We start from the raw sequence: 57671 nt of genomic DNA on the forward strand, positions 1-57671 counted from the left end.
ATGGGGCAAGGCTTTCCGCCAGCGTCTAGCGGCATCCGGGAAACCTCCCATGGTCATTATTGGTGCCATGATGAGAAAACTCATTCATGTCGCATTTGGCGTACTAAAATCCGGCAAGCCTTTCGATGCAAGCTTGCATTCTGCTTGACTCGGATAACAGTATCTACTTGGCCCCATTTATTTTTGAGACCAATGCCTGCCCTTCCTTGTTGAGCATTACATGGAAACACAGCAACGCTCGTGTCTGTTTTGCATGAGTCTTATATTGGCTAGAATTAAATATTTTCTACTTCACAGGAAAATTCATCCCTATCCAATCCCAGTTGTATCCAAGCAAGCACTTCTTCTGGACAATTTAGATTTAGCCAAGTCAATGTAGATGGAAAATCGGCTGGCTTCAGTAAATCCGAGGCGACCGCGACGATATGCTCATCATTCGGGTAAATCGCTGGTTTCCCCAAACTCGGTCGATACACTTCTAGCTTGCTGAGCTTAGACCATTTATAGCCTTCAACCAAAGTCAGATCTGCTGGATCTAATTTTCCCAGCAACTCACTTAAACTAGGCTCGGGAGTGGCGCGCAACTCTTGCACAATCGCATAACGAAATGGCGAAGCCAATAACACTTGCCCCGCTCCGGCATTCCGTAATCTGGCGCTGTCTTTATGTGCTGGTTCTAAAGTCACATCGTGGTGACTATGCTTAATGACGTTAATAGACTTGCCTGACTGTGCCAGAGCCTTAACTAAATATTCAAGCAAAGTTGTCTTGCCACTACCTGACCAGCCAACCACTCCCAAGATCGCTGCACGCATAGTAAAGCCCATAAAAATAAAGGGGAAAGTATACCGAAATACTTTCCCCTGTTTGCAATACCTGCTTATTTCAAATCAAGATTTGAAATCGATTTTGAAAATAGATCACCTATCCACTATTCCGCAAACCTGCAGCAATACCGTTAATTGACAAATGAATCCCGCGACGTACACGTTCATCTTCATCTCCCTGACGATAGCGTTTTAGAAGCTCTACTTGCACGTGATTCAAAGGCGACAGATAAGGGAAACGATTGACGATAGAACGTTTGAGCAAGGGGTTATCAGACAGTAAATCCTCACGGCCAGAAATCTGTTTCAGAACGGCGATCGTCAAAGCATGCTCCGCTTCCAGACGCGGGAAAATACGATTACGTAATCCCTCATCTTTGACCAATTGCGCATAGCGACTCGCAATACCGATATCGCTCTTGGCCAAGACCATTTCCATATTCGACAATACTGTGGAGAAGAAGGACCAGTCTTTAAACATCGATTGCAAAGTCTGCAAGCCATTTTGAGGGTTCGCTTCTAAATACTGCTTTACCGCACTACCAAAACCAAACCAGCCCGGCAACATTAGACGACATTGTGACCAGCTAAATACCCAAGGAATCGCGCGCAAATCTTCAATCGCGGTGGACTTCTTACGCGATGCAGGACGGCTACCAATATTCAAACCAGCAATTTCAGAAATGACTGTCGATTCCCAGAAATACTGTTCAAAGCCATCCGTCTCATACACCATATTGCGATAGGCTTTGAAGGCGTTTTCGGACAAAGCTTCCATGGTTTTGAGGAACTCTGGACGTGGTGCCAACTCGGTATGCGCAAGCAAACTCGCTTCCATCGTTGCGGCAGCCAAGACTTCCAAATTACGACGCCCGACTTCGGGATTTGCATATTTTGCAGTGATAACTTCGCCTTGTTCCGTCAATCGAATCTGACCTTGCACCGCTCCCGCCGGTTGCGCCAAAATCGCTTGATAACTAGGACCACCGCCGCGACCAACTGAACCGCCACGGCCATGGAACAAACGTAAACGTACTTGATGCTTAGCGAAGATTTCGACCAAGTCAATTTCAGCTTTATACAACTCCCAGCCGGAAGTTAAGAAGCCGCCGTCTTTATTACTATCGGAATAACCGAGCATGACTTCTTGGGCATTATTGCGACTCGTCAGCAAGCGTGCATAAGCAGGAATGCCGAATAATCTATCCATCGCCGGCGCACTGTTTTGCAAATCGCCTATCGTTTCAAATAGAGGAATGATATTCACATCGAGACGAGCTTCAGCCGGATGTAATAGACCAGATTCTTTCAACAACAAAGCGAGTTCCAACATATCGGAAACGCCATCGGTTTTCGAGATAATGCAATTTGGCACTGCGCCTTTGCCGTAACGCTGTTGCGCAGTGCACGCGGCGCGGTAAATGGCTAGCTCAGATTGTGTTTCGTCTGAATACGTTAAGTACGGTGATGCTAATGGACGTGACGAACTGATTTCTGTAATCAATACTTCTATACGCTGATCTTCATTGAGATCGAGATACTTCAATGACGGGTTCGCCGCTTGCAACAATTCGGCAACCACACGCTCATGCACGTCGGAGTTTTGACGCAAGTCGATAGGTGCAAGATAAAAGCCAAACACGCGAACCGCACGACGTAAATGACGTAAACGCCCGCGTGTAATGCCTATCGAGCCATTGTCCGATAAAGATTGATGAATGATATCGAGATCCGCGACTAATTCTTCTGCATTAGCATACGCATCGGCCATCCCGCATGGCGCGATCACCGGATCTAATCCTAGCAAATTCTTAAAGGTGCTCGACAAGCGCGCATACACGCCACTCACAGCCAAACGATATGGCTCGTCTGCACGATGTGGTGAGTGGTCAGGTGAACGCTCAGAAAGTGCGACCAATTCAGGAGACACTTTCACTAACAAAGTTGCCATCGACAATTGCGAACCCAGCGTATGCAATTCTTCCAAATAAAATTTGAAAGCGCGCGTGGATTGCATCGTTAAAGTTTTTTCTAAAACACTAGCGGTGACGAATGGATTACCATCGCGATCACCACCGATCCAACTACCTAGTCGCATGAAGCTCGGCAATTCCGTCTTTTCAAAACGCTGGTCTTTACTTGCTAGCAGATCTTCTAAGCCAGCATACAGATGCGGTAATTCACGCAAGAAGGTGTAGTCATAAAAACTCAAACCATTTTCGACTTCATCGAGCACCGACAATTTCGACATACGCAGCATACGGGTCTGCCACAAAGTCAACACTGCACGTTGCAGTGCATCTTCATTCGCGCGCGATTCTTCAGGCGTCAATTGCATACGATCGCGTTCATCGAGCAAGCGCGTAATCACCATTTGGCAATTCAAAATACTTTTACGCTGCACTTCGGTTGGGTGCGCAGTCAATACAGGGCTAACCTCGGCGGTTTGGAAGAAAGTATTCAAATTCTCCGCACCATTCTCACTGGCAAAAAGTGTTTCGATCGTGTGCGCCAAGCTACCACGACGTGGAGCAGATCCAGCGATCAAGTGAGCGCGGGTACGACGGATATGATGTTGATCTTCAGCCAGATTCACCAAATGTGAGAAATAACTAAAAGCGCGAATCAGGTGTGTGGTTTGATCGTTAGTTAAAGTATCGAGCGTATTTTCCAGCTCAGCACGAGCCGCGACATCCGCATCGCGACGAAAACGAATTGAATTTTGACGTACGGTTTCAATCAGAGAAAATACTTCTTCACCATGTTGATGTCTAACCGTGTCACCCAAAATGCGGCCTAAGCGGCGGATGTCTTCACGGAGGCTCTGGTCTTTATCGTCAGCGATATCGTTCATGATCGTGTTTTTCAGTAAATTCTAAAATGAAGGTAAAACGAGGGTAAATAAGGAAAACCGCAAGTGTAGGGGAAACCCGTGCACAAAAAAGTCAAAACATCTTAACAAAGCTCATAGCACTACGGCAGGTATATCAGCTTCGTTCAATATAAATCAAATACATATAGCTAAGTTCAAGGATCATGACTTCTTAACGAATCCGCACCTACTCCATGACTTCTAAAGTTATCGTTCGCTGAATCATCTATCCCTAACTCGCTTACGGACATAGGTATATGCGCAAGTTGAGACACGATGAATACATCTTCCCCTTCAAGGGGAAGGCTGGGATGGGGATGGGTTTCGATCAAAAGTACAGCTTTACCAACGAAAACCCATCCCCTCCCTAACCCTCCCCTTGAAAGGGAGGGAACTTATAGCGTCGCTCAAGCTTGTATAGATACACCGTGGTTTGTTGGAGCGGGAACGTCATTCAACGATGCCGTTTGGTCAAAGCCTTTAACAAACCTTTGGTCGAACTATCGTATTCTTCTTTCACCGCTGTTGGATCTAGACTAATCAATTGCTGCGCTAATGATTTACCTAATTCCACACCCCATTGGTCGAAAGCATTGATATCCCAAATGACTGATTGCACAAACACTTTATGCTCGTAAAGCGCAATCAAGGCGCCGAGTGAACGTGGTGTTAAGGAATCGAGCAACAAAGTTGAAGTTGGGCGATTGCCTTCGAAGACGCGCGGCGCTAACATTTTTTCTGGCAGATCACCGAGTTCAGCGCGCACTTCTTCAATATTTTTTCCCCAAGCCATCGCTTTCGATTGCGCGAAGCAGTTCGCCAACAGCGCTTGATTATGGCCCGGCAAACCTGCGTCATCATCTGCGACTACGATAAAGTCGGTCGGAATAATCGTCGCGCCTTGATGTAGTAATTGGAAGTAAGCATGTTGACCGTTCGTACCCGCTTCACCAAACAGAATCGGTGAAGTCGTGTAATCAACTCGCTGCCCCTCACGCGTCACCGACTTGCCGTTGCTTTCCATTTCCAACTGCTGCAAGTAGGCTGGCAAGCGCGTCATCCGCTGGTGATACGGTGCGATCGACAAAGCTTGCAAGCCGAGGAAGTTGATATTCCAGACACCGATCAAGGCCATCAAAACTGGTAAATTTTGTTCCAATGGTGCTTGTGCAAAGTGCAAATCCATCTCATGTGCGCCCGCCAGCATTTCTTCAAAACGATCAGCGCCAACGTATAAAGCAATCGACAAGCCAATCGCGCTCCACATGGAATAGCGACCGCCCGCCCAGTTCCAAAATGGGAACACGTTTTCTTCTGCGATACCGAAGGCTTTCGCCGCTTTGACATTCGTACTCAATGCAACGAAATGTTGGCGAATTTGATCTTCAGGGCAACCATGATTCAGCATCCATTCACGTGCAGTACGGGCATTGGTCAAAGTTTCCATCGTGGTGAAAGTCTTAGATGCAACCACGATCAGAGTCGTTTCTGGATCGGCATTTTCTAAAGAATCGGCAACGTGACGACCATCGACGTTCGAGACGAAATGCAGAGACAGATTTTTTTGTGACCACGGTGCTAATGCGATACATGCCATTTGCGGTCCGAGATCCGAACCGCCGATACCGATATTGATAATTGTACGAATTGGTTTTCCGGTATAACCCAACCAACGACCTTCACGCACTGCATCGCTGAAGCTACGCATTTGCGCTAACACACTGTGCACGTCCGCCGCGATATTCTCACCGTTGAGCATGAATTTTTCGCCCTTAGGCAAGCGCAATACCGTGTGTAAAACCGCGCGATTTTCCGTGTTATTAATTGCTTCGCCGCGCAACATTGCATCACGACGTGATTCAACTTCTTGCTGGCGCGCCAGCGCTAATAAATTGAGTTTCGCCGTGGTATCCATGCGTTGTTTGGAATAGTCCAACAACATGCCACAAGCGGAAGCGGAAAAGTGCGTAAAGCGCTGCGGATCAGCGCGAAACAACTCTTTTAAGCTAGGCATATTATTCGCGCGTTGCTGCAACAAACACCACAATGGGGTACGAGAAACTGAGATAGCCATGATCAAACAACCTGAGAAAAATTAATTGAAAACCAAATGCTTCAGCACAAGGCTGTAGATAAAAAAACTGCTCACTAATTTATGACGAAAAATTAAAACCTTAAATCAAAACCTTAAATCAAAACCCCTCAACGCCGAGTCGCAGAGACGCAGAGTAAAACCTTAAAAGAGAGGTTTTCTCTGTTTTCGATCTTCTCGGCGCCTCTGCGTCTCAGCGTTGAGGGGTTTTCGTTCTTATTTTTCACCTAAATAAAACTACACCACAATACCTATCGACCTGCCGCCGCAGCCTGTGCAGCCAATTGCCCAATTGCTGTCCAATCATTACTACCAATCAAATTCGCCGGACACATCCACGAGCCACCGACGCACAAAACATTCGATTGCTGCAACAAAGTCGGCGTAGCTTCCACCGTCACGCCGCCCGTCAAACAGAATTTCACATCAGGAAATGGACCGCCAAGTGCTTTTGCCATTTTGACGCTACCGACGATATCGGATGGAAACAACTTCACCACATTGAAACCATGTTCCAACGCCAGCATCAAATCGCTCGCACCACCTACACCAGGAAAATAAGGCAGACCAGATTCCGCAGCCGCTTTTGCCAACATGGGCGTGATGCCGGGGCTAATACCAAACGCTGCGCCAGTATTACGCACTGCATCCAGTTGCGCTGGTGTCAAAATCGTGCCGGCACCGACCGTCACTGTTGGGCAAGCCTTCACGACTTCGCGTAAAACCGTCATCGCATTCGGCGTGCGCAAAGTGATTTCGACGGCTGGCAAACCATTTTCAGCCAAGGTCGTCACGCAACGAATCGCTTGATCAACGTCATCTGTGACCAAAATAGGCAGCACACGTACTTGTGCCAGTTGAGAAATAATCGCGGCTGTCGTCATAGTCATCATGGTCTCACTTCAAAACGGTAAATTATTAAACTTCAAATTTATTAAAATCAAAAACTTTCACTGATTTATTTAAACCCCTCAACGCCGAGGCACAGAGGCGCCGAGAAGATCGAAAATAGAGAAAACCTCTCTTTTAAGGTTTTACTCTGTGTCTCAGCGCCTCGGCGTTGAGGGGTTTTAAAATCAAATAAACAAAGTCGAAGCACCATGCTCTGGCGATGTCACGACGCGGCGTTGCGCGACAAATAAATCTCTTCCATAGCCATAGCTGCTGTCGATACTCACTGTCGGATTACTGCGCGCCGCCCATGTTGCTTCATCAACTAAAGCACGCAATTCACCGGTATGCACATTTAACTCGATCATGTCGCCATCTCGCACTTTGCCAAGTGGACCGCCTTGTGCAACTTCTGGACTGACATGCAAAGCCGCTGGAACTTTGCCGGATGCGCCTGACATACGGCCATCTGTTACCAAGGCGACTTTATAGCCAGCCGACATTAAGCTACCTAACACTGGTGTGAAATGATGTAACTCCGGCATACCGTTAGCCTGTGGTCCTTGGAAGATCACGACTGCGACGAAATCTTGGTTGAGTTGCCCTGCTTTGTAGGCTCCGACTAAGGCGTCTTGCGATTCAAATACTTTGGCTGGCGCACGCACTATCCAGGCCTCTTCTGGCACGGCAGATGCTTTGACAATCGCACGGCCTAAATTACCTTGCAACAAGCGCAGACCACCTGTTGCGGCGAAAGGTTCGTCCACATTACGTACGACCGTAGGATCACTGGATCTCTCTGGATGCGCGATGAAGGCGACTTTTCCCTCTTGTAATTCCGGGCGCGTCGTGTGCGATGCTAAACCTTGATCACCAAATACGGTCATGACATCCGCATGCATCATGCCTTGCGATAATAATTCGCGAATTACGAATGTCGGACCGCCCGCATCTTCAAACGCATTCACGTCTGCAGTACCGTTAGGATAAACGCGCGTCAATAATGGAATCACCGAGGACAATTCATCAAAATCTTGCCAGTCAATGAGGATGCCCGCAGCACGTGCCACTGCAATCCAATGGATAGTGTGATTCGTTGAACCGCCAGTCGCCAACAAGGCGATCACCGCGTTCACGATAGTCTTTTCATTCACAACATGACCGATAGGACGATAGTCACCACCTGCTTCGGTCAACTTCAATACTTGTTCAACCGCCGCATCCGTCAAAGCATGACGCAGAGGGTCGGATGGATGCACGAATGCAGAGCCCGGCAGATGTAAGCCCATCGCTTCTAACAACATTTGATTACTGTTTGCCGTGCCGTAGAAGGTGCAAGTACCAGCACTATGATAGGCAGCACTTTCTGCCGCCAGCAATTCTTCTTTGGTCGCTTTACCTTGCGCATAACGTTCACGCACTGCTGCTTTTTCTTTATTCGACAAACCAGAACCCATAGGGCCTGCTGGAATAAAGACGGTCGGCAAATGACCAAATGCCAAAGCACCGATCAATAAACCCGGCACAATTTTGTCGCAAATACCAAGACACAAAGTCGCATCGAATGCATCATGCGACAAGGCAATCGCGGTTGCTTGCGCAATCACATCGCGTGAGAACAAAGACAATTCCATACCTGGGCGACCTTGCGTCACGCCGTCACACATCGCTGGCACGCCGCCAGCGACTTGCGCGGTCGCATTGAAGCGCAAAGCCGCTTCTTTTATCTGATCGGGATAAGTTGCGTAAGGCTGATGCGCCGACAACATGTCGTTGTAGGCTGTTACGATGCCGATATTCGGTTTCTGCGCCTGATTCAACCAGATTTTAGTCTTGCTATCCGCCGCAGCATTCGCATGCGCCTGATTCGCACAAGATAAGCTGGCGCGACGCGGTCCGCGATTGCGCAATTGCTCTAGGCGCGCCAAGTATTCCGCACGCAAAGTCTTACTGCGTTCAGTAATTCGCTGCGTGACTGCATCAACTACTTTGTTGATTGCAACTTGATTTGTATTTTGTCCAGAAGTCGTCATAGTTTTGTGGGGGTATCTAATTCGAATAACTGAAAGATAGCACAAAAACAGAAAAAAACTGTAACAAACTTTCATAAAAGCGATAATTTTCCATTTAAAACATAAAAACCATCAAAAATATCGTAATGAAACTACATTTTTGAAGAAATATGGTTTAAGCTATGGCATAATTTATGACGTTAAAAGTTCAATTCAAAACCCCTCAACGCAGAGACACCGAGACACTGAGGAAAAGCAAAACAGAGGAGTTCATGGCTCGTTTCGCTTTTCTCCTTTTAAACTCTGCGCCTCTGCGTCTCGGCGTTGAGGGGTTTAAAAATGTTCACTAATTTCAACAAACGAAATTATTTTTCTAATTAGGATTAAACGGAGTCCACATGACTACTTTTGTATTGTTTGGCGGTACTGGCGATCTGGCAAAACGCAAGATCATTCCTGCACTGTACAGCGCGTTCGTCAATGGGCGTCTTGATCCCGAATTTAGTTTTATCGGTGCTGCACGTGAGGCGCTCAGCGATGATGATTTCCGTACCCGCGTTGCGGCAAGCATAGAAACCTATGCGGCAAAAGCGAATGGCACGCCAGAACAATTAGCAGCCTTCTTGGCACTTACGGGCTACTCAAAAATTGATGCAAAAGTGCCGGGTGATTTTGATGCACTGAAAGCGCGGGTCAATGCAGACACTACGAAAGCAAAATTATTCTATTTGGCAATCGGCCCAGACATTTTTATTCCAGTCGTAGAGCAATTATCGAAACACGGTCTGGTTGAAGGCAATGCCCGCGTTGTAGTCGAAAAACCTTTGGGTCGCGATGCAAAATCTGCCAAAGAAATCAATTCCGCCCTGCGCACTTATTTGAACGAGAATCAAATCTATCGTATCGATCATTACCTCGGTAAAGAAATGGTGCAGAATTTGTTTGCGCTGCGTTTTGCTAACTCCTTCCTTGAACCTTTGTGGAATCGCAAGTGGATACAAGATGTACAAATCTCCATCTCTGAGCAAGTCGGTGTAGAAACCCGTGGGGATTTCTATGACAAAACCGGCGCATTACGTGACATGGTGCAAAACCATTTATTGCAATTAGTTTCTATTGTCGCGATGGAACCGCCAGTCAATGCCAATCCTGATGCCATCCGTGATGAGAAAGTCAAAGTATTACGTGCACTACGCAAATTCACTGCCGATGATGTGGCGAAGAAAACCGTACGTGGTCAATATCGCGCTGGTGCAGTTGATGGTAAACCCGTCATCGGCTATCAACATGAACCTGGCGTACCGACTTCCAGCCGTGCCGAAACCTTTGTCGCGATTCGTGCTGAGATTGATAACTGGCGCTGGGCTGGTGTGCCGTTCTACCTGCGCACGGGCAAACGTATGGCAAGTCGTTGCGCTGAAATTACGATTAATTTCAAGCCGATTCCGTATTCGATTTTTGGCAAAGGTCAAGGACCATTGCGCTCAAATCGTCTGGTCATCACTTTGCAACCAGAAGAAAGCGTGCAATTGTTCATGAAGGCGAAAGAGCCAGGCGAAGGCATACGCTTATCCGATGTTGCTTTGAATCTGGACTTTGCCGAAGCATCAAATTTACGCCGCGTGGAATCGTATGAGCGCTTATTACTCGACGCATTGCATGGCGATCTGACTTTGTTTGTGCGTGATGATGAACTCGGTGCAGCATGGGAATGGATCGATCCGATTATGTCGGCTTGGGATAACGATGCCGAAGGTTTGAAATCCTACATCGCAGGCAGCTGGGGCCCAGCCGCAGCAAGTTATTTGTTAGCGCAACACGGAGCAGCGTGGGGCGAAGAGTATGTGGAAGGCTGAGCAGAACATGGACGCGGTGATGGAGACTATAGGACAACAAGTGAGTAATCAGATTATCAATCCAAATATCGATGGAAATATTAATGGAAATATTAATACGCAGTTTCGTCGTTTCGAGAATTTCGGCGAACTGACAAAATCACTGGTGAATGAGTGGGTAGATATAATCGATATTGCCGCCTCCGAAAATCGCCCTGCCGCATTTGCCTTAGCGGGCGGTTCAACACCGGCACCTGTATATCGCGAACTCGATCAAGCCTTGGCACAACGCACACCGTCCGATGTACGCCTGGCAGCAACGGATGAACGCTGGGTCAATGATAATGATCCACAAAGCAATGAAGGTTTGTTCAAAAAATGTCTACCACTCAGCTATGGCAAACAGTGGAATCTGGTGTCTTTAAAAAACGCAGCAAATACGCCCGAAGTGGCGATGGAAGCTATCAACGAACGTCTGCATCAACAGTTGCCAGGACGTTTTAGTGCAGTGCTATTGGGCATGGGTGCAGATGGTCATATCGCCTCTTTATTCCCCGGTGCTCCAGTGCAAGCCGATGGTTTGGATTGCCTCGCCGCAGTCCATCCGCAAACCCATCAAACGCGGATTTCGCTATCCCTGCCACGTTTATTACAAACAGAAAAAATCTGGCTGGTGATCACCGGCGACGAGAAGCGTCAGGTATATGAAAACGCATTAACGACAAGTCTGCCTATCACCAAGCTGCTAAAGCAGGCACAATGTCAGATTGAAGTTTTTTGGTGCCCTTAAAAACTAAGTCTGTTTTAGATTTTTCGCCAAAGCCGCATCAAAAGCGCGTCCCAGAAGGTCGCTCTTTTAACAAATGCACATTCATTTTGACTTGATCAGCAAAACAAAACGCAAGAGACAAAAGGCAATCACACTATGGTCAACGTACTTTCCACAAAAAACACTACGACCAACAATCCACCTGAAAAGGGATTGCTGGCACGCATACGCGTCGCCAGTACCGCACTAAGTCGCGCTGAGCGACAAGTCGCTGATTTCCTTTTACAGAAACCACACGATGCTTTAGAGATGTCGATACGCGTGCTGGCACAAGTTTGCAATGTCAGCGAACCGACAGTTGCACGCTTTGCCCAGTCCTTAGGTTTTGATGGTTTTAAATCTTTTAAACTGGCATTTGCAAAAAGCTTGGCAACGGGAATCCCTTACTTGCATCTGGACGTGAATCAGGCTGACCATGTGAAAGATGTTTTACCGAAAGTATTCGACCGCACCATTGCAGCGCTCATGGAAGCACGCAACACCGCCAACAGCGCGACCTTTGAAGCGGCAGTCAATCTACTGGCGAGAGCGCGTCGTATCGAATGCTACGGCCTCGGTTACTCGGGTGCATTAGCAATTGACGCACAACTCAAATTCTTCCGCTTTGGGATTCCGACCACCGTATTTTGCGATGCACATTTACAGGCGCAATCTGCCAGCTTACTCAATAGCGATTGCCTGGTAGTCGCCTTCTCCCGCACGGGTCGCACCCGTGATTTAATCCGCAGTGTGCAGCTCGCTAAAGACACGGGTGCCAAAGTCTTAGTGCTCTGCGCAAGTGGTGGCCCTTTGGCGGAACTCGCCGATGTGCACATCAGTGTGGACGTGGAAGAAGATCCGGATATTTATACACCAATGACATCACGCCTCGCGCATTTGACTTACATTGACGCGTTGGCGGTCGCCGTAACCTTGTTGCGCGGCCCTGCTGCGATTGATATGTTAGAACGGGCTAAAGCCAGTATCTCGGAAAAACGCTTGGTCTCTAAGCTAGACGAAGCGCTGTAAGGGTTCGAGAACATATTGTTAGACACGACATCTGATTACAACAAAGACGGCAAATTATTCAAAAAAAACATGCACTAACTCTGTAATTTCTGGCAAGCTATTCTCATCTTCAAAAAAGGGCTAGCTTTTATGACACAACTTAGTCTGCAACAAGTTACCGAGAATTTGAAAGATTTACCAACGCTACCTGCAGTGGTGATGGAATTACTCAATAGTTTGGACCAGGAAGATGCCGACATTTCCCTGCTGTCCAAAAAAGTGACTCAAGATCTGGCACTGACCGCCAAGACACTGCGCTACGCAAACTCGCCGTTTTACTCTACCCTCATCAAAGTCACCACGATACAGCAGGCAATTTCTTTACTAGGAATGGCGACTGTCAAACAAATGGTGCTGTCAGCGGCCCTATCTGGATGTTTTCCAGAAAATAATTGTCAGGGTTTTGACCACAAAGCTTTCTGGCGACATTCCAATGCGGTCGCGTTTATTTCAAAGCTGATCGCCCGCCGTATGAAATTTAATGAAGATGTCGCGTTTATTTCCGGGCTATTGCACGACATTGGTTTGTTGACTTTGGTGACGCTCTATCCCAAAGAATTTGAAGAAGTCATTGCTTATCGAAAAACTGGCTTAGCAACTCAATTCGAGGCTGAGCGAAAAATATTAGGAATAGACCACGCTGAAGTTGGCGAGGCCTTAGCAATTGAATGGAATTTTTCTGATGTGATGAAACATGCAATCGGAGGACACCATGAACCGGACAAAACGGGCATAGGTTTTTTGGCTTCTATCATTCACGTCGCCGATGGCATCGCCCACATGCTCAATCGAAATGACGTTCCAGCAACGCAAACAATTTCTGTATCGCTAGTTTCATGGAACAGTCTCAATCTTGACCAATCGTCACTTGATACCTTGATTGAAGAAGCGAATATTAAGTTGAAAAAAATTGATCAGATTGATTTGTAAGCTTGTGCTTGTGCTTATACTGATACTTACTATTCTATCCGTTGATCTTGCAATAAAACTTCGGTCACCATCACCGCTTCAATTTTGTCAGTCTTCAATACCTGATTGAATTTTCTGCGCAATTCATCTTGCAGTTCTAAGATGCCTTCTTTGGTCCGCAAAGTTTCGAGATCGATTACTGTCAATTCTTTTTGGAATTGCTCGTTTAATATTGCCTTGTTATCGTCAAGCCAGCTTTCGTCTCCTTGATTTACCTGTATCGAAACCATTAATCGACCGACCAAACCTTGGTCATTCACATAAGATTTTTTTAGTTCAAGATAGGAGATATTTGCATCATTTTTGGCATTGCGCCCGACATAAATAAAAAAAGCGACTGCACAAAAAAATAGTAAAACGACTACCGCCGCATACATCGCAAACCGATCAGAGCCTGCTTTGCTTAAATCTTTTTTTGTCGCTTTCTGCTCGGGCTTCAAAACAAAACTCCTAGTTTATTTATTCAATTCGTCGATATTCTTGCTACTCTTCGCCTGAATTTGTTCGGCGTCAAACTGCTGAGGATTCTTACCAGTGAAGCCCGCATAAAATTCGCGAATTAAAACCATGTCTTCATCAATGTTGCCGCAAGGATAGAACAATTTCCCGACGCCGCCAATCTTTTCTTTGAAATCAACGTAGCCCAAACCCAAAGGCACACCTGCACCAACTGCAATGTAATAAAAACCCGTTTTCCAACGCGTGACTTTGCCACGAGTGCCTTCCGGCGGAACGATGACCAATAGTTTTTCATTTTCATTAAAGGCATCTATCGTGCCTTGCACGAGATTGCCAGATTGCGACCGATCAACGGGAATCCCGCCCAGCCAACGCATGATCGCGCCGAAAACAGGTGGAAACAAACTTGCCTTCCCCATCCAATACACGTCTAGTCGCAGGACAAAGCAAATCATCAACGCAATAGGAAAATCCCAATTGCTCGTGTGAGGTGCACCTATCAAGACACACTTTTGCGCATCGGCTGCAGTGCCGTCGACTCGCCAACCGAGCAAGCGCAAAATCAGAGCCGAAATCCATCGCATGATGGTATTAATCACGGGCGTTTTAAAGATAGTGAAATGCATGTCTTTGTCTCTAAACAAACGCTAGCAACATGTGCGAAAGTATCCGTCTGGGAACGGCTTTACACATACTTGCGTTTGTCTTTTCTAGGTGAAATTTTTATAATTTTAATTTTGATTTTTTAATTTGCTGTGACTTGCAATAGTAAATCGCAACTCAGGCAACTCAGTTCGCTCAGTTAGCGCTCGGAAGTGACAGTTGCCATTCTTATTTTTTGACGACCCACTGCAATAACTCATCCCACTGCGCCAAGTCTTTTTCTACTTTTGAAGGAGCTACATCCCAAAGTGTTGCGCCATGTGCCGCCAATTGAATATAGTTTTGTGTATCACGTAGATATCCCAATACAGGTAAACCGAGTTGGGCCACATAATGCGCTAATTGATCAGCCGCTTTAGTGCGCGCATTCACTCGCATCCCTAAGACGCCAACGTCACATTTTTCTTCACGCTTGGCTAATTTTTTCAGAAATTCTTCGGTCGCCAAAATATCGAACATCGACGCTTGTAAAGGAACGACAACTTTGTTTGCAATCTTTAAAATCGCGTCGAGCTTGTTACCTTTAATTCCGGCTGGGGTGTCAATCACGACATGGCTGGTGCCTTTTGGTGGTTTCGCAATATTCCCATCCGAGATTTCCCATCCCGCAATCGCTGGCAAATTCGCTGGCCTTAGCGACAACCAGGCACGCGATGAGTGCTGCACGTCGGCATCACCCAGCATCACATGATGCCCTTGCGCTGCAAAATAACCAGCGAGATTGGTGGAAAACGTACTTTTACCGACACCACCTTTAGGGTTCATTACGGCGATCACTAGCATAGGTATTCCTTATCGACTGAAACTACAGAGAAAAGAAACTACTGTCGGCACACTCAACACGACAAACTATCATTCATGCTTATTTTTCAGCATCCGATATTAACAATGCCAAATGTTCAGGCTCAAGATAACACCATTCACCTTCTTGCAGACCTAAACTCGATAAATTCAACTGGCCAATCGCGGTACGAGTCAATGCAGCACAATGATTGCCTGCTGCTGCCAGCATACGCTTGACCTGATGATATTTTCCTTGTTCCAACACAATTTGCAACTGAAATTCGCCAACTTGCTCGCAGCTTTGTGCAGACAAGGGGGCTGGTTCATCATGCAATTGCACACCCGACAATAATTTTTGAATAAGCTCATCCGTTACAGGTTCCGCCGTAGTGGCCACATACAGCTTAGGAATATGGCGCTTAGGCGAGGATTGCGCATGGATAAAAGGTCCATCGTCTGACATCAACAACATGCCTGTCGTATCGTGATCAAGACGTCCAACCGGTTGCACGTCGCGCCAACTTAATTGCTCAGGCAATAATGTCAGCACGCTAGGATGATGCGAAGGCTTGCGTGAGCACTCAAAGTTAGCGGGCTTATTCAAGCACAGATAGACATGTTCACGGTAAGTCCATTCTTCTTCAAAAATCGTAAAAACCAAGCCCTGCGTTTCTAAGGATTCTTTGTAGTTGTCATGAACGATGCCGTCGATGGAAACTTCACCATCTTCAATTAATTCACGACAGTATTTACGGGTACCGAATCCCTGCGATTGCAAGATGCGGTCAAAAGACAATTTGCTCATGATGGAAAGCTCTATAGATTCAAGCCTGCATTTTACCTGTTAAGAATGCCTAGAAGCAAAAAAGCCCGGAATTGCCATGGCAATTACAGGCTTTCGTATTGCGCTAACATATTGCGCTAACACTCAGGTGCGGGACCAAGTGCTAAATCAAGCACGCAATTAGGCACCAAAAGGTGCATCCACCGCATAACTTTGTCCAGTGAACCACTTCGGCCCTTGCTCAGTCATATAAAAATGATCTTCCAAGCGAATACCGAACTCGCCATCCAGACAGATCATAGGTTCATTGCTAAAGCACATACCGGCAGCTAATGGTGTCTTATTCCCTTTCACCAGATAAGTCCATTCATGAATATCAAGGCCGATACCATGTCCGGTACGATGTGGCAGGCCTGGCGTTTTATATCCTGGACCAAGGCCTGCTGCTTCTAGCACACGACGAGCGGCGGCATCCACCTCTTCGCAGGGCACACCAATTTGGGCAGCATCAAATGCAGCGGCTTGTGCAGCCTTTTCCAAATCCCACATACTACGTTGACGCGCAGTTGGTTCACCGAATACATAACTACGTGTAATATCAGAATGGTAGCGTTCTATCATACAACCCGTGTCAATCAACACCATATCGCCGTCTTTTAAATATTGGACGCCATCGGGGCCATGTGGAATTGAGGTAGGCAAACCAAAGCTAACGATACAAAAGGTTGAACTACTACCACCAAAAGCGCGATGCGCTTGATTGATAAAGTCCGCCACTTCAACGGATGAAATACCTTCACGTAAAATTTTTGCTGTACGTCTCTGTACTTCCAGCGTAATATTTTTTGCTGCCTGCATCAGCGCAATTTCATTCGCTGATTTATGCATACGGCATTCAGCAGTAACCACCATGCCGTTCACCATGGAATACGAAGACAGAGCTTGACGCAAACCATCAGTGATGAAAAATGGTGCGGCTTCATCCAATGCAACGGTGCCACTCAAACCCTCATCCTTCAAGATCTGTGCCACTAAGGCATAAGGACTTTCGTCCTCTTCCCACAGGCGAATATCTGCTTGACTACCGAGCGTCTCGCGTAGCTTAGAATCTTCAAATGCTGGACTCACAAAAATCAATTTACCGCCACGAGTCAATACCGCACCCACCAAACGCTCACTTTGATACCAGGATAAGCCGGTGAAATAATACAAACTGGTACTGGCACTCAAAATCAATGCGGCAATACCACGCTCTTGCATCAGAGCCGCAGCCTTCTCTCTTCTCTGTTGACGTTCATCATTTGTAATTGGCCGTACATGCGATAAGTCTTTAACGATGCTGGCTAATTCGGTTGCAGCGTTAGAGCCGCCTATGGAATTCATCATGGTATTTCCTTCGTGTCGGTAATCTGTATCAATTTAGAAAATGGAACTTTGCAATGAAAAAGACTGTACCAAATTTAATTTATCCGGTCTTGATAGGCACGAGAATATCCATGACGAAATCTGCATAATAAAAAAGGCTAGTCATTTTTTGACTAGCCTTCCATTCTGCACACAATAAAATTATGACTTTTTCACATGCGCGCTTTAATCAAATTACCGATCTTTTCAATACCCTCGTTAATTTTCTCAGGCGATACCGTCACAAAACTTAAACGGAAAGTATTTGTTTCGGCTTCATTCGCATAGAACGGGCCACCCGGCACAAACGCAACATTGTTCGCCAATGCATCCGTCAACAAATCTTTGCTATGAATATGTTTAGGCAAAGTCGCCCATATAAACATACCACCCAATGGACGCGTCCAAGTTACGCCTTCAGGGAAGTGCTTAGTCATTGCAGCCAACATCACATCACATTGCGCAGAGTAAAAGCGACGGATACTTGGGATATGTTCATCTAAGAAACCATCTTTAATGACTTCATACACTGCCATTTGCGTCAATGTTGATGTGTGCAAGTCTGTCGCTTGTTTTGCCTGCTCCAATTTACGAATCAAAGGTACTGGTGCAACCATGTAACCTAGGCGAATACCCGGGGTCAAAATTTTGGAGAATGAACCGAGATAAATCACACCATTCGGATTCATGTTTAAGAGCTTAGGCAATGGTTCTCCGCTGTAGCACAAATCACCATACGGATTGTCTTCGATCAGTGGAATGCCCATGCGTGCGCAAGTCTCTACCAATTCCTTACGACGCTCTACAGATAATGTGCGTCCGGTAGGATTTTGAAAATTAGGCAAGGCGTAAAACAACTTTGCGCCCTCACCTTTTGCAGCGACGGATGCAGGCACTACGCCATCATCATCCATTTCGATAGAAACAAATTCAGGGCGATAAACCGAAAATGCCTGCAAAGCGCCAAGGTAGCTTGGTGTTTCTACCAAGATCTTGCTACCTTCATCCACCAATACTTTTGCCAATAAATCCAAACCTTGCTGGGAGCCAGATACCATCATGACTTGATCTGCGGTAATCGTACAATCTGCAGTCGACAAAGATTTAGCGATAAATTCGCGTAGCGGTGCATAGCCATCTGTCGTGCCGTATTGCAATGCAGTCTTACCATTTTCCAGCAAAACTTTATCAAAAGCGGCACGCATGCGATCTACTGGGAAAGTCTCTGGAGAAGGCAAACCACCTGCAAAAGAAATCACTTCAGGACGCATCGTCACTTTGAGAATTTCTCGAATTGCTGAGCTTTGCAACTGCTCTGCACGTTCGGAAAATTTCCATTCTATTGGTTTTAAATTTTGCAGACTCATACTTGATTCACTTCAAAAAAAGTTTTAAAACAGGTTGATCGACTGAATACCAAGGACACGAGTTTCAATCAATAAAAAAACCATACAATCTATATTCAGGCGAGCTCAGCAATCATTTCGATTTCCACACAAGCACCCAAAGGGATCTGCGCAACACCAAAAGCGGAACGTGCATGTTTGCCTTGTTCACCAAAAATCTCACCGATCAACTCAGACGCACCATTCGTCACCAAATGCTGTTCAGTAAATTCTGACGTGGAATTCACCAAGCTCATCAATTTCACAATACGCTTAACCCGGGTCAAATCGCCGCCGCAGGCATCTTGCAAAGTCGCCAGCAAATCAATCGCAATCAAACGCGCCGCTTCTTTACCTTCTGCAGTTTCCATATTCTTGCCTAACTGCCCTACCCACACTTTGCCATCTTTCTTCGCAATGTGGCCGGACAAAAATACTGTATTGCCGGTTTGCGCATGCATCACATAGGCAGCAGCAGGCGCAGCAACCGCTGGCAATTGAATATTCAAGGCTTTTAATTTTTCGTAAACTGACATGACAATTCCTAAACAAAAATAAACCCGTAAATGTTTACGGTGAATGGAGAAAGCTAAAGCGCAACGATAGGCGAGTAACGACATTGTAAGGGGCAAGCCGTGGCAAGACCACCCTGGAATCCAAAAACAACTCATCTGCCAGCAGATTTTTGCGCTCTTTTGACTAGAAATAAGTGAAAACCAGACAATATCTACAGAATAAACATCAAATCTGTATCAGCTCAATACCACCCGAAAGCCACTTAAGCTTACCTTCTCAAAAACGAAAAGCACTTGTTCTTTATGCTATGCTACTCGCAATTACCGATACAGTACCAATACAATTAACAAAATAGATTTCACACTGTCATGGTGCTTTCACCAATACAGAGGAACCGCAGAGGAAACGCAGAGGAAATGCAAAGGAAATCAGAAAATGCGCTCTAGCTCCAAACTGACGATAGGGAATATGGTGTCGCGCGATTCAGGCGGTTCCCTAGTAGAGCAAATCGTGCGCTCTGTCGCCTGTCGGATCGACGACAAACTATTGCGCACTGGCTCACGCATGCCGTCCATACGGCAATTTGCAGACGAGCAAAAGGTGTCACGCTTTACGGTGGTCGAAGCCTATGATCGCTTAGTAGCGAATGGCTATCTGGAGTCGCGTCGAGGATCAGGTTTTTTTGTACGTGAACGCGCGTCGTTGATTAATGCCCCTTCCACGCACACCCAAGAAATTCCCAGTTCGCAACAACCTGATGTCGTCTGGCTGGTGCGCAATATGCTACGTCAATTGCCTCCACAAAAAATGCCGGGATCTGGTTTATTACCGCATGAATGGTTGGATGGCGAATTAGTCGCGAATGGTCTGCGCGCCGTCAGTCGCTTAAATCAAAGTCTGTTACTACATTACGGCACACAACAAGGTTTTCTACCATTTCGCCAGCAGCTACAACTGAAATTAGCGGAGCTGGAAATCGCCGCAGCACCAGAACAAATCGTGACAACCAATGGGGTCACGCAAGCACTTGATTTAGTCGCACGTGAATTTACTCAACCTGGTGACACCATTTTTGTCGACGACCCAGCCTGGTTTTTGATGTTTGGCACCTTTGCTACCTTAGGAACGAAGGTCATTGGCATTCCACGTTTGCACGATGGCCCTGATGTCGCGAAACTCGCTGAATTAGCTGCCCTGCACAAGCCCAAGCTCTACATTATCCACTCGGTACTACACAACCCAACCTCGACTTCCCTATCAGCTGCAAAAGCATTTCAGGTTTTGAAAACGGCGGAGCAGCATGATTTTATGATTGTAGAAGACGACATATACTGCGATATGCACCCTGGCTCTGCAGTGCAACCAGCCACTCGTCTATCTGCGCTGGATCAGCTCAATCGCGTTATTTATTTGGGGGGATTTTCTAAGACATTGGCGGCCAATTTGCGCGTAGGCTTCATTGCCACTTCACGCGAAACGGCAATACGTCTGGCTGATCGCAAAATGTTGTCGAGCCTGACGACCAATGAAATCAGTGAGCGCGTGGTGCACAAAATTCTATCCGAGGGACATTATCGCAAGCACGTTGATCGCATACGCGGCAAGCTCGACAGTGCTCGCGATGAGGTGACTAACCGGGTAGAAAAAATCGGTATGCAAGTCAAATATCGCACACCAGCGGGAATGTTTCTCTGGGTTGACACGGGCAAAGACACCATTGTCTTAACAGAAAAAGCGTTAGAAAAAGGTTTTCTACTCGCCCCCGGCAGCCTGTTTTCACCACATCAATTGCCATCTACCCACATGCGCTTAAATGTAGCAGCGATGTCTGATTCTGGCGTGTGGGATTTTTTAGAAAAAGAACTAAAGTAAGTTGCACGCGATACCATGATCCATGCAACTTACTGCATTAAGAACTGTAGCAAGAAAATTTGATTTGACAGAACTGCTGAATCGTACTCAACGCCAATCAACACAACTCAGCACTATTCAACACCATCGTATGCTACTTAAGCCTGCTTATTTGTAAACGCAACCAAAAACCTATCCATGGCGGCGAATAAAATTTCGACGCTATAACCGGCCAGAAATGCCAGAGCGAATGGCGACAAAGACTTAAATAAACCATCGGTCTGATCCGGAATAACAAACCACGCAAACACCATTCCCCCCAAAGTTCCCAGATACAAACGTATCCGAAATCCTATATTCGATGCTTCCGAATAAGTGCGCGCAGAAATCTCTGATGATAGCGTACGCAAGACATATACACAGGTTCCCAGCAGACCATATAAGAGCGGCAATAAGTAACGCTGCAATGCATCTAGTAGTAAGTTCGATGACTGCAATATAATCGAATTATCATAAATTCTCTTCTCTCCTGGGTCATCGACTTCGATTTGCGGATTTGGTAAAAATATCGCCCAAATACGACTCCAGACATGCAAGGATTCATAGCTCGATTTTTTATGCAGCAAGTATGTTTGCTCTTGTGCTTTTAAGGTAAACAGGCTGGTGTCTTGTACTACATTGCCGCTACTAATTGTGCTGCTGTCTTTATCTTCCGCAGAAGTACCAGTAACCGCTCCCGTAGCCGCATCCTTAGCATTGCCCGTCGTCGCTTTGTTGGTATTCTTGGGCGTCGAATTTATCGCCTGCAGACGTGCTGCTTCCCACTTCGCTTTAGCATCCGTATGCTTGTCAGTGATGGTTTGAATGTCACCAGAAATCTGCTTACCGAACAACCAATAAATTTGTATCGTCAATAAAGTACAAAGTGTCACAATCGCCAAAACCGTATACCCGCGAACTGCGCGACGCGCCAAAGAGTCTTTCGGTATCTCCATGCCCCACAATTTTCGCGTATCACCTGGTTGCGGATCAAGTATCGCTTGCAGGCTGTTCACAGTCACAGGTGCCACGTTTTTTGCTAAGGTGTTATACGCCAGCCAAAACGCCGTCTCAGTATCATCATCCATCGCATTTTGCGAATACAAACTGCCGCTACTGACGATCACACGAATGACACTTTCATCAATTGAGCTTCCGCATTCAGCAGCATACGCCACTAGAATCTGTGCATCCTGAATGGCAGCCTGTAAGCGCTGATTGTCGCGCTTATTCTGCTTATCATCCTTAAGCGAATTTGCGATCGATGTCGAGTTAGTGCTACTACCGATACTTTCACTCGTATTCGCACTAACATTCGGCTCTGCAGCTTGCGCTGGATTCGCAACTACATTTTGTTGATCGCTCATCGTTTTACCTCAAAAGAAAATTTACACGCTTTTTGTTTATTGTCGACGGTTGGGCATAGCACAGGCTCCCCCGTTGCATACACTAAATCGACCCGCCACCATCCAGTACTCAATTGTTCTTTCCCACTCCATACACGCCAAGTGAATGCCCCATCGGCAGCGAGTTCATAGGATAATTTTTGCAAAACGTCTTTTTTTCCTACGGATAAATCGACACTCAGATTCAAGGTATCAGGCGTTTCTGCACTAATCTCGTCACTTTGATATTTGTACCATTCATGACGGATAGGCAGGCTCCCTTGACTGCTTTGTCTCAATAATTCCAACAGTGCAGCAGAGCCACGCAATTGCATCCATACATAAGCTTTTTTTCCGTGTATAGGAGAAGTTAATTTATTCCTGAACTGTCGGTTTTGACGATCAATGCTATCGGTCAACACCATACGTTCTAATTGGATTTTTTCTTGCGCGAACAAATTCAATGACCACAGACAGACAAGAACCATCACGCCCAAGCGAAATACGCATCGCATACCTTTTCCCTTCTTTTCATTTTATTTTTCGATAAACAGGTAAATAAAAAAATAATTATTAACAGTTTATTTTTAAGCAAAATAGCATCAAAGGCCTAGCTGGGACAAGAAAATTTTGAATTCTTAAATGAAAAGCTACAACGACAAGTTTTTTACTTGTACTTGCTTATGTTTAGATGGTGGAAGAGACATCAGGCAAAATGAAATACACCACATATCCAAAGACCTATCTGGACACTGTTGATGTACTTAAAAAAACACGGAGAAAACTGAAATGAAAACTCAGTTAGAGGATTTAGGTTAGAGAATTTAGGCGTAGGCCATACTGTGTTGCAATGAGGAAACGGTCGGAGAGCTTAAGCGTTGCAGATCATCCTCCGCTCTTTTTAACATGCTTTCTAAACTATCCGCCTCTTGCATCGTCGCAATACCGACCTTAGCACTGACGCGTACTTCCTTGCCCGAGACTGGAACCGGAATCGCACCGATGGTATTTAACGCCCTGCTAGCCACTTTACTCGCGATTTCGGCTTCGGCCTCTGGCAATAAGACAACAAATTCCTCGGTTCCGTAACGTGCCAGGCAATCATAATTGCGGGTCGCCCTTTGCATACGTTTACTCACTTCCACCAGCACCAAGTCAGCAGTTCCCGCGCCATACTGCAAATTAATTTGCTTAAGGCCTTCGATATCAAAAATAAGCACCGACATAGGCTTAGCAAGACGCAAATGTCTAAGCATTTCACTTTCAACAATACGCAAGAATTCACGTCGATTCGCAATACCGGTTAAAGGATCTGTAATCTCCTTACGTTGCAATTCAAATTCTGCACTCAATAATTTCAATCTAAATTTATGTAAACTAGCCCCTACTGCCTGACCGGTGTACGCACTCAATAACAGCACAGCAAAGATAATGGCTTGATAAGTGGTACTAGGAAATATCTTTGTGAGACACAAGACGATGACGACAAACAAATAGGAAAATACTAAACGTTTGATATAGGCTGAGCGAATTGGCAGGACGATAGAGATAAGCACACAAACCCATGCATCGATCAAAAAGTGTCCGAAATAGGTCAAAGGAGCAAGGAAGTCGCTGACTAATTGGACGGATAATACGACGATTGACCAAAAAAACAATTGCCGCTCCAAGTGAGCAAATTGGGCTGGATAAGCACATTTACTTAAAATCCAACATGCATATCCGATCACGACCGCCCGCAATAGACTTAATGCAAAGAATGGGGTTCCCAAACCAAGCAAAATAAAGTCGACGTACAACAAGGGGATGCTTGCATACACCATAAAGCGCAATATTTTTTGCGCCTGTGCTTGATCTGGCTTTTGATATTGCGCCCGCAATTCAGCATCAGTCACTTCTGGATAGGAAGTCGCCATACAGCCCCCGCGATTAAGCTTTTTTTATAACTTGCACGATGATCACATTGCTTTCAAGCATGAATTCAGTGTAGCGTTTTCCCGCTTGAATTCAAACTGAATGACTTAAATTAATACACTTTTTCTGCGGACATCAACACGCATCCTACAGAATTGAATCATGTATACAAAAAAGGCATGTCAAATTGACTGTCATGCTACGGGAAAAAGTCGAATTAGGCGATAATAGCGGTCTGCCGAAATTTCAGTGAATTTCAAGGTCTGGCGCAAACCTAAAACAGCAGACTCAACTAACAGACTCAATTAATTTATTACCTCGACTAATTCATGGACATGCAACTCTACGATAACTGGGAACGCTCCCTACGCCCTTTCTCTCCGATTCATCAAGATTGGGTCGGTTTGTATTGTTGCGGTCCAACTGTCTATGACTACGCCCACATCGGCAATCTGCGCACTTATCTGTTTGAAGATGTCTTGCGTCGCGCTTTGGAATTGAATGGTTACAACGTGCGCCACGTGGTTAACATCACTGACGTCGGCCATTTAGTATCAGATGGTGACGATGGTGAAGACAAAATGGAAAAAGGTTCGCGCCGCACGGGTCAAACTGCGTGGGAAATCGCGGAGAAATACACAGTCGCTTTTAAAGAAGATGTTCAACGCCTCAATATTTTAGAACCAAAAATCTGGTGCAAGGCGACCGACCATATTGTTGAGCAAATCGACTTCATCAGCGTGATCGAAGAAAAAGGCTACACCTACCGCACTTCCGATGGCATCTATTTTGACACTTCCAAGCAAGATGATTATGGCTACTTAGCACGCCTTAATCGCGAAGGCTTAGAAGCAGGTAAGCGGGTTGAACTCGGCGAAAAGAAAAGCCCAACCGATTTCGCTTTGTGGAAATTCAGCCCAGAAGGCAGTACCCGTCAAATGGAATGGGATAGTCCTTGGGGTCGCGGCTTCCCCGGTTGGCATATCGAATGCTCAGCGATGTCGGCGAAATATTTGGAGCCTTGGTTTGATATTCACTGCGGCGGCGAAGACCATATCGCGATTCACCATAGCAATGAGATCGCGCAAAACCAAGCCTGCCACGGCACACGTTTGGCCAACTTCTGGATGCATGGCTACTTCTTGCAAATCGACGCAGGCAAGATGTCTAAATCGAGCGGCGACTTTTTGCGCCTACAAACACTAATCGATGACAATATCGATCCACTCGCCTACCGCTGGTTATGCTTGTCTGCGCACTATCGCAGCCAGCTCAACTTCAGTTGGGAATCCTTAAAAGCTTCGCAAACAGGATTGAATCGTCTACGCGAAACCTACTTCAATTTGCCTGCCGGTGGCAGTATCAACCAAGACTATGCGGATCGTTTCAAAGCAGAAGTCAATCAAGATTTGAACTTGCCTAAGGCGATTGCCGTGATGTGGGAGATGTTGAAATCACCTGTAAGCGACGCCGACAAGAAAGCCACGCTCGATTACTTCGATCAAATGCTGGGCTTGAATTTGAAGACTTGGGAACCAAAGAAAACCGAAATTCCTGCACATATTTTGGAACTCGTCGAACAACGCAAGATCGCCCGCCAAAACAAAGTATGGGCGGAGTCTGATCGTTTGCGTGATGCGATTAAGGCTGCTGGGTTTGAGGTTGAGGATACGCCTGCTGGGATGGTGGTGAAGGTGGCAGGTTAAAGATTGGATTTTGTGAAATTTTACGCAATCGAATAGCAATTCATTTGCTATTCGATTCGTGAACACAGGCTCAAATCGACAGTTAAGTCCAACCATGTAGGGCGGCTGCAACCCACACTGAATTTTCCTTCAACGATTTATCGGTCAAATAAATTCTCTTCCAATGAATCATCGATGTGTCATTTTGAACTGTCTGGCGGCGCGGATTGCACCCGCCCTACAAGAATGAATTCTTTTTCTACGTAAGAACGTCTGAGTATATGATTGCAATCCAATTCTAAGAATTCTGCCGCATCACCAAAACCGCAAAATACCCAATCACAGGCCCCGCACCAAATCCCAACAACGGCATAGGCGTGAATCCTAAATAAGCAAAAATCATGATCGCAATGTAGTACAACGCAATCGGCATCAATTCTGGCGCGCTACGTTTGATGGCGCCATAAAACAAGCCAATCGGAATCAGTGCAACGCTCAATATCGCTGCTAGCATCGCGACGATTCCCATACCCCCAGCCAACTGAATTACTCCCTCAACATAAGGCACGGGCTGTAGCGGATCTGGCTGTTGCCAGCACCGATAGCATAGCAATCCCAATACTGCAGTGACCCCCACTTTCAGCATGGAGCCACCTGCACGATGCCACACGATGAAGAGAGCCGCGAGTGCGAAGGCGATCAATTGTGAGACGTCTGGTTGTAATGTTAGTAGTGCTGCGAACACGAACATTAGAACCACATTGACAGATACAGAAAACTGCAAACGCCAATGGAGTCTGGCAAGCAAATACAAAGCCAAGGGTAGAACGGCTGCTGAAAAATATAAACGTAGGCCACCAAGTTTAAGCCAACGCACCGGATTCCCTGATTCAGGAAATGCGAAACACGCTCCCAATCCAAGCAACATCAGCACGAGTGTTGCAACCCCATTATAAATTTGTTGCGGCATGGATGAATGCCTCTCAACAGTCTGATCGCGATTCGTTCTATCCCTCCAAAGCACATAGGCGGTGCCTATGATCGCTACAACCATTTGCTGCACTTGCAGTGACTGCCCCGCACCCGCCAAGCGCATTAAGAGCACGCTACCAATGAGGCTGGGCAATCCAAACAAGATCAGTAACCAACTTGCGCGCATCAACTTTCTCCTCAAATTCATGCTGGCTTATTTGAATGATTTTGAACGCAGATACTGCATCGCAGGATTACTGACCCAGCGTTCTAGTAATACACCCAACAACAAGCAAGCCACAACCACTGGCACGTACACGACAAAAGTCCAACGCATATTCTCACCAAAATAAGCACGATACGCAGTGCATACGCTTAAGACGATGAACATATGACTCAGGTAGATTTCATAACTCAAATAGCCCATCTTCGCCAACCATTGCCAGCCCCAACGCGGACGCGGCGCGAGACGTTGAGCGGCGAATGCCAAAAGACAAGCAGACAGGCACAAGATCAACATGCTGTAGCCATGGATTACTTTCCACACTTCGCTACCGAAGAAATAAATCGCAATCAGCCCAATCCCGCCCAAAACAGCAATCGAACGTGCAAACTGTTCGCTGGTTTTCCAGGCCTGTGCAAGCAGCGCTGTCAATACGCCGAAAGCGATCGCCGACATACCGGGCAAGTAGGCTTTTTCTTTCCAAATCTCATTACTGACGATCGCTTCACGCGTCCATGGTAAAGAGAATGCCAAGATCAACAAGCCTGCGACTAACCAGCGTCTTGGTAAGACAATACAGATCAACGGGAACGCGAGATAGAAAACTTCTTCAATCGACAAAGACCACAGCACATCCCAGGCCGCTGGTAACCAAGTCGTCTGCCCCTCATACCAATTCAAATGCAGACCCAGAGCTGAAAGTAATGCGCGCCACAAAGTTTGCCCTTTTTCCTGCACCACGTAGCCAGAAATTTCCAAGCCATGCATGAGACTCAGCACGACTAATAGCAAAGCCAACAAAGGAAAGATGCGACTAAAACGTTGCGTATAAAACTTACGCCAGTCGATTGCGGACAAGTTGCCGTATTGCGTCAGGCTTCGGCGCGTAATCAAGAACCCGGAGAGGACGAAAAACACAAACACAGATTCATAGCCATTAAAACTGATGCCGTTGATAACTCGTTTACTTACAAAATCGCCGAGGTAACTAGGGCCAAGAGGCAAACGAAAACTCATCGCTAAATGATGGACGACAACGAATAAGATAGACAGTCCGCGTAGAAGGTCAATGCCAAAATTACGATCTGAAGAGAGAGGAAAAGTTTTCTGTGAATTTGCTAGTTGCATTATTGAAGAGATGTAAGTTGAAGATCGGTAAGTGCATATAGACTCCCAAGCTAGATATTTGGTTCATCTCTATTTTTCTCAGTAAGCTTTTTTGAGATCGCGAATTAAAATTCTCTACTTAAGATAATCATATAAGGGCTTAGATTTATCCACGATATGTACAGTGAATAATTTTAAGGGTGTATCGCCGATCACCTTAAAGCCACCATGTTTCACATCACGTAAATTCATTAATGCGGCGCCAGTTGCTAGCGTCATCGGCTCTTTACCTTGCACTTGTATTTGCGCACCCTGCACCACATAGAAAGCTTCTATGCCGTGATGAATGTGAAAATCAATCACTTCGCCTGGCTGATATTCAGCAATCGACGAAATCACTTCCATACCCGGTGCACCAGACAAGTCCGCACGTTTTTGCTCTTTGCGCTGTGGCGAGTCACTTAGACCCTGTGCCACTAAAGTGCTGGCAACACCACATAGAAAAATACTGGCACAGATAATGAATTTTTTTGCGATAGAAGCGTACATAGGAAGCCTCGTTTAAGTAGTAATTCGATAAATAGGCTCAAGAAAAAATTCAAGAAAATTGAATTAAAAACTTGATCCTTTTTCCTTCAAGAATTCAATTTCTTCTGCAGTCGATTCTCGGCCAAGAATCGCATTACGATGCGGATAACGACCAAATCGATCGATGATCGCTTTATGCTTTAGTTCAAATTCATAATTGCCTTTAGGCGCATGATCGCGATACAGTTGTTCCGCCCACGCGTGGATTTGGCGTGATTCGCTATGCATAAAAGGCATGTACAAAAAATTGCGTTCGATTTCTGACAAAGTTTTATCAGCCCCCGCATGAATCGCTTCTTGCGCCAGCACTAAGGCCATGGGATCTTGTGAAAACGCGCCTGGAGTGCTGCGATAAACATTGCGCGAAAATTGATCAAGAACGATGATTTCTGCAAGGCGTCCTTTGGGGTCTTGCCGCCACGCATACAATTCACCAACGGCAGCTCGCTGCATCAATGGCAAGAAACGATTTGCGATCAACTGATCAAATTCGGGATCGGCGATCCACCATTTTTTGGGGTCGATTTCTTCGAACCAGAATTGAATAATTTGTTGGTACATGGCCGCCTCCATAATCACAGTACGAAATTGATTTCCCCGCTCAATACGAGCGCAAGGGTCGAGAAGAAGTTACCAGTACCGAAAGGAATAGGCAATCAATTTCAATACGCACCGTGCGGAATCAAGAGTGCGGATTAAAGAGTGCCGATTCGAGAGTGCAAATTAAAAAGTGCGACTCAAAAGATCAATTTGCGGTGGAAATCAAGCGTTCAGGTGCAAGCACGGAAAATTCTTGTAATTGTGCGGAGCCCAATAATTGTTTGCCAGAGACATCGCCAGCATTACTATCAATACGGTAGACGCGTACCCGACCTAATTCCACCGGATGTGCCACCTCTTCTTTGGCTAAAGAGATACGTTGACCTTGCAGAAATCGACGTGCGAGTTCGTCGTTAAGATTGACTTCAGGAAAGCTGGACAGTAAGGCATCGACTGGCGCTAACAAGGCATGGCGTTGCTCTTCGCTCATCTCTATCAATTGATCGAGCGTCACAGTATTTTCTAAGACGAGGTGACCAACATGGGTGCGGCGCAAAGCATTTAAGTGCGCACCGCATCCTAAGGCATTACCGATGTCTTCACCTAAAACACGAATATAAGTGCCTTTGCTGCAGCGTACATTCAAGGTCAAAAATGGCGCTTCATATTGAACGAATTCAAGTAGATGAATCGTCACCGGACGTGCTTCGCGTTCTAATGTGATGCCTTCTCGGGCATATTCATAGAGCGGTTTGCCATCGCGTTTGAGTGCCGAATACATAGGTGGCACTTGCCGTATATCGCCTTTGAATTGTTCTAAAACTGCGCGTATCTGTGTCTCGTTAACATTCACTTCTCGCGTTTGTATCGTTTCACCCTCAGTATCGCCCGTGTTGGTTGTAACGCCCAGATGCACCACAGTTTGATAGGTTTTGTCGGCGTCTAATAGATCCGCAGAGAACTTCGTCGCTTCACCGAAACACAGTGGCAATAAACCGGTTGCGAACGGATCCAAGGTACCTGTATGACCCGCTTTAATTGCATTTAGTAGGCGCTTGGCTTTGATGAGCGCGTCATTGCTCGACCAACCCACAGGCTTATCTAATAGCAGCACGCCATTGATAGGCAGGCGTGTTTTTTTCTTGATAGCTTGGTTCATGATGAAATTTTAATTAGGAAGTCGTAAGCAAGAATTTTGCCCCAAATACACAAAAACCTCAGCTCTTATGTAGGGTGCGCCGTGCGCACCGCAGGCCTGGTAGTTATTTCAAACTATCAAAGCCGGTGCGCATGGCGCACCCTACGAGAAGGTATTGCAGATATGGCCTAAGAGATTTTCGATACATTTTTTTGAATCGAAAGCGATTCTGATCTTCTAAGGCGATATCAATCTTCGCTGTCGTTTTTATCTTCTGGCACATGCGTCGCATTTGCTTCATCGATCAATTTCGACATCGCAATTCCACGCATTGTGGAGGTATCGTGAACGAAGTGTAATTGCGGCAAAGTGTGAATGCGCAGTTTCAAGCCGAGTTGATTACGCAAAAAGCCAGCCGCTTTATTCAAGCCTTCAAAGGTATTTTTAATGGCAGCAGGATCATCCGCCAAGGTGGTGAAATACACTTTTGCATGTGCGTAATCAGGTGTCAATTGCACCTCAGTGAGCGTGATCATACCGACACGTGGATCTTTAAGCTCAGCCCAAATGATCTCAGACAAATCACGTTGAATTTGATCAGCAACACGCAAACCGCGGGCTGGGATGGATTTACTATTTTTGGCCATAATATAAAAACTAAACCTAATTCAAAAACTAAAAAGCGCTAACCGCAAAGGCGCAGAGTACGCAAAGAATTAAATTTATCTCTGCGTACTCTGCGCCTTTGCGGTTCAAGATCTTCTGTTTTTCTTTATTAAAAAATGAAAGAGGAAGCTCACGCTTCCTCTTTTTTATTTACTTACAGAGTACGGGCAATTTCCTGAATTTCGAAGATTTCTAAGAAATCTCCAACCTGAATATCGTTGTAGGCTTTGAGTGAGAGACCGCACTCCATACCTGCACGAACTTCTTTGGCGTCGTCTTTGTAACGCTTCAAAGAATCCAATTCGCCAGTCCATGTCACGACATTGTTGCGCAACAAACGGACGGACGACGTACGCTTAACCACACCTTCAGTGACCAAGCAACCTGCAATTGAGCCTACTTTGCTGACGGAGAAGACTTGACGAATCTCGACCATACCAATGATCGTTTCGCGCTTCTCAGGTGCCAACATGCCGGACAACGCCGATTTGATTTCATCTACCGCATCGTAAATGATGTTGTAGTAACGGATGTCCACACCATTCGATTCAGCCAACTTACGTGCGGACGCATCAGCACGTGTGTTAAAGCCAATGATGACCGCTTTGGAAGCAACAGCCAAGTTGACGTCAGATTCGGAGATACCACCGACTGCCGCATGTACCACTTGTACGCGTACTTCGTTGTTCGACAATTTGACCAAAGACTGCACCAAAGCTTCTTGCGAACCTTGAACGTCGGTTTTGACGATGATAGGCAAGTTTTTGAGTTCGCCTTCGCCCATGTTTTCGAACATGTTTTCGAGCTTCGCTGCCTGTTGTTTCGCCAATTTAACATCACGGTATTTACCTTGACGGAACAAAGCGATTTCACGGGCTTTGCGTTCATCAACCATGACCATGACTTCTTCACCAGCCGCTGGCACTTCGGTCAAACCTTGGATCTCTACTGGAATTGATGGACCAGCTTCGCTGATGTTCTTACCGTTTTCATCCAACATCGCACGAACACGACCATAGGATGAACCCGCCAAGACAACGTCACCGCGTTTCAAGGTACCGGATTGAACCAAGATCGTTGCCACCGTACCGCGACCTTTATCCAAACGAGATTCCACTACCAAACCTTTAGCTGGCGCATCAACAGGTGCACGCAATTCCAAAACTTCAGCTTGCAACAAAACTTGTTCTAACAAGTCGTCAATACCTTGACCAGTCTTAGCAGAGACAGAAACGAAAGGAGAATCACCACCATAAGCCTCTGGAACAACGCTTTCTGCGATCAATTCTTGTGTCACGCGATCTGCATTGCCACCTGGTTTATCGATCTTATTGATTGCAACCACCAACGGCACACCAGCAGCTTTTGCATGTGCAATCGCTTCTTTGGTTTGCGGCATCACGCCATCGTCTGCTGCCACCACCAGAATAACGATATCAGTTGCTCTCGCACCACGAGCACGCATCGCCGTAAACGCTTCATGACCTGGTGTATCTAAGAAGGTGATCATGCCGCGTGGCGTCTCCACGTGGTAGGCACCAATGTGCTGTGTAATACCACCAGCTTCACCGGAAGCCACTTTAGCGCGACGAATATAATCGAGCAAAGATGTTTTACCGTGATCAACGTGACCCATCACCGTGACAACTGGTGCACGTGGTGATGATTCGTATTCTGCGTGTTCTGCAACGTCCGTCAACATCGCTTCTGGATCATCAATTTTCGCTGCGAAAGCTTTATGACCCATTTCTTCGACCAGAATCATTGCTGTTTCTTGATCAAGAACCTGATTGATCGTGCACATTTGACCGAGTTTCATCAAATGCTTAATCACTTCAGATGCTTTGACTGACATCTTATGTGCTAATTCAGCGACTGTTAAAGTCTCTGGTACATACACGTCTTTAATAACTGCTTCGACAGGTACCTGGAAATTAGTTTCTCTATCGTCTTGATGATTATTACGACGACCTTTAGGGCCGCTTTTCCAACCATCACGACCAACTGGCACTGCACCACGTGTTTTCAAACCACCGCCGCGTTTTTTCGCCGCGTCTTCTTGCCATGTAGAAGATACATTGGCAGATTTGATGGCTTTTTTGTCGGTTGGTGCTGCGACCGCTGCTGGCTTAGTATCTTTCTTGTCGCCCGCTTTTTTCTCACCAGGTTTTTTATCGGCTGGTTTATGCAAAGTGCCTTCGGCAACTTTTGATGGAGCCGCCGCTACTGGAGCTGGAGCTTCTACTGGCTTAGGCTTACGCGCTGCCAACATCATCTCTTTAATTTGTGCGACTTCGTCTGCAACTTTCTTACGTGCGTTTTCTGCATTTGCAGCACGCGCAGCCGCTTCTTTCACTGCTTCTTTAGCTTCTGCCGCTGCTGCTGTAGCTTTTTTCTTCGCTTCTTCAGCCTCAACACGTTTAGCTTCTTCGTCTACAACAGGCGCTTCTGCTACTGCCGCTGGCTTACTCGCTTTACTACGCTTTTCTTCAGCTTGCTTCGCTTTTTCAGCATCTGCTTTCGCTTTCGCAGCAGCTTCCGCTTCACGCGCCGCTTTTGCTTCGGCTTCTTTTTCTGCTTCAAGTTTCGCCAGTTGCTCTTGCTTCTCTAACAGCTCTGCTTCACGACGCGCTGCCAATTCAGCTTCTGCCTGCGCTTCGGCTTCGCGACGTGCTATTTCAGCTGGGTCAATTGCTGGTGCAGTGGATTTCACATTCTCTTCAGGAGAACTTTCATCGCGCTTGACGAAGGTGCGTTTTTTTCGCACTTCAACCTGCACGGTACGTGTTTTACCAGTCGCATCAGCTTGCTTGATCTCGGTTGTTTCCTTGCGAGTCAAAGTGATTTTTTTCTTTTCGGCATCAGGAGCCACGCCGTGCGAACGGCGTAAATGTTCCAATAACTTATCCTTATCTTCTTTGGACAAGATATCGGACGCAGACGCTTTTGCAACGCCTGCGGCATTCAATTGCGTGAGCAGTAAATCCGCTGACATTTTCAGCTCGGTGGCAAATTGAGCTACATTATTACTCGCCATTCAGTCCTCTTTCCTTGTTTTGTGCTGTGATTTAAATTTAAATTAAATCTACACTTCAATATTGATTGTTAACTCGTGATTATTTTGCTTCAACGAGTTTCCATGCTTTTTCCAATAAGGCTTTAGCATGTTCATCATATTTAGCGTCGATGAGTTTCATCTCATCATCAGTCACATCTTCAAATGCATTATCAATTAATTGACGCGCACGCTCTGTAGACAGAGCCAAAATCGCACCAAATTCATCGTAAGCTAAGCCACCGAAAGCAGCGAGGGACTTAATACCAGCCAAGCCCAATTTACCTGCTGTTGCACGGCTCATACCTTCCAGATTAATCAATGCGTCTTCCACACCCTCTACACCTTCTTCAGAAGCAATCGCTTCTGTCACAAGTGCATCACGTGCGCGATTGCGCAATTCATTCACTGTATCTTCATCTAAGGCGTCAATTTCCAGCATTTCGCTAATTGGTACGTAAGCGATTTCTTCTAAGCTAGAGAAGCCTTCGTCAACCAAGATATCCGCAACTTCTTGATCAACGTCGAGTTTTTCCATGAACAGAGCACGGATGCCAGCAGATTCTTGCTCTGCCTTATCCGCAGATTGCTCTGCCGTCATAATATTAATTTGCCAGCCAGTCAATTCTGCCGCCAGACGGACGTTTTGACCGCTACGGCCAATCGCAATCGCCAGATTCTCATCATCAACGACGACATCCATTGCGTGTTTTTCTTCATCCACCATGATGGAAGAAACGTTCGCTGGCGCCAAAGCACCAATCACGAATTGCGCTGGATCTTCAGACCACAAGACGATATCAACACGTTCGCCGCCGAGTTCACCCGTCACTGCTTGTACGCGTGAACCGCGCATACCAACGCAAGTACCGATAGGATCAATACGTTTATCATCTGTATGAACCGCGATCTTAGCGCGCACGCCAGGATCACGCGCTGCAGATTTGATGACCAAAGAACCTTGTTCGATTTCTGGCACTTCTAATTCAAACAATTTCATGATGAATTCTGGCGCAGTACGGGACAAGATCACTTGTGGACCACGTGCATTGCGATCGATACGCAAGATGTAAGCACGGACGCGATCACCAACACGTAAGTTTTCTTTCGGGATCATTTGATCGCGCGGCAAACGTGCCTCGATACGACCAGATTCGACCACCGCTTCGCCGCGTTCCATGCGTTTGATCGTACCCATGACTAGGGAATCACCACGCTCTAAGAATTCAGCCAAAATTTGTTCACGCTCTGCATCGCGGATACGTTGCAATACGATTTGTTTAGTATCTTGCGCAAAACGACGACCCAGCTCAACGGATTCAACTGGCTCTTCGATGTATTCATCGACTTCGATATCAGCGTATTGTTCAACTGCTTCGAAGTGCAAAATTTCTTGATCTGGCAATTGCAAACCAGCTTCGTCAGCCACAACGTGCCAACGGCGGAATGTACGATATTCACCCGTATCGCGGTCGATTTCTACGCGAATATCGACTTCACCTTCATAACGCTTTTTGGTAGCCGTTGCCAAAGCATGTTCCAATGCGCCAAAAACGATATCTTCATCAACGTTTTTTTCACGCGCCAGCACATCAACCAATAATAAAACTTCGCGACTCATGCTTTGCGACTCCTAAAATCCACTTGCGGCACTAAACGTGCCTTATCTAAATCAGCGAGCGTAAACTCAAGCATCGCCGCGCCATCTTTTGTTTCAAATTCGAGCTTCAGAGTTTCCCCTTCAGGCTCATGCAATACACCTTCGAAGCTCTTACGATTAGCCATGCCTGGCATAGGCAATCGCAATTTTACATTGGCTTTTTCGCCGACAAAACGGACGAAATCAGCCATCTTCTTCAATGGTCGATCCAAGCCTGGAGATGAAATCTCTAAGCGTTCGTAAGCTACTTCTTCTACAGTCAATACGTGTGACAATTGATGACTGACTTTCGCACAATCCTCTACTGTGATATGACCTTTTTCCTCAACATCCTCTGGCAAAAGATCGATATACACACGAAACAAACCGCGCTCTGCTCGTTCAAAATCGACCAGATCGTAGCCTGTCCCATTGACAGTCTTTTCAATTAATTCCAACAATTGCAAGACAATTCTCCGATAAACACAGATCTCGCCCTTGCAGAAAATCAAGCCAATTTTCAATTAACTTAATTCCACGCTCAAAAAACGATTCGCCAAAAAAAAATGGGCACTAGCCCATCTTCTTAGCGCCTTGAATGAATTTCTTCATTAACTAAAAATCAACTCAAGGAAAAATCTGCTAACTACAAGATTATAAACGATTAATTACTCAATCGCAATGAGAAGTCGGTGAAAAACATGGCCTGAGCAACATCTTTCAACGACTTCCGGGCATTTAATTTTACGTACCGCGACGACGACGTGCCGCAATCGCCTGACCAATCGCTGGGCCACTGCCCCGCTCTGTTGGACCGCGGCGATTTTGATCACGACTAGGATAACCTAAGGCAGTTTGCAAAGGATCTGGCTGACGACTACGCGGCTTACCAGCGTTTTTACCACCATTTGCATTTGGCTTAGCAGGTTTGCCGCCCTGTGCGCCAGCATAGCCACCCACTCCCGCTCCAGCACTACGCGCCGGACGACCGTTTTGAGGATTCGCAAAACCACCACGCACGGTAGGCTCAAAACTTCTCTGCACAGGCGCATCAAATGGATTCACATTGCGCGGCACTTTACCGCTTTGCACGCGATTACCATTTGGCTTACCCATAGGTTTTTCAGATTTTTCACCAGCCGTTTTTTCCAAACCACTGACTTTAAGCAGGCTACGCACAGCATCCTCGCCCAACTCATCCCAACGACCACGCTTTAAGCCCGAAGGCAAAGTCATTACACCATAGCGAGTACGAATCAAACGCGACACTGTCAAACCGACAGCTTCAAACATACGACGCACTTCACGATTACGACCTTCACCAATGATGACGCGATACCATTTGTTCACGCCTTCACCACCACCATCTGAAATCTTGGAGAATTGCGCCATACCATCTTCCAGCTCAACACCAGCCAGGAGCTTTTGACGCATGCCTTCTTCCAGATCACCCAAAGTACGCACTGCGTATTCACGCTCAATGCCATAACGTGGATGCATCAAACGGTTTGCGAGATCGCCGGAAGTTGTGAACAACAATAAGCCCTCTGTGTTGTAATCGAGACGACCCACGGCCAACCATTTACCAACCTTCATTTGCGGCAAACTATCAAACACCGAGGCACGACCTTCTGGATCACTCGTACTGACGATTTCACCGGCAGGCTTATGATAAATCAACACGCGCGGCGGTTTTTTACTGACCTTACGTTGAATTAACTTACCGTTAATTCGCACTTGATCTTGCGGCAGAATACGTTGACCAATATGCGCTGGCTCACCGTTTACAGATACACGACCAGCGATGATTAATTCTTCCATATCACGACGCGAACCCAAACCTGCTTCAGCCAAGACTTTATGCAATTTGGGTGCATCATCGTCAGCAGTTAAATCACGACGTGGTTTTTTATTTTTATCGTTACGTGAGTGATGAACGTCATCTGCCGCATCATACGCATCGGAAGTAACGAATGAAAATACATCATCAGCATCGAGTACTGCACCACGATTATTTTGCTGACCTGAACGACGTTGATTATTTTGATTGCGTTGATCGCCAGTACGATTTTGTGAACCTTGCCCAGGTTTTGCTTGTTGGCGATTGCGTGATTGACCATCACGTTGCTGACCATCGCGCGCTTGACCATCACGAGGACGCGCATTGCGGGAATTATTTCTATCACCCTGCGGACGACGTGGGCGCTCATTATTATCGCCAGCACTTGCTTGATTTGTCGAATCCAACTGTGGCGAAGATTGCTGCTCAACACTTGCCACATTAACGTCTCGCACTTCAACTTGACGCGGTGCGCGTGCTTGACGTGGCGGACGCTCTTGACGCGGCGCTCTGGCAACAGGTGTTGTCTGCTCTGCGAAAACCGGCGCTTGAGCAACCGCCTCCACATTAACAGTTTCCGGCTTTAATCTCGGCTTGCGCGGTGCTCGCGGCGCTTTTGCAGCAACGGCATCATCGCTTGCAGTAACAGTGGCATCATCCACTTTAACAACTTTTGGACGTGCAACACGCTTTGCACGCGGACGCGGTGCATCGGTTTCAGCACCAGGATTTTGCTGGCTGGAAGTATCGTCTGGATTATTTGCGTTCATTATCTGATTCTGGTTTGAAAGGTGTTAGAGCTTCGGCATCCGCTTCCACTACTTCATCTATATTCGTATCAGCCATCATTGCAACATCATCCAAGATCACATCACTGGCTGCTTCATTTTCAAGAGCATCTGCTGCGAGGTCTTCCACTGCAACATTACTCAATTCTTCTTGCGCACTTATTTGTGCGCTTATTTGCTCATTTACTTCAATTTCGTCTTTATCTAATTCAATCGTATTATTTTCAATCTCAGCTTCTGGAGCTCCACCCTCAGAAACATCTGCCGCAAGCTCAGCATTGACATCAACATTAGAATGAGACTCATCGCCAACATCCTCAACATTCACCACGGGCGCATCAGCTACTTCAACCAAAGCCTCAATTCCGTCGAACATATTCAATTCTGGAGAATCATCTTTAGAAGGGAGTGCATCCTCCGCCTCCTCCTGACCTATTTGCTGCAAAGGCGGCAATTGATCTAGCGATGCCAAACCCAAGTCACTTAAGAATTGCTTGGTGGTCGCAAACAAAGCCGGCCGGCCCGGGACTTCACGATGACCGATGGTCTCTATCCAACCACGATCCTCTAAGGTCTTTACCATCTGCGAAGCCACCGCAACACCACGTATTTCTTCAATATCACCACGCGTCACTGGCTGACGATACGCTATGATCGCCAAAGTCTCCAGCGTCGCACGTGAATACTTAGGCGGCTTTTCAGGATTTAAGCGATCGATGAAAGCACGCATCTCAGGGCGACTTTGAAAACGCCAACCCGTCGATAAAGACACCAACATAATTCCTTTGTCCGACCAATCTTGGCGCACTTCTTCCAACATTAATTTAATCGTATCAGCACCGACCAAATCCTCTTGATCGCTACTATCGACAAACAATTTTTTCATTGTATTAATGGTCAGCGGCTCATGTGCGCATAACAATGCGGTTTCGAGTACACGCTTGGCATCTGCAGTATTCATGCAAACTCTTTAGCTAACAGGTTGTGTTGATCTTAAGAAGTATTCAGTGAAGCACTCGGGATAATTATTATCCCAACCAGTCTAGTCTTGTAGGACATTGCGCAGCACGAATCATCAATGTGCGCCTGGTGGATCAGTCTGCAGCCAACTTGTGCACGAATCGCCAATTCGCGAGTCATCAAAAAGTCAGTCAAAACAGTCGATCAATTTAGTAGATGCCAGATTGTAGTCTAGAAACACGTTTTAAACACATTCCAAGCGCAAACCAATCAAAAAAATTATCAGCCTAACGAAAAAGCCACGATGAAACGTGGCTTTATTCTTAAAAACTGGTTGCGCAAGCAAGATTTTAACCTACAAATTTTGGGTTATGAACTAGCCTTGACGCGCCTCAAAAAACAAGAAATCCAAGACTTCCATACCTCAATTGGCGCCATTATAACGCAATTTACCGATTTTAGTGCAGCAGATTTTGAAGTCTAAAGGAATTAGAAAGTTTGCATATAGCACAATCATAATTCAGAACTCTCTCCCGGAACGCTTAAAAAATTTGAACTTCAAAAAAAGGGGGAAAACGAGTCGACGCTACCGCAAACAAAGCTAATGGTCATATCAATCGCAAATTTCAGCATAAACCAAGTACGACTATAATTAAAAAGCTAAAATGTCTAAATACGACAACCCAGTAATCAGACGCTATCGATATCGTTCGACTTTATCCTCACGTCATTGTAAAAAGGCAGGCAATGTCCAAAATAACCAATCTCGCGGCAATCATGCGGAGTCAAGTTGCAGTTCTTGCGAAAGAATTCCCCAGGCAAGCAGCTCAGAATAAAGATAAGAAAACGCACAGCAATTCAGACACACTTGATGTCGCTGGACTTATTGTCCAGAAAGTGAAATTGATCTCCCGACAAAGCCCGGATCGACGTCAAAAAGCATTTCGTATTTTTCTAGAAAACACTATCGCCGCAGAAATTGGTTTGGATGTATTGAGTGATCCACTCTTCTACCAAATGATTGAAGACATTCAAAATACCATGTATTCGGATTCCACATTACGCTCACTCATCGAAGAATGTATTGATCAACTTTTAGCTAGTCAATAGTAAAATACAGGATCATCCTCTTAGTACTTACGCACAGTCGGCCCAGCTAGGCGTGCTGCCACAGGCGGTACAGTTTACGACGACGTTGGGGCGATTTTGCGTAAGTCCTATTCTGAACGTGGTGATAAAAACTCTTAGCAAATAAGATCACCAAACGAATGCGCTTTTAGGTTCTGCCGTAAGTTCTTCAAAGCAGATTTATGAATTTGTGAGATTCTGCCCTTCGTTAAAGAAAAAATCTCGGCGATTTCTTCCATCGTAATTCCTTGCAAGTAGTGATAACGAATAACCCGTTGTTCGGAGTTGGATAACAGCGACAATTGTTGCAATAAGAGATCTCTTAACTGTTTTACTTCGAGACTTTTATAAAAGGGAAATTCGACGGCACTATCTTCTGCTGTCTCAGCAATTCCAGTGTCGGCAAGCATCCATGAAATAGCAAGTCCAATTCCCACTTCAGCTAACACACTAAAAATCTTGTCTTTTGCATGTGCGTTAATACTGTCACTAACGACAGCACTACTCGCAGCCAAGCGATCCGCTTGCAATCGTTTTATTGTCGATAGTTGACGTTGTTTCTCGGTTTGATTTTCGAGACCATTCAAAATGGCTCCACGTATTCGCTGCTCAGCAAACGTATTAAATTGCAAACCGCGTGTTGGATCAAACCGATCGATCGCTTCCAATAAGCCGACCCGAGCTAGTTGATGATAGTCCTCAAACTCAACCTCATTTCCCTGACGGCGAGCATAGAGTACTGCAGCAACGGTCTTGGCATATGCCAAATAATGATCAACTAGTTGAATACGAAATTTGCTTTCTCTCGACTCGAAAAAAAGCATCCATAACTCGAGCTCTCTATCTTTTGAAATCAACTGAGTGTTCTTCAAAGTCTAATTCTCTAGCTGAGCAAATAAATCTGCTATTAATGGAAAGAACCAACCAGCGCACGCAAAATCAAATTCCAACCATCAACCAATATAAACATCAAAATTTTAAGTGGTAGAGCAATTGAAACGGGAGGCATCATCATCATACCTAGTGCCATTAATACGCTAGAAACGATGAGGTCAATCAACAGAAAAGGTAAGAAAATAACAAAGCCAATTTGAAACGCTGCGCGCAATTCAGAGAGCATAAAGGCCGGTATCAATTGTACGTTGCTAATATCTTCCATCCGACTAGGTTGAGGAGCCTTAGACAACTCCACCATTAATGCCAAATCTTGCTCTCTGGTCTGCCTCACCATAAATTCTCGAATGGGCAACGCAGCACGCTCGTAAGCGATTTCAGCACTAATACTTCCCTCCATATATGGCTGAAAAGCATCTTGATTTACAGTCTGCAATGGCGCTGACATGACGAACATCGTTAGGAAGAGCGCAATGCCTATCAAAGCGGAATTCGGCGGCGTCTCCTGCATTCCTATTGCATGACGTAGCATCGACAGAACAATGACAATTCGCAAGAACGAGGTGAGGCAAATCAAGAGTGAAGGAAGCAGAGCAAGCACTGTCAACGCGAGCACCACTTTTACGGCTTGACTTGTATCCGTTAAGCCGCTGCCTGCTTTTTGCTTACTGGTACTCGATACTTGGTGCGTTGTGGATGGAACCGGCTTCGAACTTAGAACAGGTTTCAAACTCGCCACACTCATCTGCTCATTCCCTATTGCTCGCGTGGCATAACTGCTTTCGTTCTTTTCTACTTCGAAAGAACCATCCCCTCGTAGATCTTGAGCAAACACCAATCCACTACAGAAAAAAACACTCAAAATGATCAGGCAACATTTACGGATGAAGACTTTTAATCTCATTGCACCGCCCCATCTACCTGAGTATCGTGGTCATGACGACCATTGATCTCGCTCCTTGCAATCAAGGTTGTCGCTTGATCGGTACAGGCAATCATATATTCAGCGCCATTCCACTCCACTAAATGAAGCGTATTCTTTGAAGTAAGTGCGATACGCTTTTTTACAAAAAATTTTTTCTCATCTACATTCGCTATCGTATTTCGGCCCCAGAGCCCCTGTCCATTTGAGCGACGCTTCTGTAGGTTAAAATAAAAAATGAAGGCTGCGAGGACGAGCAGTACAAATCCAAAACTTACCGCAACATTGGCAAAGCTTTCGGACGCAGCACCTCCATCCTTTTTGAAAGGTATCTCACTACGTGCTTGCACCGCTTTCGATGGAACTGATGCGTCCCGCCTGGCATCCGTCATTGGGCTTGCGGCAGTCACTTTGTCTACCGAAGCGTTGGCAAATGTCGTAGATAATAATGCGTAAATGAATGCCAACGCTAGCCATAGTGTTAGCCTACTACGAAGTTTATATCGAACATAATATCGAACATGATATCGAACATTAAATAGCATAGATACCAGATCAAACTTGTAACGGGATAGGTAATTCGGAGATTCGAATCGCAAAATGGCCATCGATAGCGACCAATTGCCCGCGCGCTATCGTATGCCCCTCAAGAACCAAGTCAACAGGTTGATCTAATTTTGTACTCAATGGAAAAACTTGGTGCTCTTTCGCGCTCATCAGTTCACCGATGGAAATTTCCAGTTCGCCAACCACCACCCTCAGTTTTGTTTTAACCAGGCTTAATGGGTTAATGCTATTGAGCACCGGTAGAGTATTCTGAATATCCGAGGCTTGCGTCGCTTGCATATCGCTTAAATCAAGGATATCGACAGAGGGTTCTGCTTTATTGCCTGACGTAAGCTGATCTCGTTCAGTATTTGATAAAGTATTTTCTTGGTTCGCTGTCATATTTTTCGTTTCTAGAAATGTCTTATAGGACTTATACAAAATTGCGCTGGCTTGGGTGTAGCGAGGAATTCAGGCTACATGTTGCCTGTTCGCATAACAACTTAGTCTTGCAAGGGTGGCACCACAGACAGTACGGTTGCTCGGCCTGTCCCTGCGAAGGCACGGGCAAGTCGTATACAACGACACCAACGTCTGTTTTGCGTAAACTCTATCTTAATAACTCAATTGCTTTGTGTTCGCCATGCTTGCCCAGAAAGGCAGAACACACTCCTTCGCCTACATTTGTTCTCAAGTTCAGCGGTTCATCTAACTGATGTCCCAATCGAACCACATCACCAATGCAAAGATTTTTGATGTTAACTAAATCCAATTCAACTTCTGCCATTTCCACGCTTAGGCTTACTATTTCGTTCTTGAGCGCTGCACTTAGCTTTGATAATTGCTGATTCGATTTTCGGACAGATTGATTTCCCACGAAATCTGGATCATTTCCAAACAGACCCGATCGCAGCGTAGTCCAAGCGATGAGTAGATCTATTGTTCGCTCCAAAAATTGAATCGATACATGGATACAGCCACTCCAAGGAGTCCTTTGCGTATATGGAATCTGTTCATCATGCTCTAAAATCACAGCATTACCTTGGTCAACTAATATGGAACTCACAAGGGATGTTAGAAAATGTGAATAAGCATCATCTGCAACTCGTGACTGCAAAGAAAATCCGCCAGCGTTGGAAGAATATTTATGCTCCACACCAAACAGTTGCTTACTCAAAGTTGATCTCAGTTTAGAAAAATCACTAATCCAGAAACCTTCATCTTCCACACCAAATCGATGCCAAAGCGCGTCAAATTGGGGGATAGATTCGTGTGCCAGGCTCACCTCGATGAGTGGTGAAGATTGCCCGACACTAATCCATTGCGCACACCAACTCGAAGCGAAGTTTTGAAATAGCACTTTAATCTTTGCAAGCTGCTGGCTGTCCGGCCAAACAAGCTCTGAAACTTTAACTTTAGGTTCCGCGGTGCTCTTCGCGTAAAGATTACTAGAATAAGCAAGCACTGTTTACTTACCTTTCATCGAGAAAAGTTCCTGCAGCATTTCATTCGCTGTTGAAATAATTTGTGATGATCCTTGATATCCACGTTGCATGATAATGAGATCGCTGAACTCTTGAGACAAATCAACATTAGAAATTTCTACCATTCCAGATTTAACACTTCCAAAGTTACTCTTACCCGCCACACCCGTATGCCAATCAGCAGGATTAACGGCATCAAATTCATTGTTCCCACGTGCTGCAACAGAATCTAAACTTTCGAACTGCGCTAAACTTAAGCGGCTGCCTTGTACCGTTTGCCCGTTCGAATAACTGAGTGAAAGTGTACCAAGTGCATCAAAACTGGCACCAGCCAAAGCGCCGGGGCCATATCCATTTTGCGATGCAAATGCCAATAACGAAAGGGAGCTCGAAGCGGTTGCCGTGACATTTGCACTAAAATCAAAGCTTAGTGGCATTGCCGTCAAACCTGCTGGCGTATAGTTCATTTGAACTTTGGAATTCGCAGGAACAATCTGACCATTGGAAAAAATAATTTGGCCAGTACCAATCACTGTCGTTCCTTCCGATACTTCAACCGCCCAACTACCCGCAGTCGTTGCATTGGTATTAGTAAACTTAATACCGAGCGTATGTTCTCCACCTGCCTTGTCCATCACTTTTACACCTGTCACATTTTGAGTTGTGTTGGTGGTAAGCAGGCTACCAGAGAATTTTATTTCTGATGTTTGTTTCCCCTCACTGGTACGTTTTCCAGACAAGGAAATTTCCGTCATGTTACCGTCACTATCTTGCCCCATCACTTTGAAACCATCAGAACGATTAACTAAGATGCCATCAGAGTTGAACTCAAATTGACCTGCACGGGTGTAATGCAACTTCCCTTCAGCATCTTTCAAGGTAAATAGCCCTTGCCCATCAACTGCAAGGTCAAGCGAATTTCCTGTTTGACGTAACTCACCTTGTTTAAAGTTGAGTGCAGTACTGCCGTAGCTTAGGCCATGCCCAACTTGGCCAAAATTATTATTAGGAGCTCCATTATTTGAATAGAACAGATCCCCAAACTGCAAACTTGAGCTCTTGAAACCCGGCGTATTAATATTGGCAGTATTGTTAGCGATAACGCGTAAGCCCTTAGAGTATCCCTGCAAACCACTCATCGCAATATAAATTGAATCAAGCATGATTTATCCTAGAAAAAAATTAAAATATTGTTGAATTATTGGACTTACGCGAAATTATCTCAGCAAGATTGGCGACAGCAACGCTGGGGCAGTTTTGCATAAGTCCTAAATGAGTTTTATCGAACATTGGTGATTTGATTCAGACCAATATTGTCCAACGTCGAACCTGATGTAGTAAGGATGCTCATCGTTGGCGAATCGCCACTCAGAGACAAAGAAACTACCTTACCGGCGATCGTCGCACTGCCATAACTAATATCGACATTGCGACCAATTAATCCCACGGACTGTAATGCAGATTGATTCACGATCAATTGTGAAACTTTCGAATTAAGTTCTTGTGTCTGTTGCAAAGCAGTGAACTGCGCCATCTGCGCCATGAACTGTTGATTATCAACTGGCTTCATCGGGTCTTGGTAATTCAATTGCGTCGTCAGCACCTTGATTAAATCTTGAATCCCCAAACTATTCCCTTGCAAATTATTTGCGGAGCTTGCACCACTAACTGATCCTATCGTCATAATCCCATCCTTTTTGAGTTTACATTGACACCACTCTGCATTATTACTTTGCGTCCTTCAGTTACTAGAGAAGTGCTTACATCCTGCTTATCATTCGCATCGCCTTGTTCAAACGATGTTGTTTCCCTGCGCTGCAAAATTGATCGTCCATTACACACCAAAGCATACAAATGAACTCCTTGCTGAGTGAGCCACAAACGAAGTGTGTGCGATAAAACGGCAAGATCAACTTGAGCTTGTACATCCACACCCAACCAAATTTTTAATCCATTTTCAGACAACTCTGTGTGAAAACGTAAGGTTTCTCTTTCAATAGATTGTCCCTTTTCCAGCGTTCTGCGCTGCAATCGATCCACTTGGTCAAATGCAAAATCCGGCGCAACTTCTTTACGAGAACTGTCATTCATATTGAGCACAGTAGGCGACGATTGTGCCATTGACCTAGTTGCGAATCTGGTTTCTATAGGACTAAGTGAAGCGCTTGCTTTTTCTCTTATTGCGTCAATTCCAAGCTTTGCCATGACTTCAACAAGGCCTTTTTGCAATTGCTCATTCTCAAGTTGACGATCTGGCTTAGCACTCATGGCTGTCTGATGAACTTCTTCATTGCCGAACGATAAGGGAATTACAGGCGATTCAACTTGTGCCAATCCAGTTTGCGCTGGTGCCGGGGCACTTCCAACGGGTGATTGCTCACGTACAGCCACTGGCGGGTGATTCACTTCGGGCTTAGGCGACAATACCGTTACCGAATCGTTGCTCTCCAACTCTTGATCAACCTGAGTTACTTTTTGACTCTCAATCTGATTTACATGCTGACGAGACACATTTAAGGATGAGCTAGATGGGCTATTTTGAGTTGTTCTTGATTGCTCACTCTCACGATACCCGTTTTCAATATGGCTAATACCGTATTGATTAGGAGGCAGTTTAGGAGGCAGTTCCTTCTTAACATCTGGGGCTTCATTGGAGGTACTTAATTTTATTACGTCGTCCTTAAACTTTCCCTTGATTTGAACTGGGTCTTTTTGCAATTGTTCACTCTCAGGCTGACGATCTGTCTTACTGCTGATGGCAGGCTGATGCACACGCTCATCGACGAACGACAATGGAGCAACTGGTGCGTCATCTTTCACCAATCCAATTTGCGTTTGTACAGGTGTACTTACGCCCGATGATTGCTCACGCGCAGCGATTGGTGGGCTATTCATTTCAAGCTTAGTCGATAATGCTTGATCTTCCTCTTTACTCTCAAACTGTTTATCAACCCGAATTACATGCTGGCTAGGTACCATCAAAGATAGGTTCTCCTGTGCCACTTTTGATTGCTCGTCCTCGTGAGACTGTTTTTCAATATGGCGAATGCCGTATTGATCAGTATCCAAATTATCAACCCGCGCGACAATCTGGTGAGGCACTATCAAATTTGGCTTATCTTGCGCCACTCCTGATTGTTCATCCTCGTGATGTTCTTTTTCAATATGGCTAATGCCATATTGATCGAAACCCAGATCTTTCTTAGCTTCAGAGTTTTCGATGAACAGTCCCAATCTCGCCATTTTTTTTATTGCGGTATTGTCGCGATGCAGTTCATCTCTGAATGTCGGATTCTGTTGAGCAGCATCTGATCCCACAAAATGGTCGCGTGCAATCAGACCATGTTGTAACCAGGAGTTCGCTTGCTCTCTCTCCATCGCACGACGCCAAGCGTCGCGTCTGCTGCCTATCGCCCCCCCATCTGGATCGATATCAGTTTTTTGTTTCGCTGGAGTCAGATCGAATATTTGATTAATATTAATTGACATAATCAGGCCCTCTGCACTTTTGCTTTTTTACGCCAAAGACTACGCGCACTCCAATCTCGATCTGCTTCAGAACTCAATAATTTACTTTGCTCTAATCCAAAATCTGCAATCGCATTCTCGCGATGCGATTCGATCAACTCAAGCTTCATCTGTTGGTCGACGCATGCCGCACGCGCATCTATCACTGAAGCTTGTAGCCTCAACAACTCTTCCGTCTTAAACTGAATTTGCATTTTTTTTTCCTGAAGGTATTGCAACGCATGACCGTGATTTGCTACATCTAATTGCGTATTCCAAACATTTTTTGCATTATTGGCTTCCAACACATATGCCTGTTTCAGGGCACGCAGTACGTATTCACATTGAGTAAGTTCCGCTTGTAGGAGTGCCAGTCTTTGCTGTCGGCGACTTAACTCCCATTCTGCAACTTTCAGCACCGGTGCTAATTGATAAACGAAACCACGTAAATCTTTTCCTTGACTCATTTCGCTTCCCTCGCTAAAGCGGTAGATAAGGCCGTAGATGGAATTTGAGAAAGGATATCTCTTAATGCCCGGATTCCAGTTTCTCTTGCTTCACCACCTTCGCTTTGACGTAGCCAGTTCATCAATTGGGATTCAATAACCAGCACCGCATCCAATGCAGGATTGGAACCAGATTCATATGCACCGATATCCACCATCTGACTATTACGCTCAAGCAGCGCCAAATACTTCACCATATCTACAGCCAATTTTCGTGCATCTGGAGTAACCAAATCGGACATGACACGACTTATACTTTTCAAGATATCAATCGCTGGATACTGTCCTTTATGCGCAATTTGCCTGGACAATACAATATGACCATCAAGAATCGACCTCAGTGCATCTGAAATTGGCTCATTGAAATCATCCCCTTCAACTAATACCGTCATCAGTGCTGAAATCGCACCACCAGAATCACTCGTACCACATCTCTCACATAATTCTGGAAGCTCTGCAAAAACTGAGGGTGTATAACCACGCGCAGTTGGAGGCTCACCGGCTGAAAGGCCAACTTCTCGTTTGGCCATAGCAAACCGTGTAATCGAGTCCATTGTTAACAACACCTGCTTACCCTGATCTCTAAAGTACTCAGCAATACTCAATGCCGCATACGCTGCACGAATACGTGCCAATGCGGGTTGATCGCTCGTTGCCACCACCACTACGGATCGCTTCAATCCGTCTTCACCAAGCTGCTTATCAATAAATTCGCGAACTTCACGTCCTCGCTCTCCGATCAATGCAATAACATTCACGTCCGCCTTGACATGCTTCGCAATCATTCCCAGCAAAGTACTCTTGCCAACACCACTTCCTGAAAAAATTCCTACTCGTTGGCCTTTACCTATGGTCAATAGCGTATCAATTGCACGCACACCCGTTTCGAGGACATGCTCAATCCGAGGTCTTTGCATAGGATTCACCGCCGCGACCCGCAATCGACGAGTCTGGGTAGTACGAACTTCACCTTTGGAATCGAGCGCTTCACCAAAACAATTGATCACCCTACCCAACAGCGCATCACCAACATCGATTTTGCCAAATTGATCCTCAGCCACCACCTCACAACCCGCGGCAATACCATCTACCACCCCATAGGGCATCAAAATCAAAGAGTCACGACCAATCCCGACAACCTCCGCCACAATAAAGTCTCTGTCTGATAGAGAAATAGCATTCACTTGGCGAGGATAAATTTTGCACAATTCACCAACAGACGCGCTCAATCCCTCGACTTCAATCGAGAGACCGCTAAATTGGCTAACCTTGCCAACGCGTCGTATCAACACCGCACGATCTATAGCAGCTTGGTAGTGAGTAACAAAATCTTCACGCATAAATTACTTTTAGGACTTACGCAAAATTGCTCTAGCTAGGCGCGTCGCCGAAGACAGTACAATTGTACGACGAGGCGACTGCAACGACGCTAGCGTCTGTTTTGCGTAAGTCCCACCTTTAAAAAATTTCTCAATATACAGAACTTGATCGCTGTAGAACTGCTTTCAAACGCCCCGAAATACTTCGCTTGGACGTCTTATTCTCATCATTGCTGATATTCCTCGCATGACTTCCGAATGCATCTACCAACTGTAAAGAATCATTGTTGCATTCTTGTTTTTGAAGTTCTTCAAACAAATGCAAGCATAAACTCTGATTCAACAATTCTGGCTTGGATTGTGAATCCAAACTCGATCCAAACTTCTCCTTAAATTTCTCAATACTTATTTGAATTAAGCGCGCCTTACGCACATCAAATAACTTCATCAACGCGCTATACCAACTCCAATCATGAATATTCAATACGCTAGCAATTAATTCAGGTGTCTCATCACATAACACTGCGTAAATCCTGTTTGCCGAAACGCGATCAATTTTATCCAAAATACTTTCGCGACTTCTGTCAGCAATAACCTCACTAACCGCATGCTTTTCTCTCGCCAAGAATGAATCAATAATTTGACGATCACGCGGAATACCAAGTGAGCTTAACTCTGCTAACAAAGGCATCAGGAGCTCAACCTGCTCTTGAACCAACTCACCCATCAACCAATCGCGATCTTCAGGATGCAGGCTGTGCAGCATTAAGGCTAAATGCTGCAATTTATCCTCACGAATATGCATAAATTAACCCCATTCAATCCTGCGTATGTCGCGTTGCCAAATCGGGCACTGATTCCAAAGCCGAGTCTTTATTTAGCCATACGCGAATTTGTTTTAGGGCAGCCTCTTTTTCTTTGTCAGATAGACGAGCGCTATGCGCATTGGAGTTCGTACGTGCATTCAAAAATAAGAGCACAGCAAGCATCACAATAGCAATCACGACCAGCAGAATGAGCAACTGGAAAGCAGGATTTGTCATCACTGCGCTTTTACGTTCACCGCCATTTTCACGAATACTCTCATGGCCTAATTCCTTCGTTGCACCGACATTTCCAGGTTCACTGGACAGATTCGATAGATTCGCTTCGAGACCACCATCTCTTGGTGAAAAAATATGTTGAACGACAATACTATCACCACGCTCTACTGATGCACCGACAGCAGTAGCGACTAAGCTACGTAATTTTTCTGACTGCTCTGCATCGAGGTGTTTTTGAATAACAGCAACTACACTAATTTTTCGAATTGCCCCTGGCTGACTAATGACCTGTTCAACACGTCTCCCTACTTGATAGTCAACTTCACGATTCACGCTACTTTGTTTAACGCCCTGGCTCGAACTTATTGCGTCAAGCGGTGCTGCATTGTCTCGGCTCATTTCTCGCTCTTTGACAATCACACCGGTCGATGCTTGTCCCGATAGCGGCGGCGCTGCCAAAACATCTTCTGTCGTCGTCTTAATTTGATCCATATCGAGAACAACATCTACGCTTGCCAATGCCTGTCCACTTCCAAACATTTGTTCTAAAACTCCATTCGCTTTCTTGTTGAGCAGGCTCTCTGTATCGCGCTTTAGATCAAGACTAGCACTCGACACCTCAAATTCTTGCGTTCCTGTGCGGGTTAGTGCAATGCCCTGTTGATCTACGATGGTAACGTCCTGCGCCAAGATGCCGGGAACCGAGGCTGCGACTAAACGTTGTATGCCATTGACCTGTTCTGCTCGCAGCTTCTTACCTGGCTTCAAAGCGATATTAATCGCTGCTTTGGCTTTGCTGCTAGCACGTTTAAACAGTCCTTCTTCAGGCATAGCCAGATGTACGCGAACATCTTTAATTTCGTCGAGAGACATAATGGTCCGGGTAATCTCACCTTGTAGCGCACGCTGATAATTAATCTTCTGCGCAAACTCCGTCATACCAAAGTCACTGTTGTTAAACAACTCAAACCCAATCGCACCATGCAAGGGAAGGTCTTTACCCAACAATTTTAAGCGAGTCGCATGGACTGCTTCTTTCTCCACCAAAATGGTATTGCCGCCATCGTCGAGACGATAGGGAATCTTCAAACGATCTAACTCCGCAACCATGACAGCACTATCTTGAGGTTTTAGATCTGCAAACAAGATTTGATAATCTACTTTTAATAGAAGTGCTGCAACAGTCACTGTCACACCGAGAATCAAGGCAACTCCAATGGCCAATCCCCACTTGCTGGCAAGGCTCAAATTATTCCAAAACGTTCTATCCACAAACACTCCAACCACAATATTTTAAGTATTTTGACTACCGAATCAACTCTTGCTATCTCAAAACAATCTACACGAAGCAAGCGTCAAATTTGCATCTTCATCACCTCTTGGTAAGACTCTAATAATCGATTTCTTACCTGAACCATCAATTGGAAAGACAATCGACTCTCTTCCAGACGCATCATCACCTGGTGTAAATTTTGAACATCTCCAGTCGCAAGCGTCTGCAGATCTGCTTGAGAGATCAATAGCTGTTCATTTACCTGTGCTATTCCTTGACTCACCATATCTGAGAAACCTGAACTTGAAGCCGCGGCAACTGAAGGCAGCGCGGATGTCGCAGGAAGAAATTCGGCGCCTTGAATGGCGGCAATCGCTGATATTTCCATCAGTTTCCTCCACCGATATCTAAGGCTTTTAATGCCATGGTTTTAGATGTATTCAATGCCGCCACATTTGCTTCATAAGCACGCATGGCACTCATCATAGTGACGGTCTCTGTCGCAGTATCAACACCAGGGTAAGCAACAAATCCTTTTTCATTCGCCATAGGATGACCCGGTTCATAAACCAACCGAGGGCTAGCATTTATCGGTTCCATACTAAACTGAGGAGCTGCGTTAACACCCTGCCCGGTTGCTAGGCTTTCGTTCATCAAAGTAGAAAATGCGGTTGGTGCCATCAGACTGCGTGCCACTACACGCATGGGACGAAAGCCATTGCCGTCGGCGCTTTGCGCTGTATTAGCATTCGCCAAATTCAAGGCTGCAACGTCTACACGCGCACGCTCGATAGACATACCTACGGCGCTGACAGAAAAACTTTGTCGATAATCCATATTCTTTTTCCCTTATTTTTTATCTCTATTTTTTATTTCTATTTTTTACCATCGGTTACAGCGGTGTTCATTATTGAATAATGGCGCATCAGGCCACGTACCAGCGCTTGATACTGAATTGAATTGTGCGCCATTGCAGCAACCTCTTCATCCAGTTCAACTTTAGCTGGCATGCCCTGTGCATCGGTCACAGCCTCTAAACGCAATGGTGGTATAGCATCCTGACCGACACCAGAGGAGTACCCTTTTGAAGCCATTTCCATTTGTTCGATCTGTGAAGCGAAACTCACACGCATGGGTGTGTAACCCTCTGTGTTCACATTCGCGATATTGTTCGCAATCAACTGCTGTCGTAAGGTCGCAGCATCCAAAGCCAAACTTAACTTGGTACTCGTAATACCCTCGATACTTGTTTGTGTTGTTGTCATTTTAATTAAGCTCCTGCTTTCAGACTCCTGTTTACCACAGGATTTTTACTGCACAATTAACTCGGCATGCAAAGCACCAGCTGCTTTCATGGCTCTCAATATTGAAACCACATCTCGTGTACTCATTTTCAATTTCGCCAGAGACTGTACGAGATCAGAAACCGTACTAGAACCAGTCGCGACACCGTTACCGCTTTTTTCATCAACGTCTAATTTGGTATTGGTGACAAAGGCAGTTTGTACACGACTAGCACCCTGCCCAATAACAAATGGTTGTGAAACAGACTGGTGATTCGCTACAGAAATTTTCAAGTCTCCGTGTGAAATAACCACCTTAGAAATTTGCACATCACCGCCCGCAACGACCACACCGGTACGCTCGTTAATCACAACTTTTGCTCGACGATCTGGTTCAACCACGAGGTTTTCAAGATCAGCGATAAAATCAACCAATTGCAGTTCTTGTTCATTACTCACCTTGATCTGCACACCAGAGGCATCGCCAGCCTGTGCGATATCCAATCCAAATTTTTGATTAACTACTTTTGCGATACGACTCGCCGTGGTGTAATCGGGCTCGGCCAACACGAAGGTAAGTTTATGATTTTCGTCAACAACCTGTGAGGTAACGCTGATTTCAACCGTTGCACCATTTGGTACTGAACCTACAGTAGGATGATTTTTTTGGATGACATTGCCGTTGGCGTCATAACGAAAACCACCAACAGAAAGCGATCCCTGAGCCAGCGCATATGTTCTTCCATTGGTCGCTTTTAATGGTGTGAGAAGTAGGCTTCCGCCCACCAAGCTTCTCGCATCCCCAGCAGAGTTGACAACAACATCAATATTGTCGCCCTCTCGTGCAAACGGTGGTAGCGTCGCGCTGACCAAGACGACAGCAACATTTCGACTCTGAATTTGCTCCGCAGGAATAGTCAACTCAAACTGAGAATACACATTAGCCAGAGCCTGCCTTGTGGTACGGCTTGATGGAGAATCACCAGTACCTGCTAAACCAGTAACGATGCCATACCCTACCAAAGCATTGTCTCGCCAACCCTGCAGTTTACCGAGGTCTTTTACTCTGACTTCCTTGGATTCAATAGCATTTTTTTTCTTATTGTCAACGTGGTTAGCGTAGCTAGGTAAACTCTGCGATACACATACCAACACAAAGCCGCCAAGCAAGAAAGATTTCAAGGGATTCAACATATTCAACATATTTATAGCCCAAACCAATCAAGTACTTTGCGCCAGAATCCACGACGCTGACGTTCCGTCAATTCGCCTTCACCGACATACGTAATTTTCGCATCTGCCAATCGGGTGGAAAGAATGGAATTCGTATCGGAAATATCGACGGGGCGCACGCGACCCTCGACATTAACGCGTTGTGATTCATCGTTGACCGTCAACAATTGTTGACCGCTCACCAGCAAATCACCATTTTCGCTGACAGACTTTACTGTCACACTAATCGTCGCAAGCAAACGATTCGCTCTTTGGGTCTTACCACCACCGTCAAAATCACCATTCACGCCAATACCAACTTGCTTTACGCTACTACCATCACGGTTAAGCTCAGCGCTCACATTGTTTTTGCGACGTGTACCAGTATCGGAGCTCGTTGATGCGCTCGAATTTTCAAACACTTGCACCGTCAAAATATCGCCAACACGTGCAGCCTTCTTATCTGATGTCAGGGATTTATAACTCCCTTCCTTAAATAATTTATCCGCCATGGCACTTCCATTGACTGCAATCAGAAGACATGCCAGTAATAAAATACGCCAGCCATAACTTTTTACATCATTGAGACCTCTGCGCAACCGTAGCGAGCGGTCAAAGTTTGAATCGAGAAGCGCACCTGTGCTAGAGTACAGCGAGCATCGCAGACTCAAAATTTGATCGCGCAGTAGGCTGTGCAGAGGTCTCTCATTTAGCGCTCTGTTTTGTACGTTTCTTCCTGATACTTTGTGACTCATAAAGTTACCTCAACTTTTCCCGCCGCAATTACGCGTGCTTTCAATACTTCCTTGCTATCCTTTGCGCGCACTGTGATCCACTGTCCCATCGCACCATCTTGTAGCGCTTCTACTTTACTCTCTACCAAGATCGCCCCAGTGCTAGCGATCAGCGTCAACCATTCTCCACGTATCGCCACAGGCTTGAGCTCCATTGCTCTGGCTGTCAAAGTGTCACCTTTCTTCATGCTTTGTTTGACACGTAATGGCGCAGCATCAAGCAGTTTTTCCTCTAACACGACATCGCGTGGTGCAATCGTTAAATCGAGTTCGGTTTTTACCAAATTACTCTTAGACAAAATGGCGTCTTTATTCAAAGATTGATCAAAGACATAGGCGTTTTTAAAAGCGCCAACTTCAAATTCAACGGGTACTAAACGTACAAACCGTTGATTCGTCCAAACCTCTAACCACACAGTCATGCGCTTTTGCAAAGTCATTGACTGACTAAATGGGTGTGGCTTAATCTCAACCTCACCTTCAGGAACTTGCAGTGATTTTGGAACCCGAACCAACTTCATCTCTGCGCGATCAGACTGTTGTGTTAGCCAAGTACGCAAATGACTTTGAGCTGTCTGTCCAATCAATGTTGAAGATAACTCCTGAACTGGAACGCTAACTGTAACCTGATGCGCACCTCTCCACTGTAGTTGTCTGGCTAGATCTGGCACACGGGAATTGACCCAGCGTCGAATCACTTCACTTTCTAAATTCACTACCTGCCCCAATTTCGGTGCACGACCTAAGTAAATCGTGTTAAGGCGTCGTATCGTTGTCAGATCTTCCGTGCTTAGTTGTGCAACATCCCCTAAGGTAACGATGTCGCGCTTAACATTGACATGCGAGCGCAATTCAACCACCGCACCGGATGCAGTTGCATAGACAGGTGCCAACATTGTGATCGCGATTAACGCGCGCACAACTTGCCGGGCACTCATACTATTTGTCAGCACTTCATTCACTCCTTCAAAAAATCACTTACGTAAATTATTGATCATTCCCTGCATTTCATCCGCAGCTTGTACCAGCTTCACATTCGCTTCATAAGTACGTTGCGCAATCATCAAATTAACCATCTCCTCAACCATTTTGACATTCGATGCTTCTACATATCCTTGCGAAATCGTGCCAACACCAACATCACCAAACGAACTATTCAAGGCTTCGCCCGACGCCTCATTTGCTTTGTAAAGGTTATCGCCTACGACACTCAACTGGCCTGGACTCACAAAATTAACCAATTCAATCTTGCCAGCTTCAACATCAGTCGATTGTCCTGCTAATCTGTAACGCACTGTGCCATCACCAGCAATAGTCATTGACTGCGCACTGTCTGGGATTACCATGGATGCCTTTAACGTTGGCCCCGACGCTAACGCCAATTGCCCTTCTTTCGTGAGTTTGAGGGTACCGCCTCGGCTATAGGCCACACTGCCATCAGGCATGTTAATCTCTATAAATCCATCGCCTTGAATAGCGATATCCAATGCCGAATCAGTACGCTTTAATTCACCTTGATCAAACATTTTTCCCGTCGCAGCGATCCTTACGCCAGCACCAATTCGCGCTAGATTCGCGGCGAGTCCAACCTCATTCTCTGCTCCACCCAAAGGGTTAGTACGTGCCACATCTTGTACCATCATGTCGGTAAAACTCACCCGACTCTTTTTATATCCGGGAGTATTGGCATTCGCCAAGTTGTTAGCAATGGCATCAACATTCGCCTGTTGCGCCTGCATCCCGGTAGCGCCAATGTAGAGTGATTTGCTCATCAGTTATTTTCCCCAAAATATAAAATTCAAATTTAGTCTAAGCGATAGGTTTGGCTAAATATCGCCTAACTTGCGAATAGCCGTTCCCAACATTTCATCGTATCCTTGCGTCACTTTTTGCATGGATTCAAAATGTCGCATAGCTTGCATGAGTTGCACCATCTCCTCCATCGAACTCACATTTGAATTCTCCAGATGCCCCTGTTTAATCATCGGTGAACTAGCTTCTG

Annotated in this window: 54 protein-coding genes and 1 pseudogene (1 of these 55 running past the window's edge); 9 read left to right on the plus strand and 46 right to left on the minus strand. The window is 45.7% G+C overall.

Annotated elements, in window-relative coordinates:
• Window positions 1-148 (plus strand): annotated as a pseudogene (locus H8K55_RS15610) (IS110 family transposase); the annotation flags it as partial.
• Window positions 149-275: 127 nt separating this feature from the next.
• Here the strand turns inward: H8K55_RS15610 and mobB are convergent.
• The 5 genes from mobB to edd all read right to left on the minus strand — a co-directional run bounded on the left by mobB (window position 276) and on the right by edd (window position 8715).
• Window positions 276-815: a molybdopterin-guanine dinucleotide biosynthesis protein B gene (gene mobB / locus H8K55_RS15615; protein WP_230408655.1), complete on the minus strand. Its 540-nt coding sequence runs from the start codon at window positions 813-815 to the stop codon at window positions 276-278.
• Window positions 816-924: 109 nt separating this feature from the next.
• Complete coding sequence (ppc, locus tag H8K55_RS15620) at window positions 925-3681, minus strand: phosphoenolpyruvate carboxylase (RefSeq protein ID WP_222612498.1); 2757 nt, start codon at window positions 3679-3681, stop codon at window positions 925-927.
• Between the two features lie 472 nt (window positions 3682-4153).
• On the minus strand, window positions 4154-5767 hold the full coding sequence (gene pgi / locus H8K55_RS15625; protein WP_408057981.1) for a glucose-6-phosphate isomerase: 1614 nt from the start codon (window positions 5765-5767) through the stop codon (window positions 4154-4156).
• A 275-nt stretch (window positions 5768-6042) separates the two neighbouring features.
• Complete coding sequence (eda, locus tag H8K55_RS15630) at window positions 6043-6681, minus strand: bifunctional 4-hydroxy-2-oxoglutarate aldolase/2-dehydro-3-deoxy-phosphogluconate aldolase (RefSeq protein WP_186942999.1); 639 nt, start codon at window positions 6679-6681, stop codon at window positions 6043-6045.
• Window positions 6682-6867: 186 nt separating this feature from the next.
• On the minus strand, window positions 6868-8715 hold the full coding sequence (edd, locus tag H8K55_RS15635; protein WP_186943000.1) for a phosphogluconate dehydratase: 1848 nt from the start codon (window positions 8713-8715) through the stop codon (window positions 6868-6870).
• Window positions 8716-9092: 377 nt separating this feature from the next.
• Between edd and zwf the strand changes: the two genes are divergently transcribed.
• The 4 genes from zwf (at window position 9093) to H8K55_RS15655 (ending at window position 13335) form a co-directional block, all read left to right on the plus strand.
• On the plus strand, window positions 9093-10550 hold the full coding sequence (zwf, locus tag H8K55_RS15640) for a glucose-6-phosphate dehydrogenase (protein ID WP_186890145.1): 1458 nt from the start codon (window positions 9093-9095) through the stop codon (window positions 10548-10550).
• Window positions 10537-11319: a 6-phosphogluconolactonase gene (locus tag H8K55_RS15645; RefSeq protein WP_186943001.1), complete on the plus strand. Its 783-nt coding sequence runs from the start codon at window positions 10537-10539 to the stop codon at window positions 11317-11319. Before zwf ends, H8K55_RS15645 begins: the two co-directional genes overlap by 14 nt.
• 135 nt (window positions 11320-11454) lie before the next feature.
• The gene (locus H8K55_RS15650; RefSeq protein ID WP_186943002.1) at window positions 11455-12366 is read left to right on the plus strand and encodes an SIS domain-containing protein; all 912 of its coding nucleotides are present in this window, start codon (window positions 11455-11457) and stop codon (window positions 12364-12366) included.
• Between the two features lie 129 nt (window positions 12367-12495).
• Window positions 12496-13335: an HDOD domain-containing protein gene (locus tag H8K55_RS15655; protein WP_186943003.1), complete on the plus strand. Its 840-nt coding sequence runs from the start codon at window positions 12496-12498 to the stop codon at window positions 13333-13335.
• Window positions 13336-13364: 29 nt separating this feature from the next.
• Here H8K55_RS15655 and H8K55_RS15660 read toward each other — a convergent pair whose 3' ends face one another.
• From H8K55_RS15660 to H8K55_RS15690, 7 genes are all read right to left on the minus strand, one after another.
• On the minus strand, window positions 13365-13814 hold the full coding sequence (locus H8K55_RS15660) for a flagellar basal body-associated FliL family protein (RefSeq protein ID WP_186943004.1): 450 nt from the start codon (window positions 13812-13814) through the stop codon (window positions 13365-13367).
• A gap of 15 nt (window positions 13815-13829) precedes the next feature.
• Entirely contained in the window at window positions 13830-14459 is a 630-nt protein-coding gene (locus tag H8K55_RS15665; protein ID WP_186943005.1) for a lysophospholipid acyltransferase family protein, read from the minus strand.
• A gap of 205 nt (window positions 14460-14664) precedes the next feature.
• On the minus strand, window positions 14665-15279 hold the full coding sequence (locus H8K55_RS15670; RefSeq protein WP_186943006.1) for a ParA family protein: 615 nt from the start codon (window positions 15277-15279) through the stop codon (window positions 14665-14667).
• Between the two features lie 79 nt (window positions 15280-15358).
• Complete coding sequence (locus tag H8K55_RS15675) at window positions 15359-16084, minus strand: pseudouridine synthase (protein ID WP_186943007.1); 726 nt, start codon at window positions 16082-16084, stop codon at window positions 15359-15361.
• Window positions 16085-16243: 159 nt separating this feature from the next.
• Window positions 16244-17449: a M24 family metallopeptidase gene (locus tag H8K55_RS15680; RefSeq protein ID WP_186943008.1), complete on the minus strand. Its 1206-nt coding sequence runs from the start codon at window positions 17447-17449 to the stop codon at window positions 16244-16246.
• A gap of 191 nt (window positions 17450-17640) precedes the next feature.
• The gene (locus tag H8K55_RS15685) at window positions 17641-18834 is read right to left on the minus strand and encodes an aminotransferase-like domain-containing protein (RefSeq protein ID WP_186943009.1); all 1194 of its coding nucleotides are present in this window, start codon (window positions 18832-18834) and stop codon (window positions 17641-17643) included.
• Between the two features lie 95 nt (window positions 18835-18929).
• Window positions 18930-19388, minus strand: a complete 459-nt coding sequence (locus tag H8K55_RS15690; protein ID WP_186943010.1) for a RidA family protein — start codon at window positions 19386-19388, stop codon at window positions 18930-18932.
• Between the two features lie 415 nt (window positions 19389-19803).
• On the opposite strand from H8K55_RS15690, the gene H8K55_RS15695 reads away from it, so the two are divergent.
• On the plus strand, window positions 19804-21240 hold the full coding sequence (locus tag H8K55_RS15695) for an aminotransferase-like domain-containing protein (protein ID WP_186943011.1): 1437 nt from the start codon (window positions 19804-19806) through the stop codon (window positions 21238-21240).
• 137 nt (window positions 21241-21377) lie between these two features.
• Here the strand turns inward: H8K55_RS15695 and H8K55_RS15700 are convergent, their stop codons facing one another.
• The 3 genes from H8K55_RS15700 to H8K55_RS15710 form a co-directional block, all read right to left on the minus strand.
• Window positions 21378-22625, minus strand: a complete 1248-nt coding sequence (locus tag H8K55_RS15700; protein ID WP_186943012.1) for a hypothetical protein — start codon at window positions 22623-22625, stop codon at window positions 21378-21380.
• Window positions 22622-23158, minus strand: a complete 537-nt coding sequence (locus H8K55_RS15705; RefSeq protein ID WP_186943013.1) for a hypothetical protein — start codon at window positions 23156-23158, stop codon at window positions 22622-22624. The genes H8K55_RS15700 and H8K55_RS15705 overlap by 4 nt, the downstream gene beginning before the upstream one ends.
• 309 nt (window positions 23159-23467) lie before the next feature.
• Window positions 23468-24559 (minus strand): GGDEF domain-containing protein, encoded by a 1092-nt coding sequence (locus H8K55_RS15710; protein WP_186943014.1) that lies wholly within the window; start codon window positions 24557-24559, stop codon window positions 23468-23470.
• A 327-nt stretch (window positions 24560-24886) separates the two neighbouring features.
• On the opposite strand from H8K55_RS15710, the gene cysS reads away from it, so the two are divergent.
• Window positions 24887-26263 carry a cysteine--tRNA ligase gene (gene cysS / locus H8K55_RS15715; protein WP_186943015.1) on the plus strand — a complete coding sequence of 459 codons (1377 nt, stop codon included), beginning with the start codon at window positions 24887-24889 and terminating at the stop codon, window positions 26261-26263.
• A 277-nt stretch (window positions 26264-26540) separates the two neighbouring features.
• Here cysS and H8K55_RS15720 read toward each other — a convergent pair whose 3' ends face one another.
• The 11 genes from H8K55_RS15720 to scpB form a co-directional block, all read right to left on the minus strand.
• Window positions 26541-27401: a hypothetical protein gene (locus H8K55_RS15720; RefSeq protein WP_186943016.1), complete on the minus strand. Its 861-nt coding sequence runs from the start codon at window positions 27399-27401 to the stop codon at window positions 26541-26543.
• 27 nt (window positions 27402-27428) lie between these two features.
• Complete coding sequence (locus H8K55_RS15725) at window positions 27429-28565, minus strand: acyltransferase family protein (RefSeq protein WP_186943017.1); 1137 nt, start codon at window positions 28563-28565, stop codon at window positions 27429-27431.
• Between the two features lie 114 nt (window positions 28566-28679).
• Window positions 28680-29093, minus strand: a complete 414-nt coding sequence (locus H8K55_RS15730; RefSeq protein ID WP_186943018.1) for a cupin domain-containing protein — start codon at window positions 29091-29093, stop codon at window positions 28680-28682.
• Between the two features lie 63 nt (window positions 29094-29156).
• Complete coding sequence (locus H8K55_RS15735) at window positions 29157-29693, minus strand: DUF924 family protein (protein WP_186943019.1); 537 nt, start codon at window positions 29691-29693, stop codon at window positions 29157-29159.
• A 184-nt stretch (window positions 29694-29877) separates the two neighbouring features.
• Window positions 29878-30831, minus strand: coding sequence for a tRNA pseudouridine(55) synthase TruB (gene truB, locus H8K55_RS15740; RefSeq protein ID WP_186943020.1), 954 nt, complete (start codon window positions 30829-30831; stop codon window positions 29878-29880).
• Between the two features lie 227 nt (window positions 30832-31058).
• The gene (gene rbfA / locus H8K55_RS15745; RefSeq protein ID WP_186890038.1) at window positions 31059-31457 is read right to left on the minus strand and encodes a 30S ribosome-binding factor RbfA; all 399 of its coding nucleotides are present in this window, start codon (window positions 31455-31457) and stop codon (window positions 31059-31061) included.
• Window positions 31458-31630: 173 nt separating this feature from the next.
• Window positions 31631-34513 carry a translation initiation factor IF-2 gene (gene infB, locus H8K55_RS15750; protein ID WP_186943021.1) on the minus strand — a complete coding sequence of 961 codons (2883 nt, stop codon included), beginning with the start codon at window positions 34511-34513 and terminating at the stop codon, window positions 31631-31633.
• Window positions 34514-34592: 79 nt separating this feature from the next.
• The gene (nusA, locus tag H8K55_RS15755) at window positions 34593-36152 is read right to left on the minus strand and encodes a transcription termination factor NusA (protein WP_186943022.1); all 1560 of its coding nucleotides are present in this window, start codon (window positions 36150-36152) and stop codon (window positions 34593-34595) included.
• The gene (gene rimP / locus H8K55_RS15760; protein WP_186943023.1) at window positions 36149-36637 is read right to left on the minus strand and encodes a ribosome maturation factor RimP; all 489 of its coding nucleotides are present in this window, start codon (window positions 36635-36637) and stop codon (window positions 36149-36151) included. The genes nusA and rimP overlap by 4 nt, the downstream gene beginning before the upstream one ends.
• Before the next feature lie 277 nt (window positions 36638-36914).
• Window positions 36915-38780, minus strand: coding sequence for a pseudouridine synthase (locus H8K55_RS15765; RefSeq protein ID WP_186943024.1), 1866 nt, complete (start codon window positions 38778-38780; stop codon window positions 36915-36917).
• Window positions 38767-39759 (minus strand): SMC-Scp complex subunit ScpB, encoded by a 993-nt coding sequence (scpB, locus tag H8K55_RS15770; RefSeq protein ID WP_186943025.1) that lies wholly within the window; start codon window positions 39757-39759, stop codon window positions 38767-38769. Before scpB ends, H8K55_RS15765 begins: the two co-directional genes overlap by 14 nt.
• Window positions 39760-40062: 303 nt before the next feature.
• Between scpB and H8K55_RS15775 the strand changes: the two genes are divergently transcribed.
• Together H8K55_RS15775 and H8K55_RS15780 are read left to right on the plus strand one after the other, a co-directional pair.
• Window positions 40063-40242, plus strand: coding sequence for a hypothetical protein (locus H8K55_RS15775; RefSeq protein ID WP_186943026.1), 180 nt, complete (start codon window positions 40063-40065; stop codon window positions 40240-40242).
• Between the two features lie 263 nt (window positions 40243-40505).
• Window positions 40506-40868 (plus strand): hypothetical protein, encoded by a 363-nt coding sequence (locus H8K55_RS15780; protein WP_186943027.1) that lies wholly within the window; start codon window positions 40506-40508, stop codon window positions 40866-40868.
• 134 nt (window positions 40869-41002) lie between these two features.
• Here the strand turns inward: H8K55_RS15780 and H8K55_RS15785 are convergent, their stop codons facing one another.
• The 20 genes from H8K55_RS15785 to H8K55_RS15880 all read right to left on the minus strand — a co-directional run.
• Window positions 41003-41710 carry a sigma-70 family RNA polymerase sigma factor gene (locus H8K55_RS15785; RefSeq protein WP_186943028.1) on the minus strand — a complete coding sequence of 236 codons (708 nt, stop codon included), beginning with the start codon at window positions 41708-41710 and terminating at the stop codon, window positions 41003-41005.
• 83 nt (window positions 41711-41793) lie between these two features.
• The gene (gene fliP / locus H8K55_RS15790; RefSeq protein WP_329605053.1) at window positions 41794-42615 is read right to left on the minus strand and encodes a flagellar type III secretion system pore protein FliP; all 822 of its coding nucleotides are present in this window, start codon (window positions 42613-42615) and stop codon (window positions 41794-41796) included.
• A gap of 65 nt (window positions 42616-42680) precedes the next feature.
• Window positions 42681-43169 carry a hypothetical protein gene (locus H8K55_RS15795; protein WP_186943029.1) on the minus strand — a complete coding sequence of 163 codons (489 nt, stop codon included), beginning with the start codon at window positions 43167-43169 and terminating at the stop codon, window positions 42681-42683.
• A gap of 88 nt (window positions 43170-43257) precedes the next feature.
• Window positions 43258-43650, minus strand: a complete 393-nt coding sequence (locus H8K55_RS15800; protein ID WP_186943030.1) for a FliM/FliN family flagellar motor switch protein — start codon at window positions 43648-43650, stop codon at window positions 43258-43260.
• 208 nt (window positions 43651-43858) lie between these two features.
• Window positions 43859-44713 (minus strand): flagellar motor switch protein FliM, encoded by an 855-nt coding sequence (locus H8K55_RS22205; protein WP_186943031.1) that lies wholly within the window; start codon window positions 44711-44713, stop codon window positions 43859-43861.
• A gap of 3 nt (window positions 44714-44716) precedes the next feature.
• Window positions 44717-45895, minus strand: coding sequence for a flagellar basal-body rod protein FlgF (flgF, locus tag H8K55_RS15810; RefSeq protein ID WP_186943032.1), 1179 nt, complete (start codon window positions 45893-45895; stop codon window positions 44717-44719).
• 116 nt (window positions 45896-46011) lie between these two features.
• Complete coding sequence (locus tag H8K55_RS15815; RefSeq protein WP_186943033.1) at window positions 46012-46416, minus strand: flagellar hook assembly protein FlgD; 405 nt, start codon at window positions 46414-46416, stop codon at window positions 46012-46014.
• Window positions 46413-48221 carry a hypothetical protein gene (locus H8K55_RS15820; protein ID WP_186943034.1) on the minus strand — a complete coding sequence of 603 codons (1809 nt, stop codon included), beginning with the start codon at window positions 48219-48221 and terminating at the stop codon, window positions 46413-46415. Before H8K55_RS15820 ends, H8K55_RS15815 begins: the two co-directional genes overlap by 4 nt.
• 2 nt (window positions 48222-48223) lie before the next feature.
• Window positions 48224-48706 carry a hypothetical protein gene (locus H8K55_RS15825; RefSeq protein ID WP_186943035.1) on the minus strand — a complete coding sequence of 161 codons (483 nt, stop codon included), beginning with the start codon at window positions 48704-48706 and terminating at the stop codon, window positions 48224-48226.
• Entirely contained in the window at window positions 48703-50085 is a 1383-nt protein-coding gene (locus H8K55_RS15830) for a FliI/YscN family ATPase (RefSeq protein ID WP_186943036.1), read from the minus strand. Before H8K55_RS15830 ends, H8K55_RS15825 begins: the two co-directional genes overlap by 4 nt.
• 130 nt (window positions 50086-50215) lie before the next feature.
• Window positions 50216-50869: a hypothetical protein gene (locus H8K55_RS15835; RefSeq protein ID WP_186943037.1), complete on the minus strand. Its 654-nt coding sequence runs from the start codon at window positions 50867-50869 to the stop codon at window positions 50216-50218.
• A gap of 13 nt (window positions 50870-50882) precedes the next feature.
• The gene (gene fliF, locus H8K55_RS15840; protein WP_186943038.1) at window positions 50883-52379 is read right to left on the minus strand and encodes a flagellar basal-body MS-ring/collar protein FliF; all 1497 of its coding nucleotides are present in this window, start codon (window positions 52377-52379) and stop codon (window positions 50883-50885) included.
• Between the two features lie 83 nt (window positions 52380-52462).
• Window positions 52463-52768, minus strand: coding sequence for a flagellar hook-basal body complex protein FliE (fliE, locus tag H8K55_RS15845; protein ID WP_186943039.1), 306 nt, complete (start codon window positions 52766-52768; stop codon window positions 52463-52465).
• A complete protein-coding gene (gene flgC, locus H8K55_RS15850; RefSeq protein WP_186943040.1) occupies window positions 52768-53217 on the minus strand; it encodes a flagellar basal body rod protein FlgC in 450 nt (149 codons plus the stop codon). Before flgC ends, fliE begins: the two co-directional genes overlap by 1 nt.
• A gap of 38 nt (window positions 53218-53255) precedes the next feature.
• Window positions 53256-53645 (minus strand): flagellar basal body rod protein FlgB, encoded by a 390-nt coding sequence (gene flgB, locus H8K55_RS15855; RefSeq protein ID WP_186943041.1) that lies wholly within the window; start codon window positions 53643-53645, stop codon window positions 53256-53258.
• Window positions 53646-53690: 45 nt separating this feature from the next.
• Window positions 53691-54866, minus strand: coding sequence for a flagellar basal body P-ring protein FlgI (locus tag H8K55_RS15860; protein WP_230408656.1), 1176 nt, complete (start codon window positions 54864-54866; stop codon window positions 53691-53693).
• Window positions 54867-54868: 2 nt separating this feature from the next.
• The gene (locus H8K55_RS15865) at window positions 54869-55387 is read right to left on the minus strand and encodes a flagellar basal body L-ring protein FlgH (protein ID WP_186943042.1); all 519 of its coding nucleotides are present in this window, start codon (window positions 55385-55387) and stop codon (window positions 54869-54871) included.
• A gap of 239 nt (window positions 55388-55626) precedes the next feature.
• Window positions 55627-56622: a flagellar basal body P-ring formation chaperone FlgA gene (gene flgA / locus H8K55_RS15870; protein ID WP_186943043.1), complete on the minus strand. Its 996-nt coding sequence runs from the start codon at window positions 56620-56622 to the stop codon at window positions 55627-55629.
• A 21-nt stretch (window positions 56623-56643) separates the two neighbouring features.
• Window positions 56644-57441 (minus strand): flagellar basal-body rod protein FlgG, encoded by a 798-nt coding sequence (gene flgG / locus H8K55_RS15875; RefSeq protein WP_186943044.1) that lies wholly within the window; start codon window positions 57439-57441, stop codon window positions 56644-56646.
• Window positions 57442-57495: 54 nt separating this feature from the next.
• Window positions 57496-57671 carry the end of a flagellar hook-basal body protein gene (locus H8K55_RS15880; RefSeq protein WP_186943045.1) on the minus strand. 592 nt of this gene lie beyond the right edge of the window, so the window shows 176 of its 768 coding nt (coding positions 593-768); the start codon falls outside the window, past its right edge; it ends in the stop codon at window positions 57496-57498.

The organism is Affinundibacterium flavidum (assembly GCF_014284175.1).
Lineage (GTDB): Bacteria > Pseudomonadota > Gammaproteobacteria > Burkholderiales > Burkholderiaceae_D > Undibacterium > Undibacterium flavidum.

Bases quoted from the DNA above. Each gene is read 5' to 3' on its own strand.
- H8K55_RS15830 (WP_186943036.1), bottom strand. From the start codon at position 50,085: ATGCGTGAAGATTTTGTTACTCACTACCAAGCTGCTATAGATCGTGCG.
- H8K55_RS15835 (WP_186943037.1), bottom strand. From the start codon at position 50,869: ATGCATATTCGTGAGGATAAATTGCAGCATTTAGCCTTAATGCTGCAC.
- H8K55_RS15820 (WP_186943034.1), bottom strand. From the start codon at position 48,221: ATGTCAATTAATATTAATCAAATATTCGATCTGACTCCAGCGAAACAA.
- H8K55_RS15730 (WP_186943018.1), bottom strand. From the start codon at position 29,093: ATGTACGCTTCTATCGCAAAAAAATTCATTATCTGTGCCAGTATTTTT.
- H8K55_RS15775 (WP_186943026.1), top strand. From the start codon at position 40,063: ATGAAACGTGGCTTTATTCTTAAAAACTGGTTGCGCAAGCAAGATTTT.
- H8K55_RS15650 (WP_186943002.1), top strand. From the start codon at position 11,455: ATGGTCAACGTACTTTCCACAAAAAACACTACGACCAACAATCCACCT.
- fliE (WP_186943039.1), bottom strand. From the start codon at position 52,768: ATGGAAATATCAGCGATTGCCGCCATTCAAGGCGCCGAATTTCTTCCT.
- H8K55_RS15860 (WP_230408656.1), bottom strand. From the start codon at position 54,866: ATGTTGAATATGTTGAATCCCTTGAAATCTTTCTTGCTTGGCGGCTTT.
- rbfA (WP_186890038.1), bottom strand. From the start codon at position 31,457: ATGGCCAAAAATAGTAAATCCATCCCAGCCCGCGGTTTGCGTGTTGCT.
- H8K55_RS15720 (WP_186943016.1), bottom strand. From the start codon at position 27,401: ATGCGCGCAAGTTGGTTACTGATCTTGTTTGGATTGCCCAGCCTCATT.
- H8K55_RS15800 (WP_186943030.1), bottom strand. From the start codon at position 43,650: ATGACAGCGAACCAAGAAAATACTTTATCAAATACTGAACGAGATCAG.
- cysS (WP_186943015.1), top strand. From the start codon at position 24,887: ATGGACATGCAACTCTACGATAACTGGGAACGCTCCCTACGCCCTTTC.
- truB (WP_186943020.1), bottom strand. From the start codon at position 30,831: ATGAACCAAGCTATCAAGAAAAAAACACGCCTGCCTATCAATGGCGTG.
- H8K55_RS15685 (WP_186943009.1), bottom strand. From the start codon at position 18,834: ATGAGTCTGCAAAATTTAAAACCAATAGAATGGAAATTTTCCGAACGT.
- H8K55_RS15645 (WP_186943001.1), top strand. From the start codon at position 10,537: ATGTGGAAGGCTGAGCAGAACATGGACGCGGTGATGGAGACTATAGGA.
- ppc (WP_222612498.1), bottom strand. From the start codon at position 3,681: ATGAACGATATCGCTGACGATAAAGACCAGAGCCTCCGTGAAGACATC.
- H8K55_RS15865 (WP_186943042.1), bottom strand. From the start codon at position 55,387: ATGGCGGATAAATTATTTAAGGAAGGGAGTTATAAATCCCTGACATCA.
- eda (WP_186942999.1), bottom strand. From the start codon at position 6,681: ATGACTATGACGACAGCCGCGATTATTTCTCAACTGGCACAAGTACGT.
- H8K55_RS15680 (WP_186943008.1), bottom strand. From the start codon at position 17,449: ATGATGAATTCCATAGGCGGCTCTAACGCTGCAACCGAATTAGCCAGC.
- H8K55_RS15705 (WP_186943013.1), bottom strand. From the start codon at position 23,158: ATGCGATGCGTATTTCGCTTGGGCGTGATGGTTCTTGTCTGTCTGTGG.
- H8K55_RS15815 (WP_186943033.1), bottom strand. From the start codon at position 46,416: ATGACGATAGGATCAGTTAGTGGTGCAAGCTCCGCAAATAATTTGCAA.
- flgG (WP_186943044.1), bottom strand. From the start codon at position 57,441: ATGAGCAAATCACTCTACATTGGCGCTACCGGGATGCAGGCGCAACAG.
- zwf (WP_186890145.1), top strand. From the start codon at position 9,093: ATGACTACTTTTGTATTGTTTGGCGGTACTGGCGATCTGGCAAAACGC.
- infB (WP_186943021.1), bottom strand. From the start codon at position 34,513: ATGGCGAGTAATAATGTAGCTCAATTTGCCACCGAGCTGAAAATGTCA.
- H8K55_RS15825 (WP_186943035.1), bottom strand. From the start codon at position 48,706: ATGAGTCAAGGAAAAGATTTACGTGGTTTCGTTTATCAATTAGCACCG.
- H8K55_RS15675 (WP_186943007.1), bottom strand. From the start codon at position 16,084: ATGAGCAAATTGTCTTTTGACCGCATCTTGCAATCGCAGGGATTCGGT.
- H8K55_RS15670 (WP_186943006.1), bottom strand. From the start codon at position 15,279: ATGCTAGTGATCGCCGTAATGAACCCTAAAGGTGGTGTCGGTAAAAGT.
- edd (WP_186943000.1), bottom strand. From the start codon at position 8,715: ATGACGACTTCTGGACAAAATACAAATCAAGTTGCAATCAACAAAGTA.
- H8K55_RS15690 (WP_186943010.1), bottom strand. From the start codon at position 19,388: ATGTCAGTTTACGAAAAATTAAAAGCCTTGAATATTCAATTGCCAGCG.
- H8K55_RS15765 (WP_186943024.1), bottom strand. From the start codon at position 38,780: ATGAACGCAAATAATCCAGACGATACTTCCAGCCAGCAAAATCCTGGT.
- mobB (WP_230408655.1), bottom strand. From the start codon at position 815: ATGCGTGCAGCGATCTTGGGAGTGGTTGGCTGGTCAGGTAGTGGCAAG.
- nusA (WP_186943022.1), bottom strand. From the start codon at position 36,152: ATGAGTCGCGAAGTTTTATTATTGGTTGATGTGCTGGCGCGTGAAAAA.
- H8K55_RS15710 (WP_186943014.1), bottom strand. From the start codon at position 24,559: ATGGCGACTTCCTATCCAGAAGTGACTGATGCTGAATTGCGGGCGCAA.
- H8K55_RS15700 (WP_186943012.1), bottom strand. From the start codon at position 22,625: ATGAGCGATCAACAAAATGTAGTTGCGAATCCAGCGCAAGCTGCAGAG.
- scpB (WP_186943025.1), bottom strand. From the start codon at position 39,759: ATGAATACTGCAGATGCCAAGCGTGTACTCGAAACCGCATTGTTATGC.
- H8K55_RS15655 (WP_186943003.1), top strand. From the start codon at position 12,496: ATGACACAACTTAGTCTGCAACAAGTTACCGAGAATTTGAAAGATTTA.
- H8K55_RS15785 (WP_186943028.1), bottom strand. From the start codon at position 41,710: ATGCTTTTTTTCGAGTCGAGAGAAAGCAAATTTCGTATTCAACTAGTT.
- flgB (WP_186943041.1), bottom strand. From the start codon at position 53,645: ATGACAACAACACAAACAAGTATCGAGGGTATTACGAGTACCAAGTTA.
- H8K55_RS15725 (WP_186943017.1), bottom strand. From the start codon at position 28,565: ATGCAACTAGCAAATTCACAGAAAACTTTTCCTCTCTCTTCAGATCGT.
- H8K55_RS15695 (WP_186943011.1), top strand. From the start codon at position 19,804: ATGCGCTCTAGCTCCAAACTGACGATAGGGAATATGGTGTCGCGCGAT.
- H8K55_RS15735 (WP_186943019.1), bottom strand. From the start codon at position 29,693: ATGTACCAACAAATTATTCAATTCTGGTTCGAAGAAATCGACCCCAAA.
- H8K55_RS15780 (WP_186943027.1), top strand. From the start codon at position 40,506: ATGTCCAAAATAACCAATCTCGCGGCAATCATGCGGAGTCAAGTTGCA.
- H8K55_RS15665 (WP_186943005.1), bottom strand. From the start codon at position 14,459: ATGCATTTCACTATCTTTAAAACGCCCGTGATTAATACCATCATGCGA.
- flgC (WP_186943040.1), bottom strand. From the start codon at position 53,217: ATGGATTATCGACAAAGTTTTTCTGTCAGCGCCGTAGGTATGTCTATC.
- flgF (WP_186943032.1), bottom strand. From the start codon at position 45,895: ATGCTTGATTCAATTTATATTGCGATGAGTGGTTTGCAGGGATACTCT.